Raw genomic sequence first — 57,357 nt, 5'->3', positions numbered from 1 at the left:
AAATCCCGGCTACTATCACAATGGGTTGATTGACGAGCATTGTTGTATTCATGGCACTCTCGATTTAGGCCCTTCCGGGCAATGCCCTTTCATTAGAAACCTGCGAGCAAGTCCTCCCAATGCGCGAAATGGACAAAATTGAGCTAGAACCGGCCAACCGCCCACCCCAACGCTTTCATCGCGGCAGGTTGGGCCAGGTATTGGAGCGCTTCCTTGATAGCCAGGTTGCCCGGAAAAGTACGGATTACAACCTGATCGAACTGGATCAACTGTGGCGCGAAGCGGCACGTATCGATCCAGCGATCGGATTAAAATTGTTCGCGCTATTCACACCCCAGGACTGGCATGTCTTGGCTTATCTTTGCCTGTACAGTCCAGATATTTTGTCAGCCATGCACCTTTGGGCCCGGTACGCACCTCTCGCCTCGGACACAGACAATGTCAGGTTGGTTAATGACGAAAACGGCGCCGGAGTCGAATTGAACGTTGATGCGCCAGGAGAGTTGGCGCGGTATGTCGTCGAACACTACGGGGTGATGTCCATAGCGCAATTACGACGAGGTACAGGACACAATGTGCAGCCGATTTTGGCAAAGTTCGCTCATTCGCGTCCCTCGTATTACAAGCAATACACCCAATGGTTTGGTGATCGAGTCGAGTTTGATTGCTCGATCAACTGCTTCTATTTTCATCCTCGAAGCTTAAGCCTGCCAATGCAAACCCGTCATCACGGGATGTTGGAATTATTAACGCAGGAGCTGGATCGACGGATCGCCGCGCATCGGAATTTCAGCGGTTGGTCAGCCAAGGTTGCTGAAGGAGCGCGACGATCTCTAGCGAGACGTGAAATTCCCAATCTGGACAATCTCGCGAAGTCGCTGCACCAGACGCCAAGAACCTTGCGCAGACGGCTGGAAGAGCAAGGTACAACCTTCAGACAATTGCTCGATCAGATTCGCGCAGAATTGGAAATGCATCTTGAATTGCAAGGAGAGTCATTAACGGAGATTGCAGCTCAACTAGGTTACAGCGATTTGACGGCGTATCTACACGCCCGAAGCCGATGGCGTGACATGAAATAAGGTGGCAGCCCGAATTTTTCGTAACGGCAGTGCGACCTCAAAAATTCGCCTCATCACGCGCGGGGTATTTCGCTCGTGCAGTTTCACCCTGCGCCAAGCGGGCATCAAACTTCGCATTGTTCACCCCCTCCACCTCTCAACATCGGCATGATTCAAGCCAGAGATTCCAACTTGTCGTCACAGACGGCAGAACGTCTGAGTTCCAGGATCGTGCGTTCGTCGGTACTGCTGCCAGCGCTCGCATCGACGCCAACGATATGTCCGGCATCGCCTTCACCGACTTTTTTCATCTGTTGAAAGTTGATGGCAAGTGGACTGTGATCAGCAAGATTTTTCAGATCATGTAACGCCTTGATGACTTGGGTAGCAAACCGGGCCAACCGCCGGAACGCTCTGACGAACATAATAATTGTCGAATTCACTGCTTTCGACGAATTGGAAGCCATGGCGAATATAAAAGCGATTTGAAGCGCTTTCTTTGAGAGCTCCAACCTTAATAGGGAGCGCAGCCGCATCCGCTACTTTGAAAATCTGAGTGAGAACAACAGAGCCTATACCTGATCCTTGCGCGCTCGGTTTCACATACAAGTGCTCGAGCAAGAGTTCATTGTGGTGATGTTTGACCACTACAAAACCAACCCTCTCCCCGGATACCTCGATGTAGTGTGTGTTGCGAGCTTCAAAACCGCTAAGAAACCGCTCACGCGCACGTACCGGATCAAATCGCCCAACACGCTCCAGACTTTCGCGCATGGCCTCAATTCGAATGGCTACAAGATTGTCCAAGTCGCTTTGTTGAGCTATGACAAAAGTGACTGGGGAATTTTGATTGGCTGTGACGGGCATATTTTGCACTCTATTTACCATCCTCGAAGGCCAGTATAGAGATACTGACCGACCTGCTTCCTTATGCGTTAACACGCCGCCATTCACCAGGCGAAATCTTTTCCCACTGCCGGAAGGCCCGAAAGTAAGAATTGGCGTCCTCGTACCCGAGTAGATAGGCCACTTCTTTCAGTTCAAGACTTGAATCAGCAAGCAAGTGAAAGCCCACTTGGCGTCGGGCCTCATTGAGCAGTTCGCTGAACGTTGTGCCCTCTGCTGCCAACCGTCGTTGCAGCGTCCGTTCACTTTGCAGCAGCTCTTGAGCCAAGTGTTGCAGGGTTGGTCGTCCGGCGGCCAAGGCTCGTTTCAGCAATCCGATTACCTGCTCACGGAATCCAGCTGGCGCGCCGATCTCTTGCAAGGCGGCAGTCATGCCAGGGGTCAGGACGTGGAGCATTTCCGGGTTATGTTCCAGAAACGGCAGGCTCAAGTCGCTGGCGCTGATTGTCAGTTGGTCACGCGCTGCGCCATAGCGAATGGGACAGCCGAAATAATGCGCATGGGTTTCCAGGTTTTGCTCCGGGCGTCGCAGGCTTACTGTCAGAGGCACCAAGTGCGTCCCCGTGCCGCGCCGACCGAGCTCCAGCAAAAAAGCAAAACACGCCTCCACCGCGAGATGAGGCTGCGGGCCGCTGCCTGCCGGCCAAAGAATAGTGAAAGACACCTCGCCGTCACGCTCCTCGACACAAATCTGGTCTGGGCTGCATAGGCGCATGAAGCGGGAATACCTCGCCACCCCTTCGCGAAAATCGGCGGCATATAACGCGGCTAGGAACGCCAGTTTGTGTTTTCCGCTGGGCGTGTCGCGGACCATTTTTATGGCGAAAGCCGGGTCTGCCGATAACGCCTCAATGGCCCGCCAAACAGCGAATAGCTGATGGATCGTGACAACAGCGTCGTTCAGGTGAAGGTCGGTTGGCAATTGCGCGTGTTGTTGAACCGCCACCGGGCTGAGGCCCAATCGCTCTATCGCCTGCCAGAATACTTTGGGTAGTTTGCACCGCTCGGAGCGGATCTCAGGTTGGGACATTTACAGGCTCCGAGCCGCACGTAGGCGGCAACGCGTAATGCAGCGCCAATCAATGGCGCGTTTCGCAAGTGTTCTGGCGCAAACCGCCCACGAAGGAATACACCCTCGCACTTAGCATGATCGTTAATGAAACGAGCAGAGGCGCTCACGATGGCAACAACGTTCTATACCAACCCCAATTCTCGCGGCCGCATGGTGCGCTGGATGCTAGAAGAAATCGGCTGCACGTATGACGTGGTCATTCTGGATTACCAGTCGGCCAGTGGAGCTGACCGCTGGGGCGGCGCTGCACTGGAAGTACCCGTGCACACCAGCGCTGATGATCCACATGCAGTTTTTTTTCGCGACGTGAACCCGATGGGAAAAGTCCCCGCGCTGGTGCACAACGGGCAGACCATAACAGAAACTGCTGCCATCTGTGCCTATCTGGCTGACGCCTTTCCCAAAGCCGGACTGGCGCCTGCGCCGGAGGACCGGGCGGCGTATTACCGTTGGCTGTTTTTTGCAGCAGGCCCCGTGGAGCAGGCCGTAACCAACCACCGCGCGGGCTTCAACCCTGAGCCTGAGCAAGAGTTCTTCTTTGGCTATGGAAGCTATGCACGCACAGTGGACCAGCTCGAGCGCGCGGTGCTGGCCAGCCCTTTCATTGCCGGTGAGCGCTTCACTGCGGCGGACGTGTATGTCGGCTCGCACATCGGCTGGGGACTTGCCATGAACACCCTGCCGCCCAGGGCCGCTTTTCTTGCCTACGCCGAGAAACTCACCGGCCGAGAGGCGTATAAACGTGCGGTAGCAAAGGACGAGGCGCTCCTCGCGGCGGCCTGATTAACGGAAACTGTCGAAGACGACCCGAAGGTGCCATGCAGCTGCAACCACCCGCAAAAAGCACCTTCGCCCGCAACGCAATGGATGGCGCCGCCAGAACCTACCGACGGGGCGGCGCACATTTGCAACACACTTGAGGAGCTTTGCCATGTCGAACACTTCACCGGACTTCACCGAACGCCTGCTCGTCGATGCGGGAATCCGCGAGGGCATGCGCGTACTGGATGTCGGCTGCGGTTCAGGCGAAGTGACGTATTTGCTTGCGCGCCTGGTCGGCAGCACCGGGGCGGTGGTGGGTGCGGATCACGACGCCAATGCACTGGCCATTGCACGCCAACGCAGTACCCCGACGGGCCATGCCCAGCCCGAATTCATCGATAGCGATCTGCTCGGACTTGCCGAGTCGCTTGGCGTGTTTGATGCAATCGTTGGTCGGCGGGTGTTGATGTATCAGGCTGATACCGTCGCGGCTGTACGTGCGCTTGCGCAACACCTGCGGCCTGGAGGCACTCTCGTATTTCAAGAGCATGACACCACTCTGGTGCCTGCAAGCCTGGACGGATTCCCGCTACACAAACGCGCCCAGGGCTGGATACAACGCATGATCGAGCGTGAAGGGGCTGATCTGCATATCGGTTTCAACCTTCATCGCATCTTCACCCAGGCCGGTTTAGCCGTGGCAGCCGTCCGGGGAGAATGCCTTATCCAAACGCCCGGCTGCCCCTACGCGCTGGGACATATCGTACGAGCCTGCCTGCCGCGAATCCTTGCGCACGGCGTCGCCACCGCAGAAGAGGTCGAAATAGACACCCTGCAAGCGCGGTTAGACGATGAGCGCACCCAATCTGAAGGTATCTATATCGGAGACATGATCTTCGGTGCCTGGGCGAAAAAATCGCAGTGAGTGGGCAGCCGATTACAACTGGTTAGAGATGATGTTCTGGAGCGACGACAGGTTCGAGTGCTGCAACTGTAAGCAAACTGCCTGCTCACCACTCGGATACCGCCGCTGATTCACATAACAACCCTTATGTAACCCGAAAATACGCCGATACCGTGCTGCAGCACGGAAGCACCGCAGCAGCACTTACGTCATAGCAGGCAGGAACCCGATCAATGTTGGAACACCTCTGGCGCAGTATCCATTCCCCGGACTACTTGCCCAACGTACTGGAGTGGATGCTCCATATTCTCCTCAGCCCGTTCATGGTGATCATGTGCCTGATGGTCGGAGCGCTGGCCGGCAAATGGTGGAGAGCACTGCCTTACGGCGGCCTGACTTGTTATGTGGTCTTTCTGAGCCGGTCTTCTTTCTATCGGTGGGAAAGCATTTTTCCCGTAGCCGGCCTGCCTGCGCTGGCGATAGATGGTGCACTGCTTGCGCTGCTCGGCTTTTATCTGAAAGGCGTACTCAGAACCCGCGCAGAAGCAAAACCCGAAGGCCACTGGCTGCGCAGGCTTTATCAAGGTCTTAAGGTCGTCATGCTGACAGTCATGGTGATGTTCTGGGCAGTCGTCGTGCTGTTTGTTGTGGTCTTCACTGTCTCGGTCGCTACCCAACCGTCATTGGCGCACTGAGCGGCTTCCTGGTTGATCAGACAAATCGGGACCTAGCTTCGCCGGGAACAGCGTCCGAATGAGCTGCCGGTTCATCAAGATGAACTTCCGTGGCATTGCGCCCCGCCAACCAGGCCAGCACTGAGGCGACGACCAAGACAGCGGCGCTGAGCTCGAATGTAGCTTTGTAACCGCTCAGATCGAAGGCCAGCCCACCAATGATCGCGCCTCCTGCGATCGCCAGTTGCACAATCGCCACCAGCAGTCCACCTCCGGCCTCCGCATCATCCGGCAGCGTTTGCGCCAGCCAGGTCCACCAGCCGACCGGCGCGGCGGTAGCAACCAGTCCCCAGAGGCCGAGCAATACGGCGGTCAGCACCGGTGATTTGCCGAAGCTGACCAACGCCAGCGCGATGGCCGCCATGATCAGCGGGATGACGGTCAATGTGCGGTAGAGGCCGCGACCCATAAACCTTTCAATCAGAAAGGTGCCGATAAAACCGGCCAGTCCCAGCCCCAGCAGCATCAACGACAAGGTTGAAACACTGACGCCGGTCACGCCTTCAAGAAAGGGCCGCAGGTAGGTGAACAGCATGAACTGGCCCATGAAAAACACGCTGACGGCGACCATGCCCAAGGCCACTGGCGGCTGCTTCATCAGGCGCAGAACGTTGCCGCTTCCGGCCTGACGCTCGACCTTGAAGGACGGCAGGCTGATCAGCAGCCACACGGCGGCCAGCACCGCGACCGGAACCACGCAGAAGAATGCGCCGCGCCAGCCGATCAGCGAACCAAGAAAGCTCCCTGCCGGAGCGGCGATGACCGTGGCCAATGCGTTACCGCCATTGACGATGGCCAACGCTCGCGAAACCTGTTCAGGCTTCACCAGGCGCATTGCGGTCGCTGCCGACAGTGACCAGAAACCACCAATCGCTATCCCGATCAGTGCACGTCCAAACATGAATGACGGGTAGCCCGGCGCGACCGCGACGACCGTACCGGAGACGATCATCAGCAAGGTCAGGCCCAGCAACAATTTCTTGCGTTCGACGCGAGCAGCGACCGAGGCAATCAACAGGCTGGTGATCAAGGCGAAGGCACCGGACACGGAAATCCCCTGCCCGGCCTGGCCTTCGGTGATGTGCAGGTCGGCCGCAATCGGCGTCAGCAGGCTGACCGGCATGAACTCTGAAGCGACCAAAGCGAATGCGGCCAACGACATGGCCAGCACGGCGCTCCAGCCGCCTGTTCTTTTAGAAGGATCTGTGGAAGGAAATGTCATGGGAACTACCTGTGGTGCGAAAAACCTGTGGATGTGATGCGCAGGGGCAAGCAGCTTGAAGCCCATTCGGGCACTGCCCCTGTAACAGATAGACACATTCTCCCGGTCAATCTGGCCCTTCCCTAGTGCATTCCTCTTGAATGCTTGCCTGATCCTCTGGCGATGCAGGGTGATGGGTAGGAAACGTCTCGCGCGCGGATTAGAGTTCGGTCAACAGGAGTGACCCGACATGATCCCTACCCCTCTGCCCCAGGACTCTCCTTTGGCATTGCACATCGACCCGCGCGTGAGCGCACCGGGCGACTTCGCCACAGCCATACCCGGACTGTCGTTGTTTCGTCGCGACCAACCGGCGCCGCCCATTGTGTGCATGATCGAACCGAGCCTGATTCTCGTCGGTCGCGGTGAAAAGCGCTTGTGGGTCGGCGGTGAAGGCTACAGCTATGACCCTTCGCGGTTTCTGGTGACCTCACTGGACCTGCCCGCCAACTCCGAAGTGATGCTTGCCAGTCCCGAGCAGCCCTGTGTCGGCCTGGTGCTGAAACTGGATGTGAGCATGCTCGCCGAGGTCATCACCAAGAGCGGCTTGCCGGCCAAGCGGCAGCCAGCGACAGGCACAGGCGCCGCGATTGGCAGCTTATCGTCTGCCTTGGAGGGTGCGCTTGATCGTCTGCTGGCATTACTGGATGAACCCGAGGCGATCCCGGTGCTGGCGCCGCTGATTCTGCGCGAAATCCACTATCGGCTGCTGCACACCGACCAAGGCGCGCGGCTGCGGCAGATCACTGCCGTCGATGGTCAGGGGTATCGCATCGCCAAAGCCATTGACTGGCTCAAGCTCAACTACGCAGATGCCCTGCGTATTGACGATCTGGCGGCGCGGGTACAAATGAGCGCGCCGACCTTTCACCACCATTTCCGCCAGCTCACTGGCATGAGCCCGCTGCAGTACCAGAAGTGGCTGCGGCTCAACGAAGCGCGGCGGCTGATGCTGGTCGAACGCCTCGACGTATCGCGCGCGGCGTTTGCGGTCGGCTATGAAAGCCCTTCGCAGTTCAGCCGCGAATATGGCCGCCTGTTCGGCACCGCGCCGAGTCGTGACATCGCCCTCCTGCGCGGGCAGCCATTTGAAGCAGAAGCCCTCGGCACAGTAGCGAATTGAACGAAAACCGGTGATGCGCCTCGCCGCGTGTCACCGCTCATAACAATGCACGTCAACCGATGATCAGCGGGTGAATCATGGAACTACGAATCAACCAGAAGACCTATCAGGTCGATGCCGACGCCGATACGCCCTTGCTGTGGGTGATCCGCGATGACCTGGGCATGACCGGCACCAAGTACGGCTGCGGGCTGGCGCAATGCGGCGCATGTTCGGTGCTGGTGGACGGCAATGTGGTGCGCTCCTGCGTCACGCCGGTGGCCGGTGTGGTTGGCCGCGAGGTCACCACCATTGAGGCCATCGAAAGCGATGACGTGGGCAAACGGGTGGTCTCGACCTGGGTCGATCTGCAGGTCGCCCAGTGCGGCTACTGCCAGTCCGGGCAGGTAATGGCCGCCACCGCGCTGCTCAAACAAACCCCCAAGCCGAGTGATGCGCAGATCGAGGCGGCTATGGTCAACCTGTGCCGCTGCGGCACTTACAACGCCATTCATGCCGCCATGCATGAGCTGGCCGGCAAGGGGGACGCGTGATGACCGTTCGAATCGAACCTTCACTGCAAGCCTCGGTACTGGATTTGCACGAGCCGATCAATGTTTCGCGCAGACGTTTTCTGACCGGTACCGCCGTCGGCGCACTGGTCCTCGGCTTCGGTCTGCCGCTGGGTGCAACACGCGTGCAAGCTGCCGTTGCAGCGGCGACGGCCGAGCGCGGCACGCAGGTGCCGGCGTTTCTCGAAATCCGTCCAGACAATCGCGTGCGTCTGCTCTGCCCGTTCATGGAAGGCGGACAAGGCACGTTCACCGCAATGGCGCAGATTGTCGGTGAAGAACTCGATGCCGACCCGGCGACCTTTCTGGTCGAAGCGGCACCGCCCGGCGAAGCCTATGTGGTGTTGGAAAACGGCATGCGTATCACCGGCGGCAGTATGTCGGTGCGCATGAGTTACCCGGTCATGCGCCGCCTCGGCGCCCTCGCCCGCGCCATGCTGCTGCAAGCGGGCGCGCAACAACTTGGCGTGCCAGTCAGCGAGTTGAGCACCGAGCCTGGCAAAGTCGTGCATGCCAAGTCCGGGCGCTCGTTGGCTTACGGTGAATTGGCCGAGCGGGCGATGGATCTGCCGGTTCCCGATCCGGCCTCCGTGCAACTGCGTGATCCGAGCCAGTTCCGCTGGATCGGCAAACCGGTGAAGCGTCTTGATGCCTACGACAAGTCCACGGGCAAAGCGCTGTACAGCATCGACCTGAAGGTCGACGACATGCTCCACGCTGCCGTGCAACATGCCCCGCGTTTGGGGATGACGGTCGGCAACCTGCGCAACGAAGAGCAGGTCAAGGCAATGAAAGGCGTGCATTCCGTGCATCGTCTGCCGGGTGCCGTGGCGGTGGTCGCCGAGCGCTGGTGGCACGCCAAACGTGCGGTCGAGGCGATCCAGGTCGACTGGCAAGAGCCAACGGCCGACAGCCAAGTGCGGCCGATGCCTGCGGACTTTTCCAGCGATGCCTGGTTCAAACGCCTCGCGGAAGATAAAGGCCCGGCCAAAGATGATGAAAACGAAGGCAACGTGGCGTCGATTCTCAAGGACACCAAGACCCGCATCGACGCCACTTACCACAACCAATACCTGAACCACGGTCAACTGGAACCGCCTTCGGCACTGGCCCGATTCAACCCGGACGGTTCGCTGGAAGTCTGGTTGCCGAATCAGGCGCCGGACATGTTCCGCGCCGACATCGCCAAACGCACAGGCCTCGATCCGTCGCGCATCACCTTGCATTCGCCGTTGTTGGGCGGTTTCTTCGGCCGGCATTTCCTCTACGATTCGGCCAGTCCCTATCCGCAGGCGATCGCGCTGGCGAAAGCGGTTGGCCGCCCGGTCAAACTGATCTGGAGCCGCGAGGAAGAGTTCCTGCGTGACGTGCTCCGCCCCGTTGCTGCGGTGAACTTCCGCGCCGCGCTGGATAACGACGGCTGGCCGCTGGCAATCGAAGCGATCAGTGCCACCGAAGGCCCGACCGAAGCCCTTGCCGGCAAGCAGGGTGAAAAACTCGACCCCACAGCGCTTGAAGGGTTGTCGGGTAAAACCTATGCGATCCCCAACAAACGCATCGCACAGATCTACGTCAAAGGCCCGGCGATGCTCGGTTACTGGCGTTCGGTGGGCAATTCGCTCAACGACTTCTTCTATGAATCGTTCCTTGATGAACTGGCTGACAAGGGCGGCAAGGACCCGTTCGACCTGCGCCTGCATCTGCTGCGTGACAACAAACGCCTGACCACCTTGCTGCAAGCGGTGGGTGAACTGTCCGGCGGCTGGAAGCGCGGCCCGTTTACCGCCGAAGACGGCAGCAAACGTGCGCGCGGCGTGGCCATGGCTTCGCCGTTCGGTACGGAGACGGCGGTGATCGCCGAGGTGTCCATCGAGAACGGTCAGGTCAAGGTGCACGACATCTGGCAAGCGATTGATCCGGGCAGCATCGTCAACCCGGCGATCGTCGAAGCGCAGGTCAATGGCGCCGTGGCGTTGGGGCTGTCGCAAACCCTGGTGGAAGAAGCTGTGTGGATTGATGGCAAACCCCGGGCGCGCAACTACGACTTGTATCCGATCCTGCCGCCTGCGCGGATGGCTCGGGTCCATGTGCGGGTGGTCGAGAGTGGGGAAAAAATGGGCGGTATCGGTGAACCGCCGCTGCCTGCGGTCGCGCCCGCCGTCGCTAACGCGGTGGCAGCGCTAACCGGTCAGCGGGTGCGCAGCCTGCCCATGAGCCGACACACCTTCACTTGATCAGCGCCGGAGCGTCCATGAATAACAGCCGATTCGCAAGAACCGCTGGCTGGCTGGCCGTGCCATGCCTGGTCGCGGCAGGCCTGCTGGCCTGGTATGTCACTCGCGAGCCTGTCTCGCGCCTTGAAACCCATCAGATCGCCGTGGCCGACATCGACCCGGCGCTGGTCGCCCGTGGCGAATACGTCGCCCGGCTCAGCGATTGCGTGGCCTGTCACAGCGTGCCGGGCGGTGCGCCGTTCGCTGGTGGCCTGGAAATGGCCACACCGCTGGGCTCAATCCATGCGACCAATATTACCCCGGACACGGAAACCGGCATCGGCCACTACAGCCTCGCGGACTTCGACCGGGCGGTGCGCCACGGCGTGGCGCCCGACAGTCGCCGGTTGTATCCGGCGATGCCCTACCCGTCCTACGCCAAACTCAGTGACGATGATGTGCGTGCGCTGTATGCGTTCTTCATGAAAGGCGTGGCGCCGGTCAGACAGGCGAACATCCCGAGTGCGATTCCCTTTCCGCTGAACCTGCGCTGGCCGATCGCACTGTGGAACGGCGTGTTTGTCGACGCCGAACCGTATGCGGCCAAACCGTCGCAGGATGAACAGTGGAACCGCGGTGCTTACCTGGTTCAGGGCGCCGGACACTGCGGCAGTTGCCACACGCCGCGCGGCCTGGCGTTCAACGAGAAGGCACTGGATGAGACCGGCAAGCCGTATCTCGCTGGTGCATTGCTCGATGGCTGGTATGCACCGAGCCTGCGCGATGACCACAACACCGGCCTGGGCCGCTGGAGTGAGGCGGAAATCGTCCAGTTCCTCAAGACCGGTCGCAATAAGCACGCCGTCGTCTACGGCTCGATGACCGAAGCGTTCAACAACTCCACGCAGTTCATGAGCGATGACGATCTGAGCGCGATTGCCCACTACCTGAAGTCGCTTCCCGGGGATCGCGAACGGGATGGCGCGCCGTGGCAGTATCAAGCGGTTTCAGCAGCGCAACGTCTGGACTCGCCCGGTGCTCATACCTACGTGACGCGCTGTGCTTCGTGCCATGGTCTGGACGGCAAGGGCCAGTCCGAATGGATGCCGCCGCTTGCAGGCGCCACCTCGGCACTGGCCAAGGAAAGCGCCTCGGCGATCAACATCACCCTGAATGGTTCGCAACGTGTGGTGGCGGCCGGCGTGCCGGACGCCTATCGCATGCCGGCCTTCCGTGAGCAGCTGTCGGATCAGCAGATCGCCGAAGTGCTGACCTTCATGCGCAGCACCTGGGGCAATCAGAGCACAGCGGTTGATGCGCAGACGGTGGGCAAGTTGCGTGAACACACCGATCCGGCCAGTAGCAGCCCGATCATTCTGCAGATGCGCTAGAGGAGAGACGGATGGAAAGCATCGACTTGCTGGTCCTGCGCACAGCGCGGGACTGGCTTGCCGCTGGCGAACGTGTGTTGCTCGCCACGGTGGCGCGCACTTGGGGTTCTTCACCGCGTCCGACGGGGTCGATGATGGCTTTGCGTGACGATGGCCGCGTGGTGGGTAGCGTGTCCGGCGGCTGCATTGAGGATGATCTGATCCATCGCTACACCACGGCCCATGGCGGCAGCGCCTTTAGCGACAGCACGCCGCAAGTGGTGCGCTATGGCGTCAGTGCCGATGAAGCGCATCGCTTCGGCTTGCCCTGCGGTGGCACGCTGGAACTGATCCTTGAGTTCAACCCGGCGTGGCAGTCACTTGACGCGTTGCTGGGGCAACTGGACGCCGGGCAACTGGTTCGCCGTCGTCTGGCGTTGGAGTCCGGTCAGGTGATGCTCGAACCGACCGCGACGCCGGAACAGTTCAGCTTCGATGGCGCGCAGATGCTCAACACCTTGGGGCCGGGCTATCGGATGCTGATGATCGGTGCCGGCGCGCTGGCCGAATATCTGGCGACCATGGCGTTGTTCAACGGTTTCAAGGTGGCGGTGTGCGATCCGCGTCCCGAGTACATCGAGACGTGGGCGGTAGACGGTGTGGAGCGGATTGTCGGCATGCCGGACGACGTGGTCCGCGACTTCGCAGTCGATCTGCGCACCTGCATCGTCGCCTTGAGTCATGACCCCAAACTTGACGATCTGGCCTTGCTCGAAGCGCTCCACGGCCCGGCGTTCTACATCGGTGCGATCGGATCGCGGCGCAACAGCCAGTTGCGCCGCGAACGTCTGATCGAGCATTTTGGGGAAACCGAAGCGTCGCTTGAACGCCTGCACGGGCCGATCGGCCTCTACATCGGCAGCAAGACCCCGGCGGAAATCGCCGTTAGCGTGATGGCCGAGATTCTTGCGGCGAAAAATGGCGCCAGCCTGCCGAAAGCGTTTTCAATTGCCAGGGCCAAAGCGGTAGACCTCGTTCCCACCTCATCAGGCTAACCCCCAGCGAACACTGACACAGCGCCTCTGATCAATAGCGAATGCGCAAACAAAGAGGGCGCCTTGTCAGGCGCCCTCTTTGTTTATATTGCGTTCGGCAGGTAGAGCGGATCAGTGTGACTTCTTGGCTGTCGACGTTCCGGCTTTGCTCAACCCTTTCGAGTTGTGATCGCCTGGTGTCGTGTCGGAGATGGCCGTCGCTTTGGACACGCCGCGCGTATCTTTGGAATGGGCGATGCCTGAAGTCGTTGAGCCGTGACCGCTGTCACCATTGCGATCACTGCCATAGTGGTTACCGCTTTCGCCATGGTCGCGAGTGGCCTTGCCGGCATGATCACTACTGAGCCCATTGCCACGGCCGTTGCTGTTGGCGCCTCCGTGATCTGAGCCGCTATGGCCGCCGCCCGTACCGCCGCCGTGGCCACCGCCATTACCACCACCATTACCTCCGCCGCCGCCGGTGCCGCCGCCGTTGCCGCCACCACCACCACCACCACCACCACCACCACCACCACCACCACCGTCCTTCGCGTAGGCAGAGTTCATGGCAGAGAGGTCAGCAGGGAGTAATGGGGCGGCGGCAAGCATCATGGCGCAGGACATGACGGCAAGGAGACTCTTGTTCTTCAAAAGCATGATTGCTTCCATAGGGTTGATTTCGCAAAAGTTAAGACGCAATCCGCCTCTTATGGTTCAAGTCCTGCGACGGACGGAAGTCGCTGTTCACGGACCAATTTTGTGGGCAGAAAGTATGACTTGAACAATGGTCGCAGGACGTTATCGATCACCAGGCCCCCCGCAGTCTTCGACGGCTCATAGAACCCCTCCCGGCAAGAAGGGTCTGCTTCGTATGACCTCTCAGGAATACGTCCCATGTCCGCGCAACGCAACCTTGTCATCCTCGCTCGGGGAGGCTACGCCGCCCGGGGAATGCTGTATTTGATCATCGGCATCTTTGCGTTGCTGGCAGCCCATGATTCGACCAGACCGAAGGACAGTCACAAAAGTCTGGAAGCCTTGCTGGGTCAGCCATTCGGCTATTTTCTGGTGGGGCTTGTCGTGGCGGGGCTGCTCGCATTTGCTGCCTGGCGTGTCCTGCAGGCAACGCGTGATGTCGATCATCACGGCACAAAGCTCAAAGGTCTGGTGATTCGCACAGGGCTGTTGGTGGGAGGTTTGGTCAACGCTGCTCTGGCGTTCTTTGCATTGGGCCTGCTCATCAGCGGGATTAAAAGCTCAGGCGACTCCGCAGGACAGACCAAAGACTGGCTGGCGCATCTGCTGTCCTGGGAACACTCGAACTGGCTGGTGTACCTGATCGCCCTCATTCCGCTCGGGGTCGGCATTGCTCACATCTTCAAGGGCTGGAAAGCGACGTTCGAGAAGTATTTCGAGGCCGACGAGGATGTCATGCGCTACGTCCGCCCGGTCTCCCGGTTTGGTCTGATAGCGCGCGGAGTGGTGTTTATCGAGATCGCCTTGCTGCTGGCAGTCAGCGGTTCCACCTATCAAGCCATGGACCCACCGGGTATGAAGGAAGCGCTCGATGCGCTGCAGAATCTACCCGCTGGCTGGCTGATTTTGATAGTGATGGCCTTGGGGCTGATTGCCTTCTCGGTCTACAGCCTGTCTGAAGCTTTCTGGCGCAAGATCAATATGGATGTGCCGGGAGTCGCGAGACCGTAGGGTGAAATCCAGTCCCCATGGTGCTCGTCACCCCGTTAGCGGGGACGCTACTGTTTCGATCACACCCGATAATACTCGCGATACCAGCGTACAAACTCCGCCACACCCACCTCAACCTCGACCTGCGGCGAAAACCCGATCCAGTCTGCCAGCGCCGAAACATCAGCCCAGGTCTTGATGACATCGCCTGCCTGCATGGGCAACAAATTGCGCTGGGCTTTTATGCCCAATGCCGTCTCCAGACAGTCGACAAAATCCAGCAGCGCGATCGGCCTGCCACGCCCCAGATTAAAAATCCGGTGGCAGCCCTTGGCGTCCTTGTCTGGCATAGGCGGCTTCGGGCACAGGCGGACGATGCTTTCGGCAACGTCATCGACGTATGTAAAGTCCCGCGCCATCTGGCCCTGGTTATAAATATCAATCGGACGCCCCTGAAGGATCGCTTCGGTGAACTTGAACAACGCCATGTCCGGTCGGCCCCATGGCCCATAGACGGTAAAAAACCGCAGCCCGCTGGCCTTCAGACCGTAGAGATGGCAGTAGCTGTCGGCAAGCAATTCATTGGCGCGTTTGGTGGCGGCATACAGCGAAACCGGATGCTCGACCGCGTCATCGACGCTGTATGGCAGCTTGCTGTTGGCCCCATACACCGAGCTGCTCGACGCGTAGATCAGATGCGCAGGTGGATAGTGGCGGCAGGCTTCCAGCACATTGAGAAAGCCCAACAGATTCGATTGCGCATAGGCATCCGGATTGTCGAGCGAATAGCGGACACCCGCTTGCGCGGCCAAATGCACAACCTCGGTGACCCCCTGCTCTTCGAACAGCGCCATCAAGGCTGGCTTATCGACAATGTCCATGGTCTGGAAACGGAAACCTTTTAGCTTGCTCAACTGCTTGAGGCGCGCCTGTTTGAGTTCCACGCTGTAGTAATCGTTGAGGTTGTCGATGCCGATTACTTGATGGCCTTGCAATATCAATCGTCTGACCGTGTGATATCCGATAAAACCTGCAGCACCTGTAACAAGAACGGACATATTTGCCTCTCCAGCCAAGTCGCCAGGCGATTAGTTATAACGTTGGTCGACTTGCGGAGTCCAGACTTTATAACTTCGCCAGCTATGGGAATTAACGTCCGATCTAAATAGCGAGTGACGACTCTGAAGTGACAGTAAAGTTTCTAGCCTTCCGACAAAAGGATGACGCCTTAGAAAACAACAACCTGCGCACGAGTGCCATCACTAGCAGATAAATGGCGTGTTTTTTGACTGGGAACGTTTGACAGACCGCAAAGACTGGCCGATAACTACCAAGGTTGATTTTTACAGGGCGCGAGCAATCTTCTACTCGCGCCCTGTCGTTTCAGAGACAACTACTTAGTTACCTATCATTAAAGCTGCAATGCGCAGACCGTGCGGTAGCTTTGTCTTCGGAAAAGTTAAGCCGCGGCGTATTCGCGCGCACAATAGAGCATCACATCTCGGTTCAACGCACCTTAATGAAACGCTTTGTGATTCAAGATTGAAACAGCTCAGTGTTAATAAAATAAGAACAGACTTTCGCCACTTACCCTTACTTAGCCCTAATAGAGCTTCTGCCTGCATAAACTTTCGATCATTACAGAGTTTACCAGCATGCCAGTTATCAGCTCCGAACGTCCCTTTTGGTACCTCTTGCAATGCAAGCCACGTCAGGATGAGCGCGCTCACCTCAACCTGCTCCAACAGGATTACGTGGTATTCCATCCACAACTCCTCAGTGAGCGCATCATCCGTGGGAAACGACAGCGAGTACGCGAGTCGCTGTTCCCCGGGTATTTGTTTATCCAACTCAGTCGTAACGACAATTGGGGGCCCTTGCGTTCCACCCGCGGGGTCAGTCGTATCGTCGAATTCAATCACGGGCCGGCGACGGTGGCGGAGCACGTCATCGAACACCTGCGTGTGCGCTGTATCGAATCATCGCTGGCGGGGCCGGATGAGGCGCTGAAACCGGGGCAGAACCTGCAGATCGTCAGTGGCCCGCTGGCACCCTTGGAGGGCGTGTTTCTCGGGTTGCGCGGCAGCGATCGCGTGATGATCCTCCTGCAATTTCTTAATCGGGAACAATCCGTTTGCTTGCCACGCAGCGTCATCGAACGTCAACAACGCAACTTTCAAACCTATAACTAACCCCTTTTCTTATATGCCTATGCTCAGGAGCTATAACATGACCTTGAAGTCACGATGCCCTGTCGCACTGATGATGGCCTCTCTTTATCCCGGAATGGCGTGGAGTATCAATCCGCAAGCCATTGATGTTTACGGATTCGATTTCACGCCATCCTTTTTGTTTTCAGAAAGTTATGACGATAACTTTCGCGAAGTGGAAAACAGCAAGCAGTCAACGATGGTCACCAAGCTGGCGCCCTCCTTCGAGCTCAAGGCCGAAGACCGCAACAGCGCCACTCGCCTGATCTGGCAGCCCACGCGTTACATCTATCACGACGACTCGGATGCCTCGAACACCGCCCAGCGCGTGCGTGCCGACAGCATCATGGAGTTCACCGACCGACATCGTCTCAAGCTCGACGCTGAATACCGTAAATGGGAGCGCACCGAGTCGACGGCGGTCGAGGGCGTCAACGACAAGCTCAACAATAAACGCGTGGGGGGGCTCTACACCTTCGGCGCTAAAAGTGCCGACAACCAGATCGATGTCGGCGCCAGTTACGCGCAGCTTCGCTACGACAATGCCGACGGCATCAACGACGACAAGGAACGCAATACCACTGCCCTCACCAGCACCTGGTACCACCGCATCGGCAGTAATACCCGTGGCCTGCTGGAATATGACCACACCGACTTTGATTACCAGCAAGCCAACAGCCCGCGCAGCAGTAAGTCCGATGCGGTACTGGCCGGAGCCGTGTGGGATTTCACTGCACGTACCACCGGCAAAGTGCGCCTCGGTTATGAGCGCAAGAACTTCGACAACAGCGAATCCAAAGACCTCAACAACCCGACCTGGCAAGTCGACTTGCAATGGAAACCGCGAACCTATTCGACGTTTACCTTCGTCGCTCGGCAAGCCCTCGCCGAAGGTGACGATGGCGCTGATGCCGTGAAGTCGACGTTCACTCAGGTCGGTTGGCGTCACGGCTGGACCGAACGGATCACCACGGTGGCACAGGCCGGGTACGGGCGTTATGTCTACGAAGGCCAAAGCCGTACCGACAATCTTCAGGACTACAACCTCGCCGTGGTGTACGCGATGCGCCGCTGGCTGGATATCGAATTGGGCTATCGGTATCGCGACAACGATTCCGATGCCGACGATGAAAGCTTCACCCGCAACGTGTTCCAGATCAGTTTCAACGTCAGCCTTTAAGAGGGTTTCGACATGAACACACGCACGCTCGTCTTGGCGTTTGCCTTGTTTTTTCTACCTCATACCTTCGCTGCAGACCCCAGCACCCAATACAAACTGGCCGCTGGCGATGTGTTGCGGATCATCGTCTTCGGTGAGCCGGAGTTGAGCCTGAAAAAGATCCGCCTCAGTGATGCTGGCACCTTTTCCTATCCTTTTCTGGGCGAGATTTCCGCCAAGGGACTGACCCCCGGCCAAGTCGAAAAAATCATCGTCGACGGACTGAAGCAGGGATACCTGATCGACCCGAAAGTCAGCCTCAGCCAGATTGAATACCGGTCTTTCTACATCAATGGCGAAGTCAAGAAACCCGGCAGTTATCCGTTCGTGCCCGGCCTGACCCTGGAAAAAGCCATCGCCTTGGGCGGTGGCCTGACCGAGCGGGCTTCGATCAAACGCGTGACCATTTTGCGCGGCGATGGTGGCGCGACCCTCACCGATGACGTGACGCGCAACACCACGATTGCCCCCGGCGACACCATTTCCATTGCACAAGGCTTTTTCTAATCATGGACAACAGCCCTAGCACCTACGTCGAACGTCCTCTGCAAGCGCATCTGCATCAGCAGTACAGCGAAGACAAGGACACCCTTGACCTGTTAAAGCTCTGGAGAGTGATCTGGCGCGCCAAATGGAGCATCGCCTGGCTGGTGCTGGCGAGCGCTGCGCTGGCCGCGATTGTGGTCTCGAACATCACGCCGCAATACATCGGCAGCACCACCTTGCTGTTCAACGATAAGACACCGCCGCTGATGTCCTTTCAACAAGTCAAGGATTCGGGCGGCAACGCCACGGATTACCTGCAGACCCAGCAGGCGCTCCTGCAATCACGCGACCTTGCCGAACGCGCAGTGAAAAAACTCGGCCTGACCACCCACCCGGTCACTGACCCGCGCCAACAATCAAAGCCCTGGTTTACACCGCGCCAGTGGCTGGCGGATCTCGACCTTGATCAATGGATCCCGGGCCTGAGCCGCTTGATGCCGTTGAGCAAAAAAGAACAACCCACTGAAGAAGACGTCTTCAATCAGGTCACGCAGAACCTCATGCTGCACACCAGCGTCAAGTTCGTCGGCAAGAGCCAGTTGCTCGAGATCGAAGTCGAGTTGCCCGATCCGGTTCTGGCAGCCGCGGCGGCCAATGCGTTGGCGCAAGGCTTCACCGACAGCCAGCTCGACACCAGCGAAAAGTCCTCGCAAACCACCACAGCCTGGATGAACACACGGCTGGTGAAGTTGCGCGACAACTTGCGTGTCGCCGAGAAAAAGCTCCAGGGCTACCGCGAAGAGCAAGGTCTGGTGGACGTTGGCGGCGTTGCCACCATCAGTGCCAACGAACTGGAAATGACCGGCAATCGCATGGTCGATGCACGGCGTAACCGCGCTGAAGCCGAGAGCGAATACCGTCAGGCGAAGGCCTTGGGCAACGGTGATCTGAGCCGGCTCTCCAGCGTGCCTGCGGTGCTGAGCAATCCTTTGGTGCAGAAATTCCAGGCCGACCGCGCTGTGGCGCAAGCCAAGGTGGATGAGCTGGCGGGCCGCTATGGGCCAAAACACCCGAGCCTGCTTTCTGCGCAGACCGAATTGCGCACCGCCACCACCAGCCTGCAAATGCAGGTGCAGCAAGTGGTCGCCGGTATTGAACGGCAATACCAGCTCGCCACTGCCAGCGAAGCCTCGTTGCGTCAGTCGTTCAATAGCAACAAGGCGCAAATCCAGGACATTGCGCGCAAAGAGTTCCAGTTGCGCGAATTCCAGCGTGAGGTTGACAGCTCCCGCGCACTGTATGAAACCTTCGTCACCCGCCTGAAAGAAACCACCGCCACCGCCGACATGGACTCGACTAAAGTGCGCATCGTCGACCCGGCCATTGTCCCGGTCGATGCGAGCAAACCGCGTAAAACCTTGATTGTCGCGATCGTCGGATTGATCGCTGCGGTGATCGGCGTTGCCTTGGCGCTGCTGTTCGATAGCCTGAGCAATACCTTCAAAACCGACGAGTCGATTGAAAGCGCGCTGAACATTCCACTGCTCAGCGTCGTGCCACTGGTGACGAAGAAAACCCGTCGGCAGCTGGCGCGCTTGTTCGAGGATAACGACAACCCGCGCTTTTCCGAGACCATTCGCAACCTGCGCACCTGGTTGATGCTGCAAAGCAGCGAAATGCCCTCGCAGGTGGTGCTGGTAACGTCGACCGTTGCCGGTGAGGGTAAAAGCACCATTGCCAACAATCTGGCCAGCTCGCTGACGTCACTCGAACGTGTGCTGCTGATCGATGCCGACATGCGTCAGCCAACCCTGTCGCTGAACTTCGATTTCCCACCGGACAGCCCCGGACTGGCGAATGTCATTGCCGGCACCGCCCGGCTTGAAGACTGCATTGTCTCGGTGGGCAATCTGGACATGTTGCCGGCCGGCAAGGTCCTGCCGTCACCGCTGGACATGTTCGCCGCGCCGCGCCTGCCGTCGCCGGCCGATACGCTCAATCCGTTACAGCCACCGCCGCAGGATCTGCTCAGCTCACCGCGCATGGCGCGCATGCTTGAAGCACTGAGGTCGCGTTATCGCCACATCATTATTGACTCGCCCCCTGCGGAGATGATCAGCGACGCGCTGTTACTGGCCCGGCATTCCGATGCCGTGATCTATGTGGTCAAGGCCGACAGCACACCGATCAGCCAGGTGCAGCGCGGCCTGGCCATGTTGCAACAGAGCCATGTGCCGGTGTTTGGCACCGTGCTCAACCAGGTCGACCTGCGCAAGGCGCGCAAGTACGGCTATCACCACTCCCGGGCGTTCTATAACTACGATTTCGCGCCCAGGTAACACCAGGCGAAAACGCCAGCCGCTACGCCCCCTTCTGCCAACGCACAACCCGCTTCACCTCTGCCGAGCTACGGAATAGCCATCGGGCGACACGTCCTGTCCGTTCGATTGGCACTGATGCATGACTGCTGCCTTGAGGTTAAGCCCATGACGCCGCTCTATACCGCTCACCTGACGCACCGCCGAGGCCTGACCTTCTGGGGCCAGTGGCTGTGTGCGCTGTCGCTGGCCACGTCGCTGCTGATGTTGCTCGTGCATTGGCGCGTCGGCAGTCTGAACAGCGAATATCGCATCCTGATCATTCTCGCGGTGCTCGGTTCGGTGCCGATTTACAGCGTGATGCAGGTCTACCACAAACGCCATGGTCTGTTGGTCGGCCTGGGCCGATTGCTGGCGGCCTGGCTGATTCTGCTGGCCGTGCTGGCGGCGATTGCCTTCATTACCCAGACCAGCGCGATTTACTCGCGGCAGGTGATCATGGTCTGGGCGGTGCTCGGTTTCGTGGTTCAGGCGGCAAGCTTTCTGCCCCTGCATTACCTGGCCCGATTGCACTCGCGGCGGGTCTGCAAAGAGCGCCGTTCGGTGATCATCGGCACCTGCCCGACGGCTCATGAGCTGGCGAAAAAACTCTCGCGACCGAACCGCGCGCTGGTGCTCGGTTTCATCGCCGCCGCCGACAATAGCGGCCCGGCCCCGAGCATTCTGCCGCTGCTCGGCCACGTTGCCGCGATCCGCGAAATCATCACGCGTCTGGAAGTGCGCCGCGTCTATATCGTGCTGACCATGGCGCACGCCGCCACCATCGAAGCGCTGTACATCGACCTATTGGACATGAATGTCGACGTGGTGTGGATTCCGGATTTCGGCAGCATGGTGTTGCTCAACCATTCGATCTCGGAAATCGAGCGAATGCCGGCGATCTACCTCAATGAAAGCCTGATCAGCTCGCACCCGGCGAGTCTGTTTTGCAAGGACCTGTTTGAACGCAGCCTGGCCGGCGCGGCCATTATCCTGCTCAGTCCCTTGCTGCTGGCGGTGGCCGTCGCCGTCAAGCTCACCTCCGCAGGCCCGGTGCTGTTCAAGCAGGCCCGCCACGGTTGCAACGGTGAAGTGATCAAGGTCTGGAAGTTTCGTTCGATGCATGTTCACGACGATCGCGAGGTGCGCCAGGCCACCCGTGACGATGCCCGCCTCACCCCGATCGGCGGCTTCCTGCGCCGCAGTTCCATCGACGAATTGCCGCAGTTGTTCAATGTCGTGTCCGGACAGATGGCCCTGGTCGGCCCGCGCCCGCACGCCGTCACCCACAACATTTATTACACCGGCAAGGTGCGCGCCTACATGGCCCGCCATCGCCTCAAGCCGGGCATCACCGGCCTTGCCCAGATCACCGGGCATCGCGGCGAAACCGAGACGGTGGAAAAGATGCAGCTGCGCGTCGCCCAAGACCTCAACTACATCAACCAATGGTCGCTGTGGCTCGACATCAAAATCCTCATCAAGACGCCCTTCACCCTGTTTTCGAAAAACATCTACTGACCACTGCCCGACTGCTTGATCCCCGCCCTGCCCCTGCGTTGACAACCTTCACAACGAGCTGAGGTTTGACCATGAATGTGAGCGTATTCGGTATTGGTTACGTGGGCCTGGTCCAGGGCGCCGCACTGGCCGAGGTCGGGCACAACGTGCTCTGCGTCGATGTCGACGCGGCCCGGGTCGAGGCGCTGAAACAAGGCTCGCTGCCGATCTACGAACCGGGCCTGAAAAGCCTTGTGCGCGACAATTATCAAAGTGGTCGCCTGCGCTTCGGCACCGATCTGGCCGAGGCCGTTCACCATGGCGATGTGCTGTTGATCGCCGTCGGCACCCCGCCAGACGAAGACGGTTCGGCCGATCTGCAATACGTGTTGAGCGTGGCGCAGACCATCGCGCTGAACATGGATCGGCATCAAATCATCGTCGATAAATCCACTGTACCGGTCGGCACGGGCGATCAGGTGCGTGCGTGTATCGAGCAGGTGCTGGCTGAAAATGATCGCAGCCACCTGACGTTCGATGTGGTGTCAAACCCCGAATTTCTCAAGGAAGGCTGCGCGGTCGAAGACTGCATGCGCCCGGACCGGATCATCATCGGCACCGACAGCCCGCAGGCCGAAGCGGTGATGCGCGAACTGTATGAGCCGTTCAATCGCAGCCGCGACAAAATTATTGTCATGGACCTTCGCAGCGCTGAGCTGAGCAAGTACGCCGCCAACTGCATGCTGGCGACCAAGATCAGCTTCATGAACGAGATGGCCTGCCTCGCGGAAAAACTCGGTGCCGACATCGAAAAAGTCCGCCACGGCATCGGCGCCGACCCGCGCATCGGTTACCAGTTTATCTACCCCGGCGTGGGCTACGGCGGCTCGTGCTTTCCCAAAGACGTCAAGGCGCTGATCCATGCCGCGACAAGTGTCGATATCGACGCCCGACTGCTCAAGGCTGTAGAGGCGCGCAACCAGGACCAGAAGGCCAGTCTTTACAGCAAGATTTTCAATCACTTCGACGGCCACCTGCGCGGCAAGACGTTTGCCCTGTGGGGGCTCAGCTTCAAACCGAACACCGACGACATGCGCGAAGCGCCCAGCCGCGTACTGATGGAGGCTCTGTGGCACGCCGGCGCCAGCGTTCAGGCATTTGATCCCAAGGCCATGGAGGAGGCCCAGCGCCTGTATGGCGCGCGCGATGACCTGACGCTGGCGGGCACCAAGGAAGCGGCGCTGAAGAATGCCGACGCGTTGATCATCGTCACCGAGTGGCAAGCCTTTCGCGCGCCGGACTTTGACTTGCTCAGCCGACAGCTAAAACAACCGTTGATTTTCGACGGACGCAATCTGTTCGATCCGCAGCGTTTGAGCAAACGCGGCTTCACCTACATCTCCGTGGGGCGGCCAACCCCTTCAGTCATTTGAAGGAGCCGCGCCATGTTGCAGCTGGAACTGGTCGGGCATTACTCGGCGAAATTACTGGAGGCCAACCAGGCCTATTCCTTTATCAACTTTGCCTCCATCGGCAGCGTTTTCCAGCAAACCCCAAGCAGCGTCGCCTATTTCTGCGACGGCATGCTGATGTCGACCTTCATGTCGCGGGTGACCGGCAGGACGATTGGCCGGGTCAGTTTTGACTTCACCTCGATCGCTGACCTTGTCCTCGGCAGCGCCGAGCAACTGGGCAAGCGCGTGTACTTCGTCGGTGCCCGGCAAGCCGAACTGGAGCTGTTCATCGTCAAGATCAGGGCGCTTTATCCGCGGCTGACCATCGCCGGTTATCACAACGGCTATTTCGACGCCGCCGAAGCCGAAGACATTCGCGCTGACATCTGTCGCAGCGCCGCCGACATCCTCATTGTTGGCCTGGGCGCCGGGCTGCAAGAACAGTTCGAACAGGATGCCCTGCGCGCAGGCTTTCGCGGCGTTGCCTTCACCTGTGGCGGTTTCATCCGCCAGGAAGCCCTGGCCACGCGGCAATACTACCCGGCGCTGATCAATCGCCTGCACCTGCGCGCGTTCTATCGAATGTACCGCGAGCCGCACACGATCAAACGCTACCTCGTCGATTACCCCAGCAACTTCTTGCACCTGCTGACGATGCTCGCCCGGCACAAAGTCGCCATCAGTGTAGGGGAATGACCATGCACATCCTGTTTATCCTCAAGGATTTCAAGTTGGGCGGCGGCGTCGAGCGCGTGCAGCAACGGTTGTCCGAGCAGTTTCTCAAGGACGGTCGCCGGGTGAGTTTTTTCGTTATCAACGCAGACGTGCCAGATACGCCCGGTGTGCAGCGCTTCAACGGTGGCGGCAGTGGTCTCGTCGGTTTGCTCAAGTCCATCGTCCTGTTGCGTCGACTCATACAGCGCGAAGGCGTCACCCATCTCATCGCCGCTAAAGAGCAGGCCAACCTATGCACCTGGTTCGCCACCTTGGGCCGTTTGTGCAAAGTCATCTATTGCCGCCACGCGACCCTCGATTGCAGTGAACAAAACACCGGTCCCGCCAGCCTGCGCTTGCTCTACAGCTTGTACCTGTGTGGCAGCGGCAAGGTCGTCACCGTCTCCAATGCCTTGCGCCAGACACTCATCGAGTTGCTGCCCTGGGGTCAGCAGCGCATCCGTTATTGCCCCAACGCCGTGGTCACCGAACAACTGTTTCAAGCCTCACGGGCGCCGCTACCCGCTGGATTGCCCAGCGCTTACTGGTTGGGCCTGGGCCGTTTGGTCGAACCGAAAGGTTTTCACCTTTTACTCGATGCCTACGCACTGGCATTGCGCAGTGCAGCACTGCCAGATCTGGTGATCGCCGGCGACGGCCCGTTGCGCGACGCACTCACCGCTCAGGCCCGTCGTCTGGGCATTGCCCCGCGGGTGCATTTCACCGGGTTCCTGAGCAATCCCTATGCGCTGCTCCGGCACGCGCAACTGTTCATTTTGAGTTCCGTGCAAGAAGGCATGCCGACGGTATTGATCGAGGCGCTGGCACTGGGCACGCCGGTGCTGGCCAGCGATTGCGAAACCGGCCCCCGAGAACTGCTGGACAACGGCCGACTCGGCCAACTGGTGAGGGTCAACGATGTACCGGCACTGGCCGACGGCATGCTGCGCAGCCTGACACCTCGCGATGACGTTGCCTTCAGCGAAAGCAGGCTCACTGACACCCTGCGTCAGTACACCAGCCAGTACGCGGCACAGGCGTATTACCAGGTATGGAATCAATGAAAAAACTGCTGATTATCCTGCATGACCTAAGCGCCGGCGGGGCTGAAAAAATGATGGCGCGCCTGGCCGGAGCGCTGGTGGACGCGGGCAATGACGTGACCTTGCTGATGCTCACCGGCGGCGGCATTCACGCCGCGCACCTCGACCCGCGCGTGAAGAAGGTTGAATTGCACAGCCCGCGCAGCGTCCGTGCAGTGCCGGCACTCACGCGTTTTTTGCGGGCCAATCGCTTTGACGCACAATTGGCAGCCCTCACCCACGTCAACGTGGTGGCGATTGCGGCGGCGACGTTGTCCGGCACGCTGGCACGCCTGCACGTCAGCGAGCGCAATGCCTTTTCCCGTGACAAGCACGTCAACCCAGACTTCATGGTGCGCGTCGCGTACCTGCTGGCGCCGCTGTTGTATCGGCTGATTCCCAACCCGGTGATCTGTGTCTCGCGGGGTGTTGCCCAGGACCTGGTCGACACCACCGTGGCCCGCCGCCAGGACGTGACCATTGCCGATAACCCGGTGCTCGACAACGATTTTCGCGAGAAAACACCCGGCCTGCCCAGCCACCGCTGGCTGCAGGAAAAATCCGCCCCGGTGATTGTCGCCGTGGGTCGACTGGCGCCGCAAAAAGGCTTCGACACCTTGATCAGCGCGTTCGCCGCATTACCGGACAGCAATGCCCGCCTGATCATTTTTGGCGAGGGTGCACTCCGGCCCAACCTGCTGGAACAGGCGCGCGCACTGGGCGTGGCGGACCGCGTCGATATGCCTGGCTATGCCCATGCCCCGTTGGCCGAAGTCGCCGCCGCCGATTGCTTCGTGCTGTCGTCGCGCTTCGAGGGCAGCCCCAACGCATTGGTAGAGGCGTTATCCACGGGCACCCCGGTGGTGGCAACCCGTTGCCCCCATGGCCCGCAAGACATCCTCGTCGGCGGTGTGGTCGCGCCGCTGGTCGACGTCGACGATCCGCTCGCTCTCGCGCAGGCGATCACCCTGCAACTGGCCACACCGCGCAATCTGCAACGTGAATTGCGCTTGGAGGCCGCCGCCCGGTTCATCAATGCCAGCGCAGTGCAGACCTACCTCAAAGCGCTGATCGGGAGTCCGTCATCATGAGCACACTGGCGATCAGGTATTCGACCTTACGCGACGGCTTCACCTTGTTCGGCATCCTGTTCTACATCCAGGTGATTACCTTTGTCCTCGGTCTGGGCGGGGCCGCCAGCTTCGGCGATATCAACAAAGACCTCGAAGGCAACGTGGCCAACCAGATCTGCGGGCTGATCACACTGTTGGTGCCGTTATTCTTCTTCATCCGCAACAAGGTCTTCCTCAGCAAAACCTTTTATCGCAGCAACTTCTTTCTGTTGCTGTTCTTGCTCTGTGTCATCGCCTCGATCGGCTGGTCCCACGACCCGATGCTGAGTTTCAAGCGCTTTATCGCGATGCTCAGCATGGTGTTTTTCGCCGGTTTCATTGCCTACAACTATTCGCTGGAAAAAATCACCTTCATGCTTGGTTGCGCCATCGGCGTGGCGGCGTTGATCGGCTTGATCCTGGCGGTGGTCATGCCTGATGTCGCGTTCTTGTCCGGGGGGATTCGCGACGGTGCCTTTAAAGGGATTTTTGCCGAAAAGAATGCCGGTGCGCGGCTCAACGCGATCGCCATCCTGTTATTGCTACCGATGATTCGCCGCCGCAATCACTGGGCGCTGTTCTGCGCGTTTTTCTCGCTGGTCGCGATCTTGCTCGCGCAGTCGGCGACCGGGGTAGCGCTGATTGTTTCCGGGACGATCAGCTACTGGTATTTCCTGACCTTGATCCGTTTGCGCGTCAATCATTCGCCACTGATGTTCCTCGGCTGCACCCTCCTCTACCTGCTGGTGTGCCTGTTCCTCTACAGCAACTTTGCGGTGCTGCTGGAAATGGCCGGTCGCGACCCGTCACTGACCGACCGCACCCTGATCTGGGAATTGCTCGGACCCTTTATCGACGGGCAGTTCCTCAAGGGTTACGGCTTCGGCGCCTTCTGGTCCAGCCCCGATGCCGATGGCTTCATTACCCGTTGGGGTTATATCGGTAACGCCCACAGCGGTTACGTCGAAACCCTGCTCAACGGCGGTGCCATCCAACTGACAGCGCTGGCCCTGATGTTTGGCGAAGCACTGCTCAAGCAATACCGCGCCGTTACCGCGAATCAAACGGCGCAGTTTCGCGCCAGTGCGCTGGTGATCATCGGCTTGTTCGCCGTCACCAATTATGTGGCGTACGTGATCCCCAACTATCGCTCCGCCGAGTTTCTGGTGTTCTGCACCCTGGCCCTGTCTTTCCGCCATCACCTCGCGGTCTACCCCGAAACCTCAGCGGCAACGCAGCGTCAGCGTGTGTCTGGCAGAGCACTGCCGCGCGATTCAGCCAACGCCTAACCCAAGGAGAACCACCCGTGCCCAATCAAGCCCTTCCTTCCGTGGATTCAGTGTGCGTCGTCATCCCGATGTACAACGGCGCCGAAAGCATCGAGCAGACATTGGCGTCGCTGGTCGGGCAAACCCGCCTGCCGGATCACGTCATCGTTATTGACGATGGCTCCACCGATGACGGACCACAACGGGTCCGAGACTTCGTCGCGCCGTTTCGCCTGACGCTGCTGCAGCAAGCCAACGAAGGCCAGGCCAGCGCGCGTAATCACGGCATGCGCCACTCGCAAGAAACCTTTGTGGCGATGCTCGATGCCGATGACCAGTGGCACCCGCAAAAGCTCGAGCTGCAACTGGCCCTGTACGAAGAACTCAGTCGTCAGGGCCGGCCGGTGGGGTTGATCGACTGCTACGCGCAGGTCAATTACAGCGACGGCCGGCGGCAACTGGACAACCGGCGCAAAAGCGGCAGGCACTTCTACGACTTCATCCACGCCAACGTCGTCAATGGTGTCTCCACCGCGCTGGTCAGACGCGAGGTGATCATGCAGCTCGGCGGTTTCGATGCCAGCCTGCGTTACTCCGAAGACCGCTACATGTGGACGCGGATCGCCGAACACTGGGAGGTCCACACGGTGCCGCAGGTGTTGCTGGAGCGCACGGTCAACGGCGGCAACATGACCGCGCAACCGAAGAAGTACTACCAGAACAAGATCCATTTCATTGAGGTGTACCTCGCCCGCTACGGCGAGATGCTCAGCCAGCAACAACGGATCGATTTCGTCCTGAGCAACCACACCGATTTTCTCGAAGCATTTTCCCGGCGCGGCGAGCATGACCAAGTGCTCGGCGTGTACCAGCGAATGCTCGATTGCTCGTGGCAAGCGCTGATTTTCGCCAACGGCAAACCGACCTTGCGCTATCTCTATGCCCGCGCCAGAACATGGCGCAAGGCAACGGCGTCAACCCCGGCTCATTGAATCGGTAACCGCCATGGCCAACCACCGCCTGGTGACATTGAGCTGGATCTTCACCGAGAAATTCGGCCTGATCCTGCTGTCGATGATCACCTTTGTCGTCTACGCGAAGCTGCTGTCGCCGGCCGAGCTGGGTGTGGGCACGATCATCATCGCCATCGTCGAGTTGATTGGTCTGGTGTACTCATCGGTGCTGGAAGATCCGCTGGTACGCCTTGAACGGCTGGAAGACAAACACATTTCCACGGCTTTCTGGGCCGGGGTGCTCGTCAGCCTGGCGTCGATTGTCATCATCTCGCTCGCGGCATTCCTGTACACGCCCGACCCGCTGCTTCAATGGCTGACGGCAGTGGCCTCGGTGAAAATCCTGTTCACCATGATGGCGCGGGTCTATGTGGCGCAAATGCGCCGTAGCGGCAACTTCAAGATGCTCGCGTCGCGCACGTTACTGGGCAAAGTCGCGGGCGGCGTCGGCGGCATCGCGGTGGCGCTGTGCGGATGGGGGGCGTGGGCAGTGATTGCCCAGGCGCTGATCATGGAATGGGTGTCGATCATTGTCCTGATGGGTGCAGATCGGCGACGCATCGCGTTTGCCATCGACCGGACGGTCTTGCGTGAGCTGTTGCAGGCCGGCGCACCGGTTGCAATCAATTCACTGAGTTCACAAACCTTGCAGCGCGGCGTCAACGTGGTGCTGGGGATGACCGCCGGGGCGAACGCGGTCGGCATGTTCAACATGGCGATGCGCATCATCGAACTGCCGCGCACGGCGATTTATAACGGTTTGCTGAGTTATGCGCTGCCGGCGTTCGCCCGACGCAGTGCAGAACCCCAGCGCCTGCTCGGGATCATTGGCGACTCGACCGCCGTCAGCGGCTTCGTGTTGACGCCGCTGTTCATTGGCCTCGCGCTCACGGCCAACGACCTCATCCTGTTGATCTTCGGCGCCAAGTGGGCTGACGCCATTCCGCTGTTGCAAGTGCTGGCCTGCACGGCGGCCATCGGCAACACCGCCATGTACGCGACCACCGCACTGGTGGCCGTCAACCGCAGCCACCTGACGATCAAGGCGGAAGTGCTCACCACGGCCCTGGCACTGGCGCTGGTCTACAGCCTCGGCAACGTTTATGGCGGCATGGCCGCAGCCGGCGCTCTGCTCACGCGCATGCTGCTGATCACGCCGCTGCAGATCCGCGGCCTCAACCTGGCCATCGGTTACAGCTGGCGCCGGTTTGTCGAGGCCAATTACCGCAGCGTGATTGCCTCACTGGTCATGGCCGCGACCGTGCTGCTGGTATCACCGCAACTGGGCCTTCAAGGCTACTTGCACCTGATCGGCAACATCGTGCTGGGCGCGCTGAGCTACGCCGTGGCGTATAGCCTGATCCACCCGCACTGGCCGCAGGAATTCAAATCGGTTTTCACCGCCCGCTGATTCAGTCCCTGAGACAGGAAGACCTCACCATGCGCAAAACCACGTTGATTACTGGCGGGGCCGGTTACATCGGCTCGCATACCGCTTTGGCGCTCATCAATGCCGGGCACCGGGTGCTGGTGCTCGATAACCTGTGCAACAGCTGTCAGGAGTGCATCGCGCGCCTCGAACAACTGACTTTGACCCGGATCGATTTCATCAAGGGCGACATCCGTGATTCCGAGCTGCTGGACGACATTTTCCGGCGCTACGACATCGATGCCGTGGTGCATTTCGCCAGCCTCAAGTCGGTAGCGGAAAGCGTGCGCAAGCCGCTCGACTACTACGCCAACAACGTCGCCGGCACGCTTGACCTGTGCCGGGCAATGGCGCGCAACAACGTGTTCCGTCTGGTGTTCAGCTCATCGGCCACGGTGTATGGCGAGCCGACCCGTACGCCGATTGCCGAAGACTTCGGCACCGGCAAACCGGTCAATCCCTATGGCCGCACGAAGCTGATGATCGAAGAGCTGCTGACGGATTTGTGCGACTCCGATCCGCGCTGGAGCATTGGCTTGTTGCGCTACTTCAATCCGATTGGCGCCCACGAAAGCGGGATGATCGGCGAAGACCCGCGTGGCCGCCCGAACAACCTGCTGCCGTGCCTGACCCAGGTCGCCATTGGCCGGATACCGGAACTCACGGTGTACGGCAGCGACTATCCCACCGTCGACGGCACCTGCGTGCGCGACTACATCCACGTGGTCGACCTTGCCATTGGCCACCTCAAGGCACTGCTGGTGTTGCAGCACAACCACGGCATCCATTTCTGGAACCTCGGCACGGGTGTCGGCTACAGCGTGCTGCAGATCATCCACAGTTTCGAGGACATCACCGGTATCAGCATTCCCTACCGCTTTGCACCGCGTCGCGAAGGTGACATTGCCAAGTGCTGGGCCGACCCGGCCAAGGCCGGACGCGAGCTGGGCTGGACCGCGCAACGCGACCTGCAGCAGATGATTGTCGATGCCTGGCGCTGGCAGTCGTGCAATCCGCAGGGGTATCAGTCTTCCTTCGAAATACCCGCGCTGCTTGCCTTCAAATGATGATTAAACGATCGTTGCCGGGACTGCTGCTGTGGCTATCACTGGCGTGCAGCGCAGCACCTGCGCCCCCGATTGCCGGGCTGGTGCTGTGGCTGGACGCGGCCGATGCGTCCAGCCTGACCCTGAATGCGCAGAATCGCGTGCAGCGCTGGAGCGATAAGTCCGGCCAGTCCCATGACGCGATGGTCGACGAAGGCGCCGAGCAGCCGCAACGCCTGGAAAACGCCGTGAATGGCCATGCGGTCGTGCGTTTCAGTGGTACTTCGGCGTTTCTGGGCAAAAGCATTCGCAGCGCAAAAGGGCCTGTCACGGTGTTGATCGTGTCCCGCCGGTTACCCGAACAAGCCGGGGTCGATCCGTGGCAACGGTTGTTCAGTTCACGTGCGCAAACCGCCCACAACGATAATGTGCTGCCCAACTTCGCCATCAGCCTGGCGCAAACCACCGCGTATGAACCGACGGTTTCCGTCCTGGAACTGCACGATGTGCCGATCGGCCCGTATGCGGTCGGGCGCAATGCCGTCGGCACGTCAGAAAACTTTCGCGGCGATATCGCCGAGGTGCTGGTTTACGACCGGCCGTTTGCGTCCCTCGCAGAGCGCCAGCAGGCTTTCCAGTACCTTGCGCACAAATGGTCGGTGGCCGTTCCTACCCACGCCGATACGTGGACCCGCGTCGGTCCGCTCGGCAAAGTTCCGACGCATCAGCACGCCTATCTGCCGCTGTCCGACCAGGCCAATGCCGGGCGCTGGGCATTCAACACGACGCTGTCCGACGACTTCAACGGCAGCAGCCTCGACCCCGCGCGCTGGCACGTCAACAATGCCATCGGCAACGAATCGCTCGGACGCAAACCGGCGCTGTTCACGCCGCGCAATGCCAGCGTCAGCAACGGCCATCTGAACATTGTCTTTCGCAAGGAACCCTTGCCGCAGAAGTACGTCGAGCTCGGGTTCAAGGATTACACCTCAGCCATGGTCCGTACCCGTGAACGCGGTTTCTACGGCTACTACGAAGCACGCGCCAAACCGATGAACTCGGCAGCGTCGAGCGCATTCTGGCTGGCGTGGACGGGCATGGCCGACAACGCCACCGAGATCGACATCTTCGAAATTGGCGGCAAGACAAAAAACGCCGCCTCGGACCGCTCCTACAACATGAACGCCCACTTATGGGCCACGCCGCAAAGTAAAGAACACATCGCCAACGGCAGCACCTGGATCAGCCCCTGGCGCCTGGCCAGTGACTTTCATGTCTACGGCTTCGATTGGCAGCCCGACACTCTGCGCTGGTACGTCGATGGCGTGCTGGTCAGGGAATCGAAGAACCGCCACTTCTTCTTCCCGATGCAGATCGTCTTTGACAGTGAGGCCATGTGGAAGTGGTTTGGCGTAGTCGATGACGCGGATCTGCCATCCACCTTCGAGGTCGACTACATCCACATGTGGCAACGCGGTCCTTAACCGTCACACAACGCCGGGACAGTCGATGCCCCTCCTGCTGCCATAGCTTTCGCCTTGGGTCGAATTTCACTCGGCAGGGTCGTCAGTTCTCGATCAGCGCTAACACGTCCGGAGCGCCCATACATGAACAACCGACGACTGAATGAACTGGACTTGCTGCGTTTCCTGGCAGCGCTCGCCGTGGTGATTTTTCACTACGCGTTTCGCGGTTATGCGCGGGGCGACATGTCGGTCATGCCCTATCCGCTACTGGCCGAAGTGGCCAAGTACGGTTACCTGGGCGTGGAGCTGTTTTTCATGATCAGCGGATTTGTCATCCTGATGACCGCGTCGAGCAACAATCTGCAAGTGTTTTTCATCTCCCGCGTGGTGCGCCTGTGCCCGGCATTCTGGGTGTGCTGCACGCTCACGTTTCTGATCACATTGGCCTTCGGGCAGCCCAGATTCAGCGCCGATGTCTATCAATACTTGATCAACATGACGTTCCTTGGCGACCTGATCGGCGTCCCGCCTATCGACGGCGTGTACTGGTCGCTGTTTGTAGAGATCAAGTTTTACCTGATGATCTCGATTCTCCTGGCCTTCAAGAAAATAGACAAAATCGAACCCTGCCTCGTGCTCTGGCTACTGGTGTCGGCCACGGCGGAAGTCCTCGCTTTTGAAAAGCTGCGCTCGATTCTTATCACCGATTACGCGGCCTATTTCATCGCCGGTGCGACGTTCTACCTGATCTGGGCGAAAGGTATGACAAAACCGCGCATTGCCTTGGTGGCGGGAGCATTGGCCTTGGCCACCTTCACCGCTATTACCTGGGCCGAGTCGATCGAAAGCAAGTATGCGACGGAGTACGATCCCTCGATCATCGGCAGCGTCATTATCGTGTTCTTCATGACCTTCCTTCTGATCGCAACCAACAAAACGGCCGCCATCGGCCAGATGAACTGGACATCCCTGGGAGCCCTCACGTACCCGCTTTACCTGTTGCATCAAATGATCGGTTTCATCATCTTCAACATGGCCTATCCGGCGGTGAATTCGCACCTGCTGCTCTGGGGCACCGTGGCTTTGATGATCGCTGCGTCCTATGTCATTCACGAAAAGATCGAAACCCCAATGGCCAGACTGATGAAAAGGTCCCTGTCATTTTCCTTCAATCGTGTACGGGCCGATTAGCCGGCGGCGACGAAAGCTGAAGCGTTTTAGCGAACCTTTCCCCTGAAAACAGCGTCCGAGCTAAGGCGTTATCGCTTACCGCTCGCCACGAGGTTTCCGTTTGAAAGCAGCCATCGTCAGAAAATACCGTTTGATCATCAAGACTCTGGGCTACGTCGGCTGGGCGTTGTTCTGGCTGTTGCTCTGGGACATTGCCGTCACCGTCGACTTCATGCTGTTCCTCAACGCCAAACTGAATCTGCCATTGATGCCCTTGACGTTATTGGGTTCGGCATTGATCGTGCTGATCAGTTTCCGCAACAGCAGCGCTTACAACCGTTGGTGGGAAGCACGCACGCTGTGGGGGTCGATGATCAACAATTCGCGCAGCTTCGCCCGGCAGGTGCTGACGTTGCTGGATGATCCCGATGGCGAGGTCAATCCGGTCAAGTCGACCCTGTTGCGCCGCCACGTCGCCTATGTGAATTGCCTCGCCGCGCATCTGCAAGGCCAGCCTTGCCCTGAGGAAGTCCGCGCGTTTATTCCCGCCAATGAATTCGCGCGCAGTGGCACGACCAATAACTTTGCCAACGATATCCTTACCGGTTCGGCGACTTTGCTCGCTCGGGAGTACAAGGCCGGGCGTCTGGACAGCATTCGTCTGGCACGACTGGAATCGACGCTGGTGGACCTGTCCAACAGTCAGGGTGGCATGGAGCGGATTGCCAATACGCCGCTGCCCTACCCTTATGTGTATTTTCCGCGACTGTTTATTTCGCTGTTCTGCCTGATCGTGCCGGTCGGTCTGGTCGAGTCACTGGGTTGGTTTACGCCGCTGGCCTCGACCGTGGTCGGCTTCATGCTGCTGGCCATCGAGCGCATCGGCACCGATCTGCAAAGCCCGTTTCGCCACAGCGAACACCAGATTCAGATGGAAGCCCTGTGCGAAACCATCGAGAAAAACCTGCAATCGATGCAGCGGGATTCGTTGGGTGACGTGCGTCGGATTGAAGAAAACGCTTGAGACGTCGGGAACCATCAGGGTGTCTGATGGTTCCCGAATCAATCAGAACGCCGGCACCACATCACCGTGATAACGCTCAAGAATGAACTCCTTCACTTGCGGTGAGTTAAGCAATGCGCCAAGTTTCTGCACCGCCGGCGCGCTGGCCTTGTCGCGACGCACGTACAGGTAATTGGCGTACGGCGACTCCGAGCTTTCGATAAACAGCGCGTCTTTGTGCGGCACCAGTTTGGCTTCCAGTGCGTAGTTGGCGTTGATCAACGCCATGTCGACCTGATTCAACACCCGTGGCAGCATGGCCGCTTCGAGTTCCTGGAACTTCAGATGCTTGGGATTACTGACGATATCCAGGCGCGTGGCCATGATGTTGTCGGGATCCTTCAGGGTGATCAGGCCTTGTTTGGCGATCAGCAGCAGCGCCCGACCGGAGTTGGTCGGGTCGTTGGGAATGGCAATGGTCGCGCCATCCTTGAGTTCGCTGATGTTTTTGATCTTCTTCGAATAGGCGCCGAACGGTTCGATGTGCACGGCGACGATCGGCACTTGATCGCTGCTCGGCCGGTCTTTTTTGTAGGCCTCGTAATACGGTTTGCTCTGGAAGTAATTGGCGTCAAGCAAGCCTTCATCCGTCTGCCGGTCGGGCTGGATGTAGTCCGAGAACACTTTGACATCCAGCGTCACCCCTTCCTTGGCCAGCTCCGGCTTCAAGAACTCGAGGATCTCGGCATGGGGCACAGGCACCACGGCGATTTTCAGGGTTTCGGCATAGGCATTGCCCATGGCGGCGACCAGCAGTGCTACGGAGAGCGCGACGCGTTTCACGATAGTTTTCCTTCGAAGCGTTTCAGGGAGAAAGAGGACAGATCCAGGTCGCTCGAGCCGCGCATGCACCACTGGGCAAACGCTTCGCCGAGCGCGGCGGAATGCTTGAAACCGTGCCCGGAGCACGCAGAGACGAACAGGGTGTGCTGCAACGACGGATGCTCGTCGATGATGAAATGCCGGTCTGGCGTCACGGTGTAGGCGCAGACCGCAGACTTGAGGACTTTCGAGGTCAGGCCGGCGATGCGGTCTTGCACTTGATGCTCGTACATCTGCTGCGCTTCGGCCGCCGAAACCGTACGGTCGATGGCCTGCGCGGACGTTGAGGTGTGGTACTGCGCGGTGGCGATTTTCATGCTGCTTTCGCCGGGTAGTGCGGGAAACCCATAGTTGATTTTGTCGTCGCCGCGACCGTGGGTGAAGATGAACGTGGGTGAGTGACCGACCAGTCCGGCGTTCTCTTCCAGCTCGAACCAGAACAGCTTCTGCCGGTAAACACTCAGCAGGTTCTCATACGGTGCACCGAGCAGTTCGCCGTTCCAGTTGCCCGCGCTGATCACCAGTTTGTTGGTAAACAGCGTGCGCCGGTCCGTGGTGACGGTGACACCCTCCTCGTTCGAGCTGATCGCCGTGACGGTCTCGCCTTTATAAAGCGTCGCACCGTGTTGCTCGGCCAGTTTGAGCTGCACATCGATGCAGCGTTCCGGGCGCACGAAGCCGCCACCCGGTTCGAAATAGCCGATGGCCGAGTCGTGCACGTTGGCGAACTGCGGGAAGCGCTGGCGAATCTGTTCGGCGGACAGCACTTCGTGCTCGATGCCGTAGGTCTGCGCCAGGCCGATGGTGCGCAGGGTGAAGTCGGTTTTGTCCTCAGGATCAAATTCGGCGCTCGACGTCAGCACCAACAGACCCGATTGCTCGAACAGCGATTCCCCGGTCAGTACCTCCAGCTCACGCCAAATGCGATTAGAATTGCGCACGATGGGCACATATTGCGCGCCCTCGCCCACCGAAAGCCGAGTAATGCGCGTGTCGCCATGGCTGGAACCGAGGTTGTGCAGCGGGTGATAACGATCAATACCGACAACGTTCACTCCCGCTTTCGCCAGCTGATAAACCGTGGCGGCACCCATGGCGCCCAAGCCCAGAACCACCACCTCACATCGCTCGGACATAACTAGACACCTATCAAAAAGGCGCCAGTTGAGCGGTAAACGGTAGTGAATTCCAAGATTAAAAAAGCATATCCATATAGCTCTGCGCATCCATTGACCGCTCTGGGTCGGGCTACCGGGCGGTTCTTCGTCGCATTTACAACCCGGCGCAAATGATTTACGCCTGAGTGCACGGCAGAGGATATCTGTCACAACTCACAATCAATCTGACGGAACAGCGATTTTTGTGCGTATTTCGACAGACATTTCCACATCTGAGACCTCCTCAGGCACGAGTCGAAAGCTCGAACTACGCTTCACGTTGAAATTTGTGATTTAACTAGGTAGTTACCTAACTATATAATGCGCGCCTCATTTCAACGGGACACTCAACGTGAAGCAGAGTCAACGCCTCTCGGGCATATCAAAATTCATTCTGATCGGGCTGGGCGTCGTCATCGCCCTGCTCGGCTTGGCGCTCGCTGCTGGCGGCGTGAAGTTGGTCAGCCTGGGAGGCTCGTGGTACTTCCTGGTGGGTGGCTTGGTCATGACCGTTTCCGGTCTGCTGATCGCGCGCTTCAAGCTTGCCGGCGCGTGGTTGTTCGCCGCGTTCCTGGTGGGCACCGCGATCTGGGCGGTGAGCGACGCGGGGCTGGTGTTCTGGCCGGTGTTCTCGCGCCTGTTCATGTTCAGTGTGATCGGTTTGGTCGTGGCGCTGGTTTATCCGCTGCTCAAGCGTGCCAACGGTGGCGTTGCGGGTCGCGGCGCTTACGCCGTGGCTGCGGTGCTGGCGGTCGGCGTGGTTGTGGCGGCCGGCAATATGTTCGTCGCCCATCCAACCGTGGCGGCAACCGGCACTGGCCCGGGCCTGACCCCGGTCGAGCCGGACAAAGCGCAAAAGGACTGGGCGCACTACGGTAATACCGAAGGTGGCAGCCGTTTCGCTGCGCTGGACCAGATCAACCGCACCAACGTCGACAAGCTGAAAGTCGCGTGGACCTACCACACCGGTGACGTCGCCGAGAGCGATGGCAACGGTGCTGAAGACCAGCTCACCCCGCTGCAGGTTGGCAACAAGGTGTTCATCTGCACCCCGCACAACAACTTGATCGCCCTCGATGCCGACACCGGTAAAGAGCTGTGGAAGAACGCGATCAACGCCCAGTCGAAAGTCTGGCAGCGCTGCCGTGGCATGGCCTATTTCGACGCCACCAAAGCGATTGCTCAGCCGAGCAACTCGTCGATCATCGAAGCCAAGCCTGCACCGGCCGCCAATTGCCAGCGTCGTCTGCTGACCAACACCATCGATGCCCGTCTGATCGCGGTCGATGCTGACACTGGCGAGTTCTGCCAGGGTTTCGGCAACAACGGTCAGGTAGATCTGAAGGCTGGTCTGGGTGATGTCCCGGACAGCTACTATCAGTTGTCGTCCGCGCCGTTGATGGCCGGCACCACCGTAGTGGTTGGCGGTCGCGTAGCTGACAACGTGCAAACCGACATGCCAGGCGGCGTGATCCGTGGTTTCGATGTGATGACTGGCGCTATGCGTTGGGCCTTCGATCCGGGCAACCCGCAGGATAAAAAGGCTCCGGCCGACGGCAGCACCTATGTGCGCAGCACGCCGAACAGCTGGGCACCGATGTCCTACGACCCGGCCACCAACACCGTGTTCCTGCCGATGGGCAGCTCGTCGACCGACATCTATGGTGTCGAGCGCAGCAAACTCGATCACACCTACGGTGCTTCGATTCTCGCGCTGGACGCCACCAACGGTGACGAGCGTTGGGTATTCCAGACCGTGCACAACGATCTCTGGGACTTCGACCTGCCGATGCAGCCGAGCCTGATCGACTTCACCAAGGACGGCAAAACCGTACCGGCGCTGGTCATCGGCACCAAGGCCGGGCAGATCTACGTGCTCGACCGCGCCACCGGCAAACCGCTGACTGACGTGAAAGAAGTACCGGTAAAAGCAGCGAACATCCCGAACGAACCGTACTCCCCGACTCAGCCGAAATCGCTGGGCATGCCGCAAATCGGCGCGCAGCACCTGACTGAATCGGACATGTGGGGCGCTACCCCGTTCGACCAGCTGCTCTGCCGCATCGACTTCAAAGGCATGCGCTACGACGGTTTGTACACCGCGCCGGGCACCGATAAATCGCTGAGTTTCCCGGGTTCGCTGGGCGGCATGAACTGGGGCAGCATCTCCACTGACCCGGTGCACGGCTTCATCTTCGTTAACGACATGCGTCTGGGTCTGTGGATTCAGATGATTCCGTCGCAGAACAAAGGCCAGGCCGCTGGCGGTGGCGAAGCGCTGAACACTGGTATGGGCGCCGTTCCGCTGAAAGGCACGCCGTACGCCGTGAACAAGAACCGCTTCCTGTCGGTGGCCGGCATTCCGTGCCAGGCACCACCGTTCGGCACGCTGACGGCGATCGACATGAAGACCCAGAAAATCGCCTGGCAGGTTCCGGTTGGCACCGTTGAAGACACCGGTCCACTGGGCATCCGCATGCACCTGCCGATCAAGATCGGTCTGCCAACCCTCGGCGGCACGCTGTCGACCCAAGGTGGTTTGATCTTCATCGCCGGCACCCAGGACTTCTACCTGCGCGCCTTCAACAGCGGCAACGGTGAAGAAGTCTGGAAAGCACGTCTGCCAGTCGGCAGCCAGGGCGGCCCGATGACCTATGTTTCGCCGAAAACCGGCAAGCAGTACATCGTCATCACCGCCGGTGGTGCGCGTCAGTCGACCGATCGCGGCGACTACGTGATGGCTTACGCCTTGCCGTAAACCACTGCGTCCACGTTAAGCGCGGACGCTTGCTTTGAGCGCGGCACCTTCGGGTGCCGCGCTGCTTTCCCCCTATTGCTCAAGTTTTCTGCAGGAAGATTTACATGCTATCGGCTGTTGGTTTTTCCCGTTCCGACCTGTTCAAAGGCCTGTTGCTGGGCGTCGCGTGCACCACTACCCTCCCCGCGCTGGCTGACAACGATTCCGATCTGTTGACCCGCAGCACCCTCACCGGTGACTGGGGTGGCTTGCGTCACCAGATGGATGAACAAGGCGTTAAATTCACCGGCGATTACAGCGGTGAAATGGCTTACAACGCCGATGGCGGTTTGCATCGCTCGGCGCGTTACTCGCAGAACATCAAGCTCGGCGTGCAGTTCGACCTGAGCAAACTGTACGGCGTCGACAACGCCGGCAAGGTCCAGTTGACCATCAACGACCGCCGCGGCAACAGCGCCTCGGAAGATCTGGTCGGCAACCGACTGCCGATCCAGGAAAACTACGGCGGCCTGTACACGCGCCTGACCGAACTGAGTTACGAGCGCAGCCTGTTTACCCCGGCGCTCAATGTGAAACTCGGTTACATGGCCATGGGCAACGACCTCGGCGGCCTCGACAGCGGCATTCTGTGCAACTTCATGAACGCCGGTTTCTGCGGCCATCCGCTGAACATGTCCGGCGGCAGCGGCTGGACCAACTACCCCAATGCCCATTTGGGTGTACGGGTGAAATACGACCTGTCGTCCTCGTGGCAACTGCGCGTGGCGGCGTTCAACGTCGACCCGGAAAGCAACGGCAATTCCAGCCGTGCCTGGCATCTTGGCCCGAAACACACCACTGGCACCGTGGTGCCGATCGAGTTGGTGTACAAGCACGCGGGTGAATTGCCTGGCGAATACAAGCTCGGTTACTACTACGACAGCTCCGATGTAAAACGCATCGGCAGCGATAATGAAGTGTCCGGTCGCGGCGGTCATTACCTGCTGATCGATCAGGCGGTCTGGAACTCGCCGACTTCCGAAGGCCGCAGCCTGCATGCCTTCGGCCAATACTCGGCGGCCAGCGAAGCGGCGTCACCGTTCAGCAAGTGGTACGGCACCGGCGTGGTTTTGTACAAACCGTTCGAAGGTCGCCCGCGTGACACCGTCGCTCTGGGTTACGGTCGCGCCGTGCCGAACCCGCGTAGCCGTGACGTGCTGCAAGACGCCGCATTGAACAACGGCACGGCGTTCCCGAACCTGGACAGCGCCGAGCAATTGATCGAACTCGGTTATGGCTATCAAGCCACGCCTTGGCTGACGTTGCGCCCGAACGTGCAGTACGTCATCGAGCCAGGCGCGTTTTCCGGGCAGGACATCGACAATGCGCTGGTGTTTGGTTTGCAGGTGAAAGCGGCGCTCTGATCTCCAAATAGCAGGCAATAAAAAACCCGGTTCGAATGCCGGGTTTTTTATTGGCTTTTCTATTATCTCGGCTATGGATGTTCACTCGAGACCGAGTTATTGGCATCGACATCGCTCATGTCTTCATCGACCGGCGCATCGTCGTCCGCCGGTAGCGGCACCTCAGGTTGATCGCGCCGCGGATCATGGGCGGTCTCGTTGTCGGTGGTGCGGGTAACTGGCTGCTGAGAGGTGTTGCCCGGCGCTTTCTCATCAATGTCCATGCTGGCTCTCCTGCTGAAGCACGGAAATTCCGCGCATAAACCTCAGAGACGATCCGTCACCGCGAGTGCCAGCCAATGGACGAATGGCAACACTCCATGGCCTTAGCCATCAACAGTATTCTGTCGCTGGGTTGTCGAAAAGGAAGCCAGGGCGTAAAGCCCTGGCAGACGGAAAAAGATCACTTTTTCTTTTTAGCCGGCTTATCAGCCTTCTTGGAATCCTTGGCCTTCTCAGGTTTGCTATCGGTTTTTTTGGCAGACTTCTTGGGCTCGGCGTCTTTTTTCTTGTCTTTCTTGTCCTTGTCGGAGGACTTCGAAAGCGCCGAAGCCGCCGCTGATTTCTTTTCAGGTGATGACTTTTTGTCTTTCAAGTCCTTGCTGGCTTTCGAAGCGTCACCTTTTTTGTCTTTGCTTTTCTTTTCGTCTTTAGCCACGTTGACCACCTCTCGGAGTGTGCCGTTATTGACACAGCGCCTGTGCGATTGACCACAAGCTAATCATTAGGCGAGCAGGTTCCGAGGCCGTTCAGATTATTTTCAGGTGTCGAGACAGGCCAAATGAAGGCAGCGCCGATTGTCCCCAGCGCCACCTTCAGCAACAGCCGCTTAATCAGGCCTTGTTGCCCGACGCTTGCAGCGCCTTTTCAGCGTTGAAGCCATCGAAGTTTTCGAACACGCCCATAAAGCCCGGCACGCTCACGTCTCGCGCCCAGTCGCGCTGAAGTTCGCAGTACATCTGCACCCGGCTGATGAGCTTCGCCCCCGCCTGTTCCATTCGGCGCAACGCCGCCTCGTGCGCGGCCAGTGAAGTGCCGCCCACCGCATCGACCGGCACATAAACCTCATAGCCTTCCTGAATCGCGTCGAGCACCGGGAAGGTCAGGCAGGCTTCGGTCCACAGCGCGGTCATGATCAGTTTCTTGCGCCCGAGCGCTTTGACCGCCTGCTTGAACTCGGTGTCTTCCCAACTGTTGATCGACGTGCGGTCATAGGTGGGCAGATGACCGAGTACCGCTTGCAACTCTTGAATCGGTGGTTTGTTGCGGCCCGTCGCGACATTCACGGTCGAGTGGATGATCGGCAGGTTGTAGTTGACGGCCGCCTTCGCGACGCTGGTGATGTTGAAGACCAGTTCATCACGCGGCATCGAGCGGATCGAAGACACCTGAACCGGTTGATAGTCAATGATGATCAACGCTGAATTCTCGGGCGTCAGCAGTTGATCGGTGTGGGGGTTGCGGATTGCTTCGCTTGCCATTTGCAGGTCCTTTTGTAGGGGTAACGCACGTGGGTGAACGGCGGAAGCCCGTGCGGCTAATGGTTCCAGAACGCACGCGAGTGACGCCGTGCCTGGAAAACCCATTGTGCTGTTCCCCTATCCGTCGCAGTAGTAGCATCCCGAGGCGAACTGTGTCGCGCCAAGGGGAACGCGGAAATGGATATCGAAGAACTGCAAACCTTTGTGGACGTAGCGGATGCCGGGGGTATTTCACAAGCGGCGCTGCGGCTCGGGGTCTCGAAATCAATCGTCAGCCGTCGGCTGGCCCGGCTTGAAGCAGAGCTGGGCGTGCAACTGCTGGCTCGCTCGACGCGCGGGGCATCGCTCACCGAGGCCGGCGCGACGTTCCGCGATTACGCCGCCCGAGTCTGCAGCGAAATCGATATCGCCAGGGAAACCATCCTGCCCGCCGGCGCTCTTCGCGGTCGCTTGCGCGTAGCGGTACCATTGTCGTTCGGGCCGACGCACTTCGCCCCGGTGTTGGCGGAAATGGCTCGCCGTCACCCTCAGTTGCACATGCAGACCTGCTACAGCGATCGCTTCGTTGACCTCATTACCGAGGGCTACGATTGCGCCATTCGCGTGGGATATCTGCAGGACTCCAACTTGATCGCAAGGCGTATCGGCCCGGTCTACACCAAGCTCGTCGCAAGTCCGGACTACATCAAGGCGCACGGTGCCCCCGAAACCCCGGACGAACTGCACGCCCATCAGGCACTCATGCAAGGCACCGAAGCCTGGCAATTCATAGCGGCTGACAAGGTCATCACGGTTCGCCCGCAAGGACGCTTCAAGGCTGACAACGGTACTGCGCTCGCTGCGGCCGCAGTTGCCGGTCTTGGCGTCGCCTATTTGCCCGATTGCCTGACCCACGAACACATCGCCTCGGGTGCACTCGTGCCGATCATGACCAACCATCCACCGCCACCAGCCGGTGCCTACCTCCTCCGCGCGCCAGGCCCGCATCCCGCGCGCAAGATCCGCGTGCTCAGCGAACTGCTGATCGAGTACTTCGGCGAATCACCGCACCTCGCGGTGCAGCCGCTGTCACAGCACGAAGAAGCGCCGGCGTTTAACTGAAGAAAGCTGAAGCCATGAAAGGAGAATCGAGGTGCCGCAACGCCTGCAACAGCCAACGCGTCGGACTGCATTTATCGCAGACACCACAGCGCTGATCCTGTTTTTCACCACCACCGGGATCATCAATGAACGTTTCATTGCCGGCATGACCTGGGATCAGGTTCTGCAGGCGCGCCTGCTGGGCGCGGCGCTGATGATTCCGGTCGCGCGACCTTACGGTGTCTGGCGCGATTGGCTGATGACGCGCGCCGGTCAGGGTCGGCTGTCGAGATTGATATGGGACAGCATCGCCCTGGTCAGCTTTCAGGTGCCGATCTATGCGGCGATCATTGCCTTCAGTGGTGCATCGGGAGAAGGCCTGGTGCGCGGCACGCTGGGTGCGGCGGTGATGATGCTGGTGCTGGGTCGACCTTATGGGGCGTTTCTTAACGGGGTGCGGAGGCTGTTTGGCTTGCCTCCGGGTGGGGACAGGCCAATGTCGTTGAAGGGTTGAGTGGCGGATATCGGCCAGAGTGGTCACTCAACTATGGAGCATTGAACGATGTCGTCGTGCCCCATAAGGAACCGGAGAAAGTTTTCAGCATCCGAACGACTCGCAAACATTAATGTAAAGGAGCCCAGCGTCAATAAGCAGCAAGGGGGAGATTCGATGTCTTCGAACACGATTTTCACAGTCGTCCTCCAGTCAAGCCTTCATCATGTAGTCACAGGGAATGGCGGCTTGATCCGTTTGCCATCCTGAAACACTCGATCTTTACCGTCATGCTTGGCTTTATACATATTGGTGTCTGCGCATTTAAGCACTGCTGACATATCCGATGTTGCCGAGAACTGCGCAATCCCGGCACTACAGGTGTATCGATGAGGGGGCAATACACTATTGCGGATGCCTGCCAATAAGCGCAACGCGTATTCATGGGCAACGGCGTCATCGCCGCCCAACAACAAGACACCGAACTCCTCCCCGCCAATCCGCCCGACACTGTGGCTGCCTGGAGTAGATTTCAGGCAAGCGGCCATGGCGCATAAAATCTTATCGCCCACATCGTGACCATACTGATCGTTTTTCTGTTTGAAGCTGTCAACATCCAACATTATGAAATAACCGCTATGACCTCCTGCCAATGCACTCTTGAAGGTCTCCATAAAGGCACGTCGGTTAAGTATCGAAGTCAGAAAATCCGTCTCCGCCAACATTCTGAACTCACTCTCCACCAAGAGCACCGAACGCATATTTCTTAAATATGTAAAGCTCAGTGTAAAGCCGATAGACATCGAAGCAATGCAAAAAATGGCCAGATAAACCTCGAGTTCGCGATACAGACCGACGTCAAGAGTGGGCCACATTAATATCCAGACAAGCACTGCGGATAGCAAATAGTCTTGAGCCGAAACAAATAAAATGGCGCTGCTTAACACGATAATTACAGCCAGCGGAAGTGTGAAAACGCGCAACTCGACATTATCCGCAATGACATGCGCAAAACCCAATGACAACAAAAAAATATAGACGCCGCCGAGCATTCTCCAGATCCAGAAATCAGCGATAACCCGGTGAACATGCCAAACCAACAACAAAGATAACGTAACGAGAATGTTTGGCAGGTTCAGCGTAGTCATGGGATCAATCAGCAAAACGCCTATCCAGGCAACAAACCCCGCCATTTCAATTTTGGTAACCGCTGGTGATAGCAATGTTCGCATTCTTGGCCTGATCTTGAAAATCGCCGGCATCCTAAAACTCCTTTTTCGAAACGACCTGGATGTAATTGCAATATCAAAGCGAGAGTTCATCCATGACGTAGATACTCTCGAATACAGAAGATCATTTTTTAACCAGAAAAAGAACACATGCAACAATTGCGTCGCCTACGACTTATCAACTTGGAAGCACTACTGCGCGGCATAAAAAGTTTAATCCAGGTCGCTGGTGACCCTGCCAATTGCTTGCACGACCTGCTTGGCGCCCAGCTGGATAGCAGACATCGCCATGCCTGCCTGCTCGGACAATTCCAGCAAAACGTCGGCCTGGTCTCTGCTGCACTGGACGCGTGATGCGGCTTGACTCGCCAATTCACGATTCTGCCGTACCACGCCAGTGATCTCTTGCGTGGCCACACTGGTGCGGCCGGCAAGTTTGCGCACTTCATCGGCCACTACTGCGAAACCTCGCCCGTGTACCCCAGCGCGTGCCGCTTCGATAGCGGCGTTAAGCGCTAAAAGATTGGTCTGGGTGGCGATGGCGCCGATGGTGTCGACGATTGAACCGATTAATTGCGACTGCGATTCAAGCGCAGCCATGCTGTCGGTTATTGACGCCATCTGTTGTGCGATAGTTTGCGTACCGAGCACTGAATCGGCGACCAGATCCATACCCCTGTTAGCTTTCACATCGGTATCCAGCGACACGTCGTAAGCCATAGTTGCGGCTTGCCTGACTACTTCGGCCTTCTCGACTTGCTCTGTCACTACGCTCGCAAATTTGGCAATTTTATAAACTCGCCCAGAAGCATCCTTGATGGGATTGTAAGTGGCCTCCAACCACACCACTTTTCCACTTTTATCAACCCGGCGAAAGCGCCCAGCGTTAAACACACCCTTGTTCAGACTCTGCCAGAACTCGGAGTAATGCGCTGAAGCCACGTCATCCGCCAAGCAGAAAATGCGGTGATGGCGACCTTCTATCTCCGCAAGGCCATAACCCATGGCTCGAACGAAAGACTCGTTTGCATAAATGACTTCACCGGCAAGGTTGAATTGAATCATCGCCATCGAACGGTTTAGCGCGCTGAACATTTCGATGGCCTCCTGTTCATCCCGTGTCAGGGACGGGGCAACCATGCCATAGCCTTGGAAAGTACGGTTTGCTGCGGTGATCCAACCGATGGTGAGTGTCACAGCTCGGCCGTCGCAGGTGCGATACCGTTGCCGTTCGATAGCGCACAAGTTCGGCGCGAAAGCGTTGTTCGGCTGATCAGTAATGTCGCTCACGGCCATGTTCGACAGCCTTTCCAACGAATACCCAAGCGCCTCTGCAAACCGCTGGTTGGTCGAAACGATTCGTCCTGCTGTATCGACACGTATCGATAGAAAAACTGACTCGATACCGGCGAGCGTACTGAGCAACGCCGTCAGTTCCTCTTGACAGTTAAAAAGAGCTTTCTTGATTCGATGATTAAACACACTGACCTCCGGGATGAGCAAGCGCAAAACAGGACAATGCTTTTATAATCAAAAAACTTTTGCGAGGATTGTTTATTAATAATTAACTATCAAACTTGAATCTTAAAAACTGCAAACATCGACAGTCCTACTCTTAACCTCGTACTCGGAGACACCTAGCTCCATACCGACCCGAGTAATTGCAAAACAGATTGACATTGCCCGCCTGATCAGATCGATAAACGCCGGACTCAATTCAACAAAACGCTTGTCGCACTTAAAGTAACCCTGTAACTGTCCTTCTTTGATCATGCGTTGCATATGCGTCTTGGATACTCCCAGACGCGACGAAATCTCAAGATATGATGAGACCTTGTAACCGGTTTCCAGAGAACCGTTTCGCAAGGCATCGGTATAAAGTGCAAGCATCGGCAAGTGACCACCATCCCGATTGAGAATCCATTTTGCTTCAGGTAAAAGTTTATCGAGCAAGAAGCCTGATTCAAGTATTCTGGCGAATCCACGAGCATAAACCCGTAGTAAATCCGCTGACCTTCCTAACTCTGGCAACCAGCTATCGGACAGAGAGATCATCTGCGACGGCAGTAAATACGACTTGAGCAGCAGCGTGGCAGCGCACAACGTTTTTTCCGTGGGTTGGAAACTACGCTGACGTCCATCCTGAACGTGTAGCTGAGTATTCATATAGCCGCTGACGACCAAAAAAGAGAAATAAGAGTCTAGACTATTACGAGACATATAACCGCGCGTCTGGCAAAACGCTTTCACTGTGGACAACGGTACTTGTTCATCTCTGTAGTTAAAACTCAACAAAGAAAGAGCTACCATAAACCTGTCATACTTAAGAAGATTTTTATAGAAAAAAGGTTTTTCCCGATAGCTTTCCATTATCAAATCGAAATGTAGAAGAATAGCTTCATCTATATTCCCTCGCGTCATTTCAGAACTGGTCTCTTTTACACACTCAAGCAGATCAGCTGTGTTCATCGACAATCTCTATACAAAATCAAATAGTTACTACCCACAATGCACGTAGTATATGCGTATTCCAACAGCTGGCTGAATCACCCCAAAAATGTTTTATGGCCTTACTTGGATCCAAACGCGGAAAACACGGCGCGCGCGTGATCGACTCCTTTGGGCCCATAGTGTTTAAAAACGCCTGCGCGTGCCCTTGCTATGATTTCTGAGGATCATTGCAGGGATCGCCCTTCAACCTGCTTACCGGTGAGGAAAATGATCGGAATATGCCGAATGCGAGCGTCAAGCTTGAGCTGTTCGGCAACGTCATAACCGGACAGGCCGGGCATCATGATGTCCAGCAGGATCAGATCGGGAAGCGGGTCGGCCTGAAGAAGGCGCAGGGCTTTTTCGCCGCTGTTGGCGGCTTTGACCCGATATTTGTCCTTGAGCAACTCGGCGATCAGCATCAGATTATCGGCTGTATCGTCGACCACCAGAACGGTCGCTGATGGATAAACGCCGTGAGTGCTATCCATGGTTGTTGGCTCCCTTGCCAGACAATTAAGGAGTCGGCGTGCTTGCACCAATCTCTTGCTGGCAAGCGTAGCTAGAAAAGCTGCAATCGCTAGGTGCAGATCGGTTGAATCCACAGCCGATAGCAGCCCCTCTCACCCCTTGTGTCGGCAATTACGCTTTGGCGGCACCTGTCTTGCGTTTCAGACGCTCACGCTCCCTATTGACTAACAATTTATGGACTGGGCTGTTTCGACAAAATCCAGCAAGGCCTGTATCTCTTGGGTGGCTTGAGGGGTGGTTTGCCCCTGTGCGTCCGGAACGATGGCGATGAGGCTGCTGCCCGCAACCAATAGCAACAGGCTGAATAGCCGCACCGTGTCCCTCATCCCTGTATCCTCTTTCTGATCGTGAAAGCAACGCAGTGGCCGCCAACAGAGACCACGCCGTCGTCGTTCGTCGATGCCCCAAGTGCCTCTACAACATCTTCTCCAACCCGATCGTGCTGCTAAGCCACGAATTGAAGTGTCGCCACCAACTCCCCGGCTCCTTGGTCAACGTATGCTGTTTACCGTCATCCTCGGTGACCCAGACCATCTGATTGTTTTCCAGCACAGTGTGGTAACTGAGCGCCGGTGCCATACCTTCCAGGGCCAGTTCACGCACCCGTCCGGCGAGTTGCGGATTATCGACCAACACCCCGACTTCGGTGTTCCACAAGAGTGAGCGCGAGTCGAAATTGAACGAGCCGAGGAATGCTTTCTGCTGGTCGAAAATCATCGCCTTGCTATGCAGGCTGGAGTCGGAACTGTTGGAAGATCCGCTGTGAAACAGGCGCGGCCCGCCGCCTCTGTCGTCGCTGTCACCATTGTCGCCGGCTTGGCGCCGTAGCTCGAACAACTGCACGCCATGCTCCAGCAAGGTTTGCCGATACGGCGCGTACGCACCGTGCGCGGCAGGCACATCAGTAGCTTCCAGTGAGTTGGTCAGCAAGCTGATCGACACGCCGGCGTCGGCACGGTCGGTCAAGTACACCACCCCCGGTTGGCCCGGCACCATGTAGGCCGAGACCATGATCAGTTCCTCGGTAACCCCGTTCAGCTCGGGTGCCAACTGGGTGGCCAACAGCAAGTGCGGAGCGGGTTCGCCCTTCGCCAAGACCTTGCTCGGCGCATCCCACAGCGCTTTGTTCCAGGCCCAGATCAGCTCCCGCCGCCAGACCTGCAGGCGTGGATGCGTGGTGTAAGTCATCAGTTGCTGGTAAAGCGCATGATTCTGCTTGCGCGTTTCCTCAAGAGATTCATCCAGCCGGGTGCGACTGTTTTTCAGATCCGTGAGCGACGGTCTGATCGAGAGAAACTGCTCGATGGGCTTGCTCAGAGCACTGTTCCAATACTGGTCAAAACTATGGCCCAGATGCTCTGCAACCGGGCCGACACTGAGCATGTCGATGTCTCTGAAGTTCTTGTCGGGCTGCGCATCAAAATACTCGTCGCCCAAATTGCGCCCACCGACGATGGCCACGCAGTTGTCCACCACCCACAGTTTGTTGTGCATGCGTCGATGTTGCTGCGACAGGTCGAACAGCCGGCCCATCGTTCGCGTCACGACAGTGCTGCGGCCCAGGTGCAGCGGGTTGAACACGCGAACTTGAATCCGCGGGTGCGCAGCGAGCGTCGCGATAATCCGGTCGAGGTCATCGCTGGTGGTGTCATCGAGCAAAATTCTCACGCGCACGCCACGATCGGCGGCGGTCAGCAATTCGCTCACCAGTATTCGCGTGCTGATGCCGTCGTGGACGATGTAGTACTGCAAGTCGAGGCTGCTTTGCGCGTTGCGAATCAGCTCGGCGCGGGCCGAAAACGCCTCGGCACTCTCGGATAACAAACGAAACCCCGATCGGCCCTGATGAGGAGCGGCCTGGGCCTGGATAGAACGACCGAACGCTGAACCGTTCGCTGGCATGGCCTGACTGGGTTCGTGAGGAACATTGATGGTCGTACAACCGGCAACGAGCAAAGCGAGCATAAACAGCGGCTGTCGGATTTTCACGGAGCGTACTCCGATGGTGACAATCAGGGATGCCGGATACCGAAGAGCGGCCCGTTGGTTCCCTCCATCACTTTGGTCATCTCGACCGCGCGCACTGTTTCTTCGATCTGCGGGGTTGTTCCTGGAGCGTAGTTCATCCGCTGACAACCGCGGTCGCAGGGCAAGGACATTGCCGACAGCCGTCGGTAAGAAAAACACCAACTGCCAAAGCTTATGAAAATGACACCGCAACTCATTTTCGTAACGGCGCTTATATTCAGCGGCGTTTGCGATCCAAAACCCCAGGCCGCAAAGGCAGCCGTCCATGAACGACTGCCTCCGAACCCAAGCGCACCCTGCTGTCAGGACTAATCAGTGCGGACTGGCCGTCGGACGCACCACAATCTCACTCACATCCACATCGTCGGGCTGATCGATGGCATAGACCAGCGCTCGCGCAATAGCGTCTGCGTTGAGCGCCACGCGCCGGAAGGCCTTCATTTCCTCTCGGGCCACCTCATCGGAAATGGTATCGGCCAGTTCGGACTCGACGACGCCCGGGCACACCACCGTGACGCGGATCTTGTCCGTTTCCTGACGCAGGCCATCGGAGATAGCCCTGACCGCGAATTTGGTCGCGCAGTACACCGCGGCTGTCGGCGAAACCGCGAGGCCGCCGATCGACGAGATATTGATGACCTGGCCGAATCCTTGCGCCTCCATGTCCGGCAAGACGGCGGCAATACCGTGCAGCACGCCGCGCACGTTGACATCGAGCATCTGGTTCCACTCGTTGACCTTCAACGAAGTCAGAGGAGACAGGGGCATCACGCCAGCGTTATTGATGATCACATCGACCTTGTCGTGTTGCGCCTTGGCGAACGCCACGAACGCGTGCATCGACTGCAGATCCGTCACGTCCAGTGCGCAGGCACTGGCCGAGCCTCCTTCGGCCTGGATCTCGCCGACGAGTTTGTCCAGACGTTCGGTACGGCGGGCGCCGAGTACCACATGGGCACCTTTGGCGGCGATCAATCTGGCCGCCGCTTCGCCAATACCACTGCTTGCACCGGTAATCAGGACGACTTTGTTTTGAATGTTCGACATATCCGTAGCTCCTGCTCTCTGCATTGAAGTTCAGCTGCGACCGCCGAAGACGCGGGCGTTGCTGCGGGGTACGTCGAAAGATTAAGGGCACTGGCCTGCTCGGCGCGTGCCAAAACCTGCGCAACTTTTGCCTATTCGTGTCTGTGTTCATCTCCCGCAAACTTTGTGGCGGACCGGCACTCAAGCGCCACGGAAATCGCTGGGCGTTACGCCCACCTCGCGACGAAATACCTGGGAGAAGTGACTGGGGCTGGAGTAGCCGACCTCCAGCCCGATCTCGATGACACTAAGCCGGGTCTCCAGCAACAAGTGCCGTGCACGAACCATGCGCAAGCGAATGAAGTACTGCGAAGGCGACAGTCCCGTCGCACGCTTGAACAGGCGGCTGAAGTGGTACTCGCTCAGTTCGGCCAGTCTGGCCAACTTTGCCAGGCTGAACTCAGCGGCCAGATCCGCACTCATGGCATCAGTGACTTTGCGCAGCTTGTAGGCTTGCAAGGCGTTGACTCGACGTCCGGGTCGGGTCTCGGCGCGATAGCTGCGCACAAGATGTACGGCCAGCGCCTGAGCCAGAGACCGGACGAACAGAGCACTGGGCAAGCGCTCCCCGACCAGTTCGGTGCGCAGTTGCTCCATGACATACGCGACGCGCCCATCCCGTGCACCGGAAACATCGCGAAATCGGACATCCCCGGCATGCTCCCCCAACAACTCCCGTGACGCTTGCTCAATCAGCGGCAACCCCAAATAAAGATGCATGACTTCGAAGGTATCGCCTCCGTACGTCTGCCAGCGCATTTCATAGGGCTCATCAGAACTGGTGAGGAAAAAATCGCCGGCACTGACTTCTGCCGCCTCCCATTCCCCACCCGGCAGGCGCTCCTCCACCCTCGCCGCCCCCGCCAGAACCAAAACGAGCAGCGGTTCCACCACCGCAGGCACGAGAATGGGCTCGATGACGCTGCGATGGGTGAACAGCTGAATCACAACGTCCTTGATTTCGAGGCGCGGTGGAAACGCCTGTGTCTGGCCTGGCAGGTATTCACGCATCGACTCCCCAGTGATGCGTAGATCCTGGCTGGATATCGACAGTCGTTCCAGGGACGCTCGGCCGGTAGTTGGCATGAACAGGTCCTTTTCATAAGGGAGGCCGGATCGATGATATCGGGCTTTTCCCGCTGGCTGAACCGAGCGGCGAACCGTCCTCACTGATATTCGGCGCAAAACCCCGACAGCGTAGGCAATCTCACGAAAGCCGGCTTCGCCGCGCTGCGAGACAGTAGGCCCGTCGCCGTTGAAAGACACGGCTTATCCCCTACTTGATCACAATGCTGGAGAACATCATGACCGACATCAAGCACAGCACCCCGAACGAAGTGGCAGGTAAAGTCGCCCTGGTGACTGGCGCGGCCAGTGGCATCGGCAAGGCCATCGCACTGCTGCTGCATGCCCGCGGCGCCAAAGTCATTGCTGAAGATATAAACCCCGACGTGGAAGCGCTGGCCCGCCCTGGTCTGGTACCACTGGTGGCCGACATCGCTAAGGACGGTGCCGCCGAGCGTGCGGTCGCGTTGGCCGTCGAGCAATTTGGCCGGTTGGACATCCTGGTCAATAACGCCGGCATCATCATCAACAAGCTGGTCATCGACATGACTCGCGAGGACTGGGAACGCATTCAGGCGGTCAATGCCACGGCGGCATTCCTGCACAGCCGCGAAGCGGTCAAAGCGATGATGCCCAATAAATCCGGCTCGATCGTCAACATCGCGTCCTACGCCTCCTACTTCGCCTTTCCCACCATTGCCGCCTACACCGCCTCCAAGGGCGCACTGGCGCAACTGACGCGCACCCTGGCGCTTGAGGTCATTGGCCACGGCATCCGCGTTAACGCGGTTGGCGTCGGGGATGTGGTGACCAACATCCTCAACCATGTGGTCGACGATGGCCCTGCTTTTCTTGCCCAGCATGGCGAAGCCGCACCGATCGGCCGCGCCGCACAACCGGAAGAAATCGCCGAAGTGGTCGCGTTCATCGCCTCGGATCGTGCCAGCTTCATGGTCGGTTCGGTGGTCATGGCCGACGGCGGCATGACAGTCACCGCCGGGTGAGCCACTGCAGGAAAGAGCCGCCGCATGCTCGGCAAGCCCGAGAGGATCAGGCAAATCTGCGGCAGTTTCGTCGTAACACCGCTGCGCTCGGCTACGTAATCTGAAAGCACGCAACGGATGCAGACACAGGCCACGGCAGGCCGCTCAGGTGAACAACGTCAATGAGGACTGAACAATGAAAAACGCCAGACAAAACGCGCCTGAGCATCGTTACGCAGGCATGTGGGTCACCGCGGATGGATTCATCCGTCACGAACTTCTGGCCTCTGGGCGTTACGACGAGGCCCGTGGTAAAAACAACAGCGCTTATCAAGGCCGCTACGAAATGGTCGGTGACTACATCCAGTACTGGGACGACACCGGCTTCACTGCCGACGGGCATTTTCATGACGACGTGCTGTATCACGCCGGCATGATCCTCTATCGGCAATGAGCACTTTGATGATGTCGGATGAATATCGTCTGCCTGGACAGTTCCGGGCAGACGCTCATGAACACTTGTGAGAGCCTTGAAATGGAACAGAGCGATGCTTTCATCCTGCAAAACACGGCTATCTATCGCGATGAACTGGTTCGCCTGCTGACGCAACGCTTTACCGCGCCCGGGATCTACGAGACCGCCATAGCGCCCCTGCATGTCATCCGTTTTGACACGCCTTCGGAGCTTATCCATACGGTGCACAAGCCGGCACTTTGCCTGATCGTGCAAGGACAAAAAGAAGTCGGCCTGGGTGACGACCATTACCTGTACGACCCGCTCAGTTACCTGGTGGTCTCGGTGACGCTTCCGGTTGCCGGGCGCGTGCTGGTGGCCAGCCCGGATGCGCCCTACCTGTGCATCCGTTTTGATTTCGAGGCCACGGATATCGCCCAGGTCATCGCCGACGCGCCTCTAACGGGTGTTCCCGACGAACCGGAGCTAGGTCTTTTCCTTGAAAAAGTCGACGTGCCCCTGCTCGAAACGATGCTGCGGCTGGTACGGCTGCTGGAAACACCGAAAGACATCGGAATGCTGGCGCCGCTCGCGCTACGAGAGTTGTACTACCGCCTCCTGCGAGGTGTGCACGGACGTCGGCTGTACGAACTAGCCCTCGGTGATTCGCAGACTCGACGGGTGACGCGGGCCATTGATTGGCTGAACAAACACTACACCCAACCCTTACGCATCGAAGAACTTGCCCGGGTCGCCAATCTGGGCAGCTCTACTTTGCATCACCGCTTCAAGGCCGTGACCGCGATGAGTCCGCTGCAGTACCAAAAGCAACTTCGTCTGCAGGAAGCCCGCCGCCTGATGCTGGGTGAAGGACTGGATGTGGCGAGTGCCTGTTATCGAGTGGGCTACGAAAGCCCATCGCAATTCAGCCGCGAGTACAGCCGCCAGTTCGGGTGTCCGCCCTCCAGAGACGCCAGCCGGATTCGGCGCCCTGCGTGAGCCGGCGCCCTTCACAAATACCAGCGATACTCCCGCGCACTGATTTCCTGCATAAACGCCAGATGATCCTGGCGCTTGTTCTCGCAATACACATCGACAAACTCCGCGCCCAGCCCCTCACGCAACTGCGGCTGATGCTGCATCGCGCGCACGGCCTCGAACATTTCCTTTGGAAAATCAATCCCGCTGCTGCGGTCTTCGTTCAGCGGTGCGATCGGCTCTTTGCCCGACTCCAACCCATGCTCCAACCCCACCAGAATCGCCGCCAGTACCAGATACGGATTGGCATCCGCCCCCGCCAAGCGATATTCGACCCGTAGGTTTTTCACGTCCGACTCGGGAATGCGCAAGCACGCATCGCGATCCTCAAAGCCCCAACTGGCCTTGGTTGCAGTGTTCACCGTGCCGCTCAAACGGCGCATGGCGTTCTGGTTCGGCGCGAAGATCGGCATGCTGTGCGGCAGCAATTCCAGGCAACCTGCGACTGCATGGCGCAACGGCTGCTGATCGTTCGCCGCCAACAGATTATTCCCGGCGGCATCGTACAAACTGACATGCACATGCATGCCACTGCCCGGATGCTGCAAGTACGGCTTGGCCATGAAACTCGCGCGGTAGCCGTGTTTAAGCGCAACACCGCGCGTGCTGCGACAGAACAACGCCGCCCAATCCGCCGCACGCAGGCCATCGTCGAGATGGCCGAAGTTGATTTCAAACTGGCCGGGGCCGAGTTCAGCGGTGATCACGGTGGCGTCAATGCCTTGCGACCGCGTCGCTTCGACCATTTCATCCAGCACCGGCGCGAAGCGAGAGAGCCGCTCGATGTGCAGGTTCGGTTGATCATCGGCGTCGTCAGTCAGGTCGTCGCGGGGGAATTGCGGCAGACCATCGCGCAGCTTTTTATCGAACAGGTAGAACTCCAATTCAAAAGCCACCACCGGATGAATGCCTTTGCGCGCCAGGCGATTGAGCACCTGCGCAAGGACTTCACGGGGTTCGAATTCGATGGGCTTTTCGGTGCCGTCCGAAGAGATCAACATCTGCCCCAGCGGCTGCGCTTCCCAGGTCACCGGTTTCAGTGTGCCCGGCACCAAACGGCGCACGGCATCCGGGTCGCCGTCGTTGAAGCAGTAATCGCCGATCGGGAACAAGCCACCCTGCACGCCCAACAGTACGCAATTCTGCGGCAGCTTCAGTACGCTGCCGGCAGCGACTTTTTCGAGCATGTCGATTGGATAACGCTTGCCATAGAAGTGCCCGGGAATGTCCAGGCAAATCAGGTCGACATAACGCACCTCGGGGTAGCGTTGGCGAAAGGCACGCACTTCGGCGAGCAGGTCAGCGCAGACAGCGTCCATTGTGTTCATCCTTTGTTTTTATCAGGTGTAGACCCAAAGCACGCGGGTCAGCTGCTCGGTGAGGTTGCCGTAGCGGCAGCGGGTGTGACTGTCGAACTGGAAGCTGTCGCCCGCCTTCAGCGTGGTCGGTTCTTCGTCGTCGCCCAGCCATAAGGTCAGCTCGCCTTCGAGGACGTAACCGCCCTGCTCCGAACTGTCGGTCAGATGGCGATCACCGCTGCTGGCGCCGGCTTCGAGATGACTTTCGAGCATGGAGAACGAGGCACGGATCTGCGGCGACACCAGGATGTCAGTGATACCGTTGGCGTAATACAAAGTGCGGCGCTCGTCCGGCCGCGTGACCCACGGCAGCTCTTTAGGCTTGGGCAGGCTGTAGAAGTAAGTGGTCGGCACGCCGAAGGTTTCGCTGATTGCGGTCAGGTCCGCCACGGTGGGCCGCGACAAACCGCGCTCGACCTGCGACAGGAAGCCCACCGAACGACCGATCTTGTCGGCCAGGTCCTTCAGGGTCCACTTCTTGTGCTTGCGCAGGTCGTGAATAAGGATCGCCAGCGCGGCGATTTCTTCTTGCTTGTTCATGGACGCGATTCCGAAAAAAGTCTCATCAAATGCTGTCGCGCAGCCGATACCAGGCC

At 58.6% G+C, this 57,357-nt stretch carries 50 protein-coding genes and 5 pseudogenes (1 of these 55 only partly in view); 34 read left to right on the top strand and 21 right to left on the bottom strand.

All coding sequences use genetic code 11. The features are described 5' to 3' along the window. Nucleotides 1-52, bottom strand: partial view of a sterol desaturase family protein gene (locus ACRRSD_RS00275; protein WP_435036605.1) — the 5' portion only. Its footprint begins 806 nt before the window's first position; the window shows 52 of its 858 coding nt (coding positions 1-52); the start codon lies at nt 50-52; its stop codon lies beyond the left edge, outside the window. Between the two features lie 67 nt (nt 53-119). On the opposite strand from ACRRSD_RS00275, the gene ACRRSD_RS00270 reads away from it, so the two are divergent. Both ACRRSD_RS00270 and ACRRSD_RS00265 read left to right on the top strand, forming a co-directional pair. Next, the gene (locus ACRRSD_RS00270; RefSeq protein ID WP_435036604.1) at nt 120-1,082 is read left to right on the top strand and encodes an AraC family transcriptional regulator ligand-binding domain-containing protein; all 963 of its coding nucleotides are present in this window, start codon (nt 120-122) and stop codon (nt 1,080-1,082) included. A 218-nt stretch (nt 1,083-1,300) separates the two neighbouring features. Further along, nucleotides 1,301-1,437 (top strand): annotated as a pseudogene (locus tag ACRRSD_RS00265) (nuclear transport factor 2 family protein); the annotation flags it as partial. Here the strand turns inward: ACRRSD_RS00265 and ACRRSD_RS00260 are convergent. Beyond that, nucleotides 1,422-1,928 (bottom strand): GNAT family N-acetyltransferase, encoded by a 507-nt coding sequence (locus ACRRSD_RS00260; RefSeq protein ID WP_435036603.1) that lies wholly within the window; start codon nt 1,926-1,928, stop codon nt 1,422-1,424. The pseudogene ACRRSD_RS00265 and the gene ACRRSD_RS00260 overlap by 16 nt on opposite strands. Before the next feature lie 61 nt (nt 1,929-1,989). Continuing rightward, a complete protein-coding gene (locus ACRRSD_RS00255) occupies nt 1,990-2,997 on the bottom strand; it encodes an AraC family transcriptional regulator ligand-binding domain-containing protein (protein ID WP_435036602.1) in 1,008 nt (335 codons plus the stop codon). Between the two features lie 150 nt (nt 2,998-3,147). Between ACRRSD_RS00255 and ACRRSD_RS00250 the strand changes: the two genes are divergently transcribed. The 3 genes from ACRRSD_RS00250 to ACRRSD_RS00240 all read left to right on the top strand — a co-directional run bounded on the left by ACRRSD_RS00250 (nt 3,148) and on the right by ACRRSD_RS00240 (nt 5,400). Further along, on the top strand, nt 3,148-3,822 hold the full coding sequence (locus ACRRSD_RS00250) for a glutathione S-transferase family protein (protein WP_435036601.1): 675 nt from the start codon (nt 3,148-3,150) through the stop codon (nt 3,820-3,822). 148 nt (nt 3,823-3,970) lie between these two features. Further along, on the top strand, nt 3,971-4,726 hold the full coding sequence (locus ACRRSD_RS00245; protein ID WP_435036600.1) for a methyltransferase domain-containing protein: 756 nt from the start codon (nt 3,971-3,973) through the stop codon (nt 4,724-4,726). 212 nt (nt 4,727-4,938) lie between these two features. After that, nucleotides 4,939-5,400, top strand: coding sequence for a hypothetical protein (locus ACRRSD_RS00240; protein WP_435036599.1), 462 nt, complete (start codon nt 4,939-4,941; stop codon nt 5,398-5,400). 16 nt (nt 5,401-5,416) lie between these two features. On the opposite strand, the gene ACRRSD_RS00235 is transcribed toward ACRRSD_RS00240, so the two are convergent. Next, nucleotides 5,417-6,661 (bottom strand): MFS transporter, encoded by a 1,245-nt coding sequence (locus ACRRSD_RS00235; protein ID WP_435036598.1) that lies wholly within the window; start codon nt 6,659-6,661, stop codon nt 5,417-5,419. A gap of 229 nt (nt 6,662-6,890) precedes the next feature. Between ACRRSD_RS00235 and ACRRSD_RS00230 the strand changes: the two genes are divergently transcribed. The 5 genes from ACRRSD_RS00230 to ACRRSD_RS00210 all read left to right on the top strand — a co-directional run bounded on the left by ACRRSD_RS00230 (nt 6,891) and on the right by ACRRSD_RS00210 (nt 13,012). Continuing rightward, nucleotides 6,891-7,823, top strand: coding sequence for an AraC family transcriptional regulator N-terminal domain-containing protein (locus tag ACRRSD_RS00230; protein WP_435036597.1), 933 nt, complete (start codon nt 6,891-6,893; stop codon nt 7,821-7,823). A gap of 77 nt (nt 7,824-7,900) precedes the next feature. Next, nucleotides 7,901-8,356, top strand: a complete 456-nt coding sequence (locus ACRRSD_RS00225) for a (2Fe-2S)-binding protein (RefSeq protein WP_435036596.1) — start codon at nt 7,901-7,903, stop codon at nt 8,354-8,356. After that, complete coding sequence (locus ACRRSD_RS00220) at nt 8,356-10,608, top strand: molybdopterin cofactor-binding domain-containing protein (RefSeq protein WP_435036595.1); 2,253 nt, start codon at nt 8,356-8,358, stop codon at nt 10,606-10,608. The genes ACRRSD_RS00225 and ACRRSD_RS00220 overlap by 1 nt, the downstream gene beginning before the upstream one ends. 17 nt (nt 10,609-10,625) lie before the next feature. After that, on the top strand, nt 10,626-11,978 hold the full coding sequence (locus tag ACRRSD_RS00215; protein ID WP_435036594.1) for a c-type cytochrome: 1,353 nt from the start codon (nt 10,626-10,628) through the stop codon (nt 11,976-11,978). Nucleotides 11,979-11,989: 11 nt separating this feature from the next. Then, entirely contained in the window at nt 11,990-13,012 is a 1,023-nt protein-coding gene (locus ACRRSD_RS00210; protein ID WP_435036593.1) for an XdhC family protein, read from the top strand. Between the two features lie 111 nt (nt 13,013-13,123). On the opposite strand, the pseudogene ACRRSD_RS00205 reads toward ACRRSD_RS00210, so the two are convergent. Next, nucleotides 13,124-13,276, bottom strand: a pseudogene (locus ACRRSD_RS00205) (hypothetical protein); the annotation flags it as partial. A gap of 609 nt (nt 13,277-13,885) precedes the next feature. Between ACRRSD_RS00205 and ACRRSD_RS00200 the strand changes: the two are divergent. After that, nucleotides 13,886-14,698 (top strand): DUF1206 domain-containing protein, encoded by an 813-nt coding sequence (locus ACRRSD_RS00200; RefSeq protein ID WP_435036592.1) that lies wholly within the window; start codon nt 13,886-13,888, stop codon nt 14,696-14,698. 59 nt (nt 14,699-14,757) lie between these two features. On the opposite strand, the gene ACRRSD_RS00195 is transcribed toward ACRRSD_RS00200, so the two are convergent. Beyond that, nucleotides 14,758-15,735: an NAD-dependent epimerase/dehydratase family protein gene (locus ACRRSD_RS00195; RefSeq protein ID WP_435038562.1), complete on the bottom strand. Its 978-nt coding sequence runs from the start codon at nt 15,733-15,735 to the stop codon at nt 14,758-14,760. 597 nt (nt 15,736-16,332) lie between these two features. Between ACRRSD_RS00195 and rfaH the strand changes: the two genes are divergently transcribed. From rfaH to ACRRSD_RS00115, 16 genes are all read left to right on the top strand, one after another. Further along, a complete protein-coding gene (gene rfaH / locus ACRRSD_RS00190) occupies nt 16,333-16,869 on the top strand; it encodes a transcription/translation regulatory transformer protein RfaH (protein ID WP_435036591.1) in 537 nt (178 codons plus the stop codon). A 37-nt stretch (nt 16,870-16,906) separates the two neighbouring features. Next, on the top strand, nt 16,907-18,067 hold the full coding sequence (locus ACRRSD_RS00185; RefSeq protein WP_435036590.1) for an outer membrane beta-barrel protein: 1,161 nt from the start codon (nt 16,907-16,909) through the stop codon (nt 18,065-18,067). A gap of 12 nt (nt 18,068-18,079) precedes the next feature. Beyond that, nucleotides 18,080-18,613, top strand: a complete 534-nt coding sequence (locus ACRRSD_RS00180) for a polysaccharide biosynthesis/export family protein (protein ID WP_435036589.1) — start codon at nt 18,080-18,082, stop codon at nt 18,611-18,613. Nucleotides 18,614-18,615: 2 nt separating this feature from the next. Further along, nucleotides 18,616-20,931, top strand: coding sequence for a GumC family protein (locus ACRRSD_RS00175; protein ID WP_435036588.1), 2,316 nt, complete (start codon nt 18,616-18,618; stop codon nt 20,929-20,931). 147 nt (nt 20,932-21,078) lie between these two features. Further along, the gene (locus ACRRSD_RS00170; RefSeq protein WP_435036587.1) at nt 21,079-22,470 is read left to right on the top strand and encodes an undecaprenyl-phosphate glucose phosphotransferase; all 1,392 of its coding nucleotides are present in this window, start codon (nt 21,079-21,081) and stop codon (nt 22,468-22,470) included. A gap of 71 nt (nt 22,471-22,541) precedes the next feature. Continuing rightward, on the top strand, nt 22,542-23,882 hold the full coding sequence (locus ACRRSD_RS00165) for a UDP-glucose dehydrogenase family protein (protein WP_435036586.1): 1,341 nt from the start codon (nt 22,542-22,544) through the stop codon (nt 23,880-23,882). Between the two features lie 12 nt (nt 23,883-23,894). Further along, nucleotides 23,895-24,599, top strand: coding sequence for a WecB/TagA/CpsF family glycosyltransferase (locus ACRRSD_RS00160; RefSeq protein WP_435036585.1), 705 nt, complete (start codon nt 23,895-23,897; stop codon nt 24,597-24,599). Nucleotides 24,600-24,601: 2 nt separating this feature from the next. After that, the gene (locus ACRRSD_RS00155) at nt 24,602-25,681 is read left to right on the top strand and encodes a glycosyltransferase (protein ID WP_435036584.1); all 1,080 of its coding nucleotides are present in this window, start codon (nt 24,602-24,604) and stop codon (nt 25,679-25,681) included. Continuing rightward, the gene (locus ACRRSD_RS00150; RefSeq protein ID WP_435036583.1) at nt 25,678-26,790 is read left to right on the top strand and encodes a glycosyltransferase; all 1,113 of its coding nucleotides are present in this window, start codon (nt 25,678-25,680) and stop codon (nt 26,788-26,790) included. The genes ACRRSD_RS00155 and ACRRSD_RS00150 overlap by 4 nt, the downstream gene beginning before the upstream one ends. Next, entirely contained in the window at nt 26,787-28,100 is a 1,314-nt protein-coding gene (locus ACRRSD_RS00145) for an O-antigen ligase family protein (RefSeq protein WP_435036582.1), read from the top strand. The genes ACRRSD_RS00150 and ACRRSD_RS00145 overlap by 4 nt, the downstream gene beginning before the upstream one ends. A 17-nt stretch (nt 28,101-28,117) precedes the next feature. Next, nucleotides 28,118-29,071 (top strand): glycosyltransferase family 2 protein, encoded by a 954-nt coding sequence (locus ACRRSD_RS00140; protein ID WP_435036581.1) that lies wholly within the window; start codon nt 28,118-28,120, stop codon nt 29,069-29,071. Between the two features lie 13 nt (nt 29,072-29,084). Then, entirely contained in the window at nt 29,085-30,503 is a 1,419-nt protein-coding gene (locus ACRRSD_RS00135; protein WP_435036580.1) for an oligosaccharide flippase family protein, read from the top strand. Nucleotides 30,504-30,532: 29 nt separating this feature from the next. Then, nucleotides 30,533-31,588, top strand: coding sequence for a UDP-glucose 4-epimerase GalE (gene galE, locus ACRRSD_RS00130; RefSeq protein WP_435036579.1), 1,056 nt, complete (start codon nt 30,533-30,535; stop codon nt 31,586-31,588). Continuing rightward, nucleotides 31,585-33,051 carry a family 16 glycosylhydrolase gene (locus ACRRSD_RS00125; RefSeq protein ID WP_435036578.1) on the top strand — a complete coding sequence of 489 codons (1,467 nt, stop codon included), beginning with the start codon at nt 31,585-31,587 and terminating at the stop codon, nt 33,049-33,051. Before galE ends, ACRRSD_RS00125 begins: the two co-directional genes overlap by 4 nt. A gap of 123 nt (nt 33,052-33,174) precedes the next feature. Beyond that, a complete protein-coding gene (locus ACRRSD_RS00120; protein WP_435036577.1) occupies nt 33,175-34,224 on the top strand; it encodes an acyltransferase family protein in 1,050 nt (349 codons plus the stop codon). Nucleotides 34,225-34,324: 100 nt separating this feature from the next. Continuing rightward, nucleotides 34,325-35,227 carry a bestrophin family protein gene (locus ACRRSD_RS00115; protein ID WP_095118968.1) on the top strand — a complete coding sequence of 301 codons (903 nt, stop codon included), beginning with the start codon at nt 34,325-34,327 and terminating at the stop codon, nt 35,225-35,227. 42 nt (nt 35,228-35,269) lie between these two features. On the opposite strand, the gene ACRRSD_RS00110 is transcribed toward ACRRSD_RS00115, so the two are convergent. Both ACRRSD_RS00110 and solA read right to left on the bottom strand, forming a co-directional pair. Further along, nucleotides 35,270-36,049, bottom strand: a complete 780-nt coding sequence (locus ACRRSD_RS00110; RefSeq protein ID WP_435036576.1) for a MetQ/NlpA family ABC transporter substrate-binding protein — start codon at nt 36,047-36,049, stop codon at nt 35,270-35,272. Next, nucleotides 36,046-37,224 carry an N-methyl-L-tryptophan oxidase gene (gene solA / locus ACRRSD_RS00105; RefSeq protein ID WP_435036575.1) on the bottom strand — a complete coding sequence of 393 codons (1,179 nt, stop codon included), beginning with the start codon at nt 37,222-37,224 and terminating at the stop codon, nt 36,046-36,048. The genes ACRRSD_RS00110 and solA overlap by 4 nt, the downstream gene beginning before the upstream one ends. 373 nt (nt 37,225-37,597) lie before the next feature. Here solA and ACRRSD_RS00100 point away from each other — a divergent pair, with 373 nt between their 5' ends. After that, the gene (locus ACRRSD_RS00100) at nt 37,598-40,003 is read left to right on the top strand and encodes a glucose/quinate/shikimate family membrane-bound PQQ-dependent dehydrogenase (RefSeq protein ID WP_435036574.1); all 2,406 of its coding nucleotides are present in this window, start codon (nt 37,598-37,600) and stop codon (nt 40,001-40,003) included. 104 nt (nt 40,004-40,107) lie between these two features. Further along, on the top strand, nt 40,108-41,406 hold the full coding sequence (locus ACRRSD_RS00095) for a carbohydrate porin (protein ID WP_435036573.1): 1,299 nt from the start codon (nt 40,108-40,110) through the stop codon (nt 41,404-41,406). Between the two features lie 71 nt (nt 41,407-41,477). Here the strand turns inward: ACRRSD_RS00095 and ACRRSD_RS00090 are convergent, their stop codons facing one another. The 3 genes from ACRRSD_RS00090 to ACRRSD_RS00080 all read right to left on the bottom strand — a co-directional run bounded on the left by ACRRSD_RS00090 (nt 41,478) and on the right by ACRRSD_RS00080 (nt 42,926). After that, on the bottom strand, nt 41,478-41,669 hold the full coding sequence (locus ACRRSD_RS00090; RefSeq protein ID WP_435036572.1) for a hypothetical protein: 192 nt from the start codon (nt 41,667-41,669) through the stop codon (nt 41,478-41,480). A 179-nt stretch (nt 41,670-41,848) separates the two neighbouring features. Beyond that, nucleotides 41,849-42,112 (bottom strand): hypothetical protein, encoded by a 264-nt coding sequence (locus ACRRSD_RS00085; RefSeq protein WP_435036571.1) that lies wholly within the window; start codon nt 42,110-42,112, stop codon nt 41,849-41,851. Nucleotides 42,113-42,278: 166 nt separating this feature from the next. Next, complete coding sequence (locus ACRRSD_RS00080; protein ID WP_150649294.1) at nt 42,279-42,926, bottom strand: hydrolase; 648 nt, start codon at nt 42,924-42,926, stop codon at nt 42,279-42,281. A 177-nt stretch (nt 42,927-43,103) separates the two neighbouring features. On the opposite strand from ACRRSD_RS00080, the gene ACRRSD_RS00075 reads away from it, so the two are divergent. Together ACRRSD_RS00075 and alaE are read left to right on the top strand one after the other, a co-directional pair. After that, nucleotides 43,104-44,027, top strand: a complete 924-nt coding sequence (locus ACRRSD_RS00075) for a LysR family transcriptional regulator (protein WP_435036570.1) — start codon at nt 43,104-43,106, stop codon at nt 44,025-44,027. Between the two features lie 31 nt (nt 44,028-44,058). Continuing rightward, nucleotides 44,059-44,520: an L-alanine exporter AlaE gene (gene alaE / locus ACRRSD_RS00070; RefSeq protein ID WP_435036569.1), complete on the top strand. Its 462-nt coding sequence runs from the start codon at nt 44,059-44,061 to the stop codon at nt 44,518-44,520. Nucleotides 44,521-44,723: 203 nt separating this feature from the next. Here alaE and ACRRSD_RS00065 read toward each other — a convergent pair whose 3' ends face one another. The 8 genes and pseudogenes from ACRRSD_RS00065 to ACRRSD_RS00030 all read right to left on the bottom strand — a co-directional run bounded on the left by ACRRSD_RS00065 (nt 44,724) and on the right by ACRRSD_RS00030 (nt 52,949). Continuing rightward, on the bottom strand, nt 44,724-45,761 hold the full coding sequence (locus ACRRSD_RS00065; RefSeq protein WP_435036568.1) for a GGDEF domain-containing protein: 1,038 nt from the start codon (nt 45,759-45,761) through the stop codon (nt 44,724-44,726). Nucleotides 45,762-45,941: 180 nt separating this feature from the next. Next, nucleotides 45,942-46,307, bottom strand: a pseudogene (locus ACRRSD_RS00060) (methyl-accepting chemotaxis protein); the annotation flags it as partial. A gap of 180 nt (nt 46,308-46,487) precedes the next feature. Further along, nucleotides 46,488-46,823 (bottom strand): annotated as a pseudogene (locus ACRRSD_RS00055) (PAS domain-containing protein); the annotation flags it as partial. Nucleotides 46,824-47,312: 489 nt separating this feature from the next. Continuing rightward, nucleotides 47,313-48,197 carry a hypothetical protein gene (locus ACRRSD_RS00050; RefSeq protein ID WP_435036567.1) on the bottom strand — a complete coding sequence of 295 codons (885 nt, stop codon included), beginning with the start codon at nt 48,195-48,197 and terminating at the stop codon, nt 47,313-47,315. 239 nt (nt 48,198-48,436) lie between these two features. Next, nucleotides 48,437-48,709: pseudogene (locus ACRRSD_RS00045) on the bottom strand (response regulator); the annotation flags it as partial. Between the two features lie 454 nt (nt 48,710-49,163). Further along, the gene (locus ACRRSD_RS00040) at nt 49,164-50,738 is read right to left on the bottom strand and encodes a phospholipase D family protein (RefSeq protein WP_435036566.1); all 1,575 of its coding nucleotides are present in this window, start codon (nt 50,736-50,738) and stop codon (nt 49,164-49,166) included. A gap of 351 nt (nt 50,739-51,089) precedes the next feature. Then, entirely contained in the window at nt 51,090-51,824 is a 735-nt protein-coding gene (locus tag ACRRSD_RS00035) for an SDR family oxidoreductase (RefSeq protein WP_435036565.1), read from the bottom strand. A gap of 180 nt (nt 51,825-52,004) precedes the next feature. After that, on the bottom strand, nt 52,005-52,949 hold the full coding sequence (locus ACRRSD_RS00030; RefSeq protein ID WP_435036564.1) for a helix-turn-helix domain-containing protein: 945 nt from the start codon (nt 52,947-52,949) through the stop codon (nt 52,005-52,007). 218 nt (nt 52,950-53,167) lie between these two features. Between ACRRSD_RS00030 and ACRRSD_RS00025 the strand changes: the two genes are divergently transcribed. From ACRRSD_RS00025 to ACRRSD_RS00015, 3 genes are all read left to right on the top strand, one after another. Beyond that, nucleotides 53,168-53,932, top strand: a complete 765-nt coding sequence (locus ACRRSD_RS00025) for an SDR family NAD(P)-dependent oxidoreductase (RefSeq protein ID WP_127927465.1) — start codon at nt 53,168-53,170, stop codon at nt 53,930-53,932. Between the two features lie 175 nt (nt 53,933-54,107). After that, nucleotides 54,108-54,365, top strand: coding sequence for an Atu4866 domain-containing protein (locus ACRRSD_RS00020; protein WP_435036563.1), 258 nt, complete (start codon nt 54,108-54,110; stop codon nt 54,363-54,365). Nucleotides 54,366-54,446: 81 nt separating this feature from the next. Next, entirely contained in the window at nt 54,447-55,364 is a 918-nt protein-coding gene (locus ACRRSD_RS00015) for an AraC family transcriptional regulator N-terminal domain-containing protein (RefSeq protein ID WP_435038561.1), read from the top strand. Nucleotides 55,365-55,375: 11 nt separating this feature from the next. Here the strand turns inward: ACRRSD_RS00015 and ACRRSD_RS00010 are convergent, their stop codons facing one another. Both ACRRSD_RS00010 and ACRRSD_RS00005 read right to left on the bottom strand, forming a co-directional pair. After that, on the bottom strand, nt 55,376-56,722 hold the full coding sequence (locus ACRRSD_RS00010) for a glutamine synthetase family protein (RefSeq protein WP_435036562.1): 1,347 nt from the start codon (nt 56,720-56,722) through the stop codon (nt 55,376-55,378). A 21-nt stretch (nt 56,723-56,743) separates the two neighbouring features. Beyond that, entirely contained in the window at nt 56,744-57,301 is a 558-nt protein-coding gene (locus ACRRSD_RS00005) for a helix-turn-helix domain-containing protein (RefSeq protein WP_435036561.1), read from the bottom strand. Nucleotides 57,302-57,357: the final 56 nt, after the last annotated feature.

Source organism: Pseudomonas neuropathica (assembly GCF_051174785.1).
Classification (GTDB): Bacteria; Pseudomonadota; Gammaproteobacteria; order Pseudomonadales; family Pseudomonadaceae; genus Aquipseudomonas; species Aquipseudomonas neuropathica_A.
The sequence above is the reverse complement of the archived record's forward strand: the minus strand, read 5'-3'. Positions and strand labels throughout refer to the sequence as shown.

Bases quoted from the DNA above. Each gene is read 5' to 3' on its own strand.
- ACRRSD_RS00185 (WP_435036590.1), top strand. From the start codon at position 16,907: ATGACCTTGAAGTCACGATGCCCTGTCGCACTGATGATGGCCTCTCTT.
- ACRRSD_RS00235 (WP_435036598.1), bottom strand. From the start codon at position 6,661: ATGACATTTCCTTCCACAGATCCTTCTAAAAGAACAGGCGGCTGGAGC.
- ACRRSD_RS00215 (WP_435036594.1), top strand. From the start codon at position 10,626: ATGAATAACAGCCGATTCGCAAGAACCGCTGGCTGGCTGGCCGTGCCA.
- ACRRSD_RS00220 (WP_435036595.1), top strand. From the start codon at position 8,356: ATGACCGTTCGAATCGAACCTTCACTGCAAGCCTCGGTACTGGATTTG.
- ACRRSD_RS00125 (WP_435036578.1), top strand. From the start codon at position 31,585: ATGATGATTAAACGATCGTTGCCGGGACTGCTGCTGTGGCTATCACTG.
- ACRRSD_RS00135 (WP_435036580.1), top strand. From the start codon at position 29,085: ATGGCCAACCACCGCCTGGTGACATTGAGCTGGATCTTCACCGAGAAA.
- ACRRSD_RS00180 (WP_435036589.1), top strand. From the start codon at position 18,080: ATGAACACACGCACGCTCGTCTTGGCGTTTGCCTTGTTTTTTCTACCT.
- ACRRSD_RS00020 (WP_435036563.1), top strand. From the start codon at position 54,108: ATGAAAAACGCCAGACAAAACGCGCCTGAGCATCGTTACGCAGGCATG.
- ACRRSD_RS00155 (WP_435036584.1), top strand. From the start codon at position 24,602: ATGCACATCCTGTTTATCCTCAAGGATTTCAAGTTGGGCGGCGGCGTC.
- galE (WP_435036579.1), top strand. From the start codon at position 30,533: ATGCGCAAAACCACGTTGATTACTGGCGGGGCCGGTTACATCGGCTCG.
- ACRRSD_RS00025 (WP_127927465.1), top strand. From the start codon at position 53,168: ATGACCGACATCAAGCACAGCACCCCGAACGAAGTGGCAGGTAAAGTC.
- ACRRSD_RS00250 (WP_435036601.1), top strand. From the start codon at position 3,148: ATGGCAACAACGTTCTATACCAACCCCAATTCTCGCGGCCGCATGGTG.
- ACRRSD_RS00010 (WP_435036562.1), bottom strand. From the start codon at position 56,722: ATGGACGCTGTCTGCGCTGACCTGCTCGCCGAAGTGCGTGCCTTTCGC.
- ACRRSD_RS00090 (WP_435036572.1), bottom strand. From the start codon at position 41,669: ATGGACATTGATGAGAAAGCGCCGGGCAACACCTCTCAGCAGCCAGTT.
- ACRRSD_RS00005 (WP_435036561.1), bottom strand. From the start codon at position 57,301: ATGAACAAGCAAGAAGAAATCGCCGCGCTGGCGATCCTTATTCACGAC.
- ACRRSD_RS00210 (WP_435036593.1), top strand. From the start codon at position 11,990: ATGGAAAGCATCGACTTGCTGGTCCTGCGCACAGCGCGGGACTGGCTT.
- ACRRSD_RS00240 (WP_435036599.1), top strand. From the start codon at position 4,939: ATGTTGGAACACCTCTGGCGCAGTATCCATTCCCCGGACTACTTGCCC.
- ACRRSD_RS00050 (WP_435036567.1), bottom strand. From the start codon at position 48,197: ATGAACACAGCTGATCTGCTTGAGTGTGTAAAAGAGACCAGTTCTGAA.
- solA (WP_435036575.1), bottom strand. From the start codon at position 37,224: ATGTCCGAGCGATGTGAGGTGGTGGTTCTGGGCTTGGGCGCCATGGGT.
- ACRRSD_RS00260 (WP_435036603.1), bottom strand. From the start codon at position 1,928: ATGCCCGTCACAGCCAATCAAAATTCCCCAGTCACTTTTGTCATAGCT.
- ACRRSD_RS00075 (WP_435036570.1), top strand. From the start codon at position 43,104: ATGGATATCGAAGAACTGCAAACCTTTGTGGACGTAGCGGATGCCGGG.
- ACRRSD_RS00015 (WP_435038561.1), top strand. From the start codon at position 54,447: ATGGAACAGAGCGATGCTTTCATCCTGCAAAACACGGCTATCTATCGC.
- rfaH (WP_435036591.1), top strand. From the start codon at position 16,333: ATGCCAGTTATCAGCTCCGAACGTCCCTTTTGGTACCTCTTGCAATGC.
- ACRRSD_RS00230 (WP_435036597.1), top strand. From the start codon at position 6,891: ATGATCCCTACCCCTCTGCCCCAGGACTCTCCTTTGGCATTGCACATC.
- ACRRSD_RS00160 (WP_435036585.1), top strand. From the start codon at position 23,895: ATGTTGCAGCTGGAACTGGTCGGGCATTACTCGGCGAAATTACTGGAG.
- ACRRSD_RS00030 (WP_435036564.1), bottom strand. From the start codon at position 52,949: ATGCCAACTACCGGCCGAGCGTCCCTGGAACGACTGTCGATATCCAGC.
- ACRRSD_RS00035 (WP_435036565.1), bottom strand. From the start codon at position 51,824: ATGTCGAACATTCAAAACAAAGTCGTCCTGATTACCGGTGCAAGCAGT.
- ACRRSD_RS00255 (WP_435036602.1), bottom strand. From the start codon at position 2,997: ATGTCCCAACCTGAGATCCGCTCCGAGCGGTGCAAACTACCCAAAGTA.
- ACRRSD_RS00095 (WP_435036573.1), top strand. From the start codon at position 40,108: ATGCTATCGGCTGTTGGTTTTTCCCGTTCCGACCTGTTCAAAGGCCTG.
- ACRRSD_RS00225 (WP_435036596.1), top strand. From the start codon at position 7,901: ATGGAACTACGAATCAACCAGAAGACCTATCAGGTCGATGCCGACGCC.
- ACRRSD_RS00080 (WP_150649294.1), bottom strand. From the start codon at position 42,926: ATGGCAAGCGAAGCAATCCGCAACCCCCACACCGATCAACTGCTGACG.
- ACRRSD_RS00120 (WP_435036577.1), top strand. From the start codon at position 33,175: ATGAACAACCGACGACTGAATGAACTGGACTTGCTGCGTTTCCTGGCA.
- ACRRSD_RS00175 (WP_435036588.1), top strand. From the start codon at position 18,616: ATGGACAACAGCCCTAGCACCTACGTCGAACGTCCTCTGCAAGCGCAT.
- ACRRSD_RS00165 (WP_435036586.1), top strand. From the start codon at position 22,542: ATGAATGTGAGCGTATTCGGTATTGGTTACGTGGGCCTGGTCCAGGGC.
- ACRRSD_RS00145 (WP_435036582.1), top strand. From the start codon at position 26,787: ATGAGCACACTGGCGATCAGGTATTCGACCTTACGCGACGGCTTCACC.
- ACRRSD_RS00170 (WP_435036587.1), top strand. From the start codon at position 21,079: ATGACGCCGCTCTATACCGCTCACCTGACGCACCGCCGAGGCCTGACC.
- ACRRSD_RS00150 (WP_435036583.1), top strand. From the start codon at position 25,678: ATGAAAAAACTGCTGATTATCCTGCATGACCTAAGCGCCGGCGGGGCT.
- ACRRSD_RS00200 (WP_435036592.1), top strand. From the start codon at position 13,886: ATGTCCGCGCAACGCAACCTTGTCATCCTCGCTCGGGGAGGCTACGCC.
- ACRRSD_RS00245 (WP_435036600.1), top strand. From the start codon at position 3,971: ATGTCGAACACTTCACCGGACTTCACCGAACGCCTGCTCGTCGATGCG.
- ACRRSD_RS00195 (WP_435038562.1), bottom strand. From the start codon at position 15,735: ATGTCCGTTCTTGTTACAGGTGCTGCAGGTTTTATCGGATATCACACG.
- ACRRSD_RS00270 (WP_435036604.1), top strand. From the start codon at position 120: ATGCGCGAAATGGACAAAATTGAGCTAGAACCGGCCAACCGCCCACCC.
- ACRRSD_RS00065 (WP_435036568.1), bottom strand. From the start codon at position 45,761: ATGCCGGCGATTTTCAAGATCAGGCCAAGAATGCGAACATTGCTATCA.